Origin of the sequence: Streptomyces sp. NPDC048295 (assembly GCF_040652135.1) — a bacterium.
Taxonomy (GTDB): domain Bacteria; phylum Actinomycetota; class Actinomycetes; order Streptomycetales; family Streptomycetaceae; genus Streptomyces.
The window spans coordinates 115,344-165,556 of record NZ_JBEZLL010000023.1 but is presented as its reverse complement, the minus strand read 5'-3'; the positions used below and the strand labels follow the sequence as shown (position 1 = coordinate 165,556).

51 protein-coding genes (1 of these 51 only partly in view) are annotated in these 50,213 nt (G+C 71.5%); 28 read left to right on the top strand and 23 right to left on the bottom strand.

Going from position 1 to position 50,213, the window contains the following annotated elements:
• Positions 1-294 precede the first annotated feature (294 nt).
• From AB0D53_RS29675 to AB0D53_RS29650, 6 genes are read left to right on the top strand one after another with little or no spacing between them, the layout of a single operon-like run.
• Positions 295-597 carry an urease subunit gamma gene (locus AB0D53_RS29675; RefSeq protein WP_362452092.1) on the top strand — a complete coding sequence of 101 codons (303 nt, stop codon included), beginning with the start codon at positions 295-297 and terminating at the stop codon, positions 595-597.
• Positions 594-962: an urease subunit beta gene (gene ureB / locus AB0D53_RS29670; protein ID WP_362452091.1), complete on the top strand. Its 369-nt coding sequence runs from the start codon at positions 594-596 to the stop codon at positions 960-962. Before AB0D53_RS29675 ends, ureB begins: the two co-directional genes overlap by 4 nt.
• A gap of 1 nt (position 963) precedes the next feature.
• Positions 964-2,667 carry an urease subunit alpha gene (locus AB0D53_RS29665; RefSeq protein ID WP_362452090.1) on the top strand — a complete coding sequence of 568 codons (1,704 nt, stop codon included), beginning with the start codon at positions 964-966 and terminating at the stop codon, positions 2,665-2,667.
• The gene (locus AB0D53_RS29660; RefSeq protein WP_362452089.1) at positions 2,667-3,332 is read left to right on the top strand and encodes an urease accessory UreF family protein; all 666 of its coding nucleotides are present in this window, start codon (positions 2,667-2,669) and stop codon (positions 3,330-3,332) included. Before AB0D53_RS29665 ends, AB0D53_RS29660 begins: the two co-directional genes overlap by 1 nt.
• Complete coding sequence (gene ureG / locus AB0D53_RS29655; RefSeq protein WP_362452088.1) at positions 3,325-4,074, top strand: urease accessory protein UreG; 750 nt, start codon at positions 3,325-3,327, stop codon at positions 4,072-4,074. The genes AB0D53_RS29660 and ureG overlap by 8 nt, the downstream gene beginning before the upstream one ends.
• A complete protein-coding gene (locus AB0D53_RS29650) occupies positions 4,071-4,838 on the top strand; it encodes an urease accessory protein UreD (protein WP_362452086.1) in 768 nt (255 codons plus the stop codon). Before ureG ends, AB0D53_RS29650 begins: the two co-directional genes overlap by 4 nt.
• On the opposite strand, the gene AB0D53_RS29645 is transcribed toward AB0D53_RS29650, so the two are convergent.
• Positions 4,825-6,222 carry an MFS transporter gene (locus tag AB0D53_RS29645; protein ID WP_362452084.1) on the bottom strand — a complete coding sequence of 466 codons (1,398 nt, stop codon included), beginning with the start codon at positions 6,220-6,222 and terminating at the stop codon, positions 4,825-4,827. The genes AB0D53_RS29650 and AB0D53_RS29645 overlap by 14 nt on opposite strands.
• A 229-nt stretch (positions 6,223-6,451) precedes the next feature.
• Between AB0D53_RS29645 and AB0D53_RS29640 the strand changes: the two genes are divergently transcribed.
• Positions 6,452-6,973: a DinB family protein gene (locus tag AB0D53_RS29640; RefSeq protein WP_362452083.1), complete on the top strand. Its 522-nt coding sequence runs from the start codon at positions 6,452-6,454 to the stop codon at positions 6,971-6,973.
• 34 nt (positions 6,974-7,007) lie between these two features.
• On the opposite strand, the gene AB0D53_RS29635 is transcribed toward AB0D53_RS29640, so the two are convergent.
• Positions 7,008-8,054 carry a hypothetical protein gene (locus tag AB0D53_RS29635; protein ID WP_362452082.1) on the bottom strand — a complete coding sequence of 349 codons (1,047 nt, stop codon included), beginning with the start codon at positions 8,052-8,054 and terminating at the stop codon, positions 7,008-7,010.
• A gap of 216 nt (positions 8,055-8,270) precedes the next feature.
• Between AB0D53_RS29635 and AB0D53_RS29630 the strand changes: the two genes are divergently transcribed.
• Together AB0D53_RS29630 and AB0D53_RS29625 are read left to right on the top strand one after the other, a co-directional pair.
• Complete coding sequence (locus AB0D53_RS29630; protein ID WP_362452081.1) at positions 8,271-8,849, top strand: dihydrofolate reductase family protein; 579 nt, start codon at positions 8,271-8,273, stop codon at positions 8,847-8,849.
• Positions 8,850-8,957: 108 nt separating this feature from the next.
• Entirely contained in the window at positions 8,958-9,389 is a 432-nt protein-coding gene (locus AB0D53_RS29625) for a nuclear transport factor 2 family protein (protein WP_362452080.1), read from the top strand.
• A 66-nt stretch (positions 9,390-9,455) separates the two neighbouring features.
• On the opposite strand, the gene AB0D53_RS29620 is transcribed toward AB0D53_RS29625, so the two are convergent.
• The 9 genes from AB0D53_RS29620 to AB0D53_RS29580 all read right to left on the bottom strand — a co-directional run bounded on the left by AB0D53_RS29620 (position 9,456) and on the right by AB0D53_RS29580 (position 20,951).
• Positions 9,456-10,595, bottom strand: coding sequence for a zinc-binding dehydrogenase (locus AB0D53_RS29620; RefSeq protein WP_362452078.1), 1,140 nt, complete (start codon positions 10,593-10,595; stop codon positions 9,456-9,458).
• Positions 10,592-10,894 (bottom strand): putative quinol monooxygenase, encoded by a 303-nt coding sequence (locus AB0D53_RS29615; protein ID WP_362452077.1) that lies wholly within the window; start codon positions 10,892-10,894, stop codon positions 10,592-10,594. The genes AB0D53_RS29620 and AB0D53_RS29615 overlap by 4 nt, the downstream gene beginning before the upstream one ends.
• Positions 10,895-10,899: 5 nt before the next feature.
• Positions 10,900-11,559 carry a glycerol-3-phosphate responsive antiterminator gene (locus AB0D53_RS29610; RefSeq protein WP_329819777.1) on the bottom strand — a complete coding sequence of 220 codons (660 nt, stop codon included), beginning with the start codon at positions 11,557-11,559 and terminating at the stop codon, positions 10,900-10,902.
• A gap of 214 nt (positions 11,560-11,773) precedes the next feature.
• On the bottom strand, positions 11,774-13,327 hold the full coding sequence (locus tag AB0D53_RS29605) for an FAD-binding oxidoreductase (protein ID WP_362452076.1): 1,554 nt from the start codon (positions 13,325-13,327) through the stop codon (positions 11,774-11,776).
• Positions 13,324-14,997, bottom strand: a complete 1,674-nt coding sequence (locus tag AB0D53_RS29600) for a glycerol-3-phosphate dehydrogenase/oxidase (protein WP_362452074.1) — start codon at positions 14,995-14,997, stop codon at positions 13,324-13,326. The genes AB0D53_RS29605 and AB0D53_RS29600 overlap by 4 nt, the downstream gene beginning before the upstream one ends.
• A gap of 74 nt (positions 14,998-15,071) precedes the next feature.
• On the bottom strand, positions 15,072-16,643 hold the full coding sequence (locus AB0D53_RS29595) for an FGGY family carbohydrate kinase (RefSeq protein WP_362452073.1): 1,572 nt from the start codon (positions 16,641-16,643) through the stop codon (positions 15,072-15,074).
• Positions 16,644-16,735: 92 nt separating this feature from the next.
• Positions 16,736-18,187, bottom strand: coding sequence for an MFS transporter (locus AB0D53_RS29590; protein WP_362452072.1), 1,452 nt, complete (start codon positions 18,185-18,187; stop codon positions 16,736-16,738).
• A gap of 276 nt (positions 18,188-18,463) precedes the next feature.
• The gene (locus AB0D53_RS29585) at positions 18,464-20,017 is read right to left on the bottom strand and encodes an N-acetylmuramoyl-L-alanine amidase (protein ID WP_362452070.1); all 1,554 of its coding nucleotides are present in this window, start codon (positions 20,015-20,017) and stop codon (positions 18,464-18,466) included.
• Positions 20,018-20,234: 217 nt separating this feature from the next.
• A complete protein-coding gene (locus tag AB0D53_RS29580; RefSeq protein ID WP_362452069.1) occupies positions 20,235-20,951 on the bottom strand; it encodes a nitroreductase family protein in 717 nt (238 codons plus the stop codon).
• Positions 20,952-21,177: 226 nt separating this feature from the next.
• Here AB0D53_RS29580 and AB0D53_RS29575 point away from each other — a divergent pair, with 226 nt between their 5' ends.
• From AB0D53_RS29575 to AB0D53_RS29560, 4 genes are read left to right on the top strand one after another with little or no spacing between them, the layout of a single operon-like run.
• Positions 21,178-21,411 carry an acyl carrier protein gene (locus AB0D53_RS29575; protein WP_329819784.1) on the top strand — a complete coding sequence of 78 codons (234 nt, stop codon included), beginning with the start codon at positions 21,178-21,180 and terminating at the stop codon, positions 21,409-21,411.
• Positions 21,408-22,658, top strand: coding sequence for a beta-ketoacyl-[acyl-carrier-protein] synthase family protein (locus AB0D53_RS29570; RefSeq protein WP_362452067.1), 1,251 nt, complete (start codon positions 21,408-21,410; stop codon positions 22,656-22,658). Before AB0D53_RS29575 ends, AB0D53_RS29570 begins: the two co-directional genes overlap by 4 nt.
• Positions 22,659-22,683: 25 nt before the next feature.
• Complete coding sequence (locus tag AB0D53_RS29565; protein ID WP_362452065.1) at positions 22,684-23,601, top strand: alpha/beta hydrolase; 918 nt, start codon at positions 22,684-22,686, stop codon at positions 23,599-23,601.
• 12 nt (positions 23,602-23,613) lie between these two features.
• On the top strand, positions 23,614-24,114 hold the full coding sequence (locus tag AB0D53_RS29560) for an SRPBCC family protein (protein ID WP_362452063.1): 501 nt from the start codon (positions 23,614-23,616) through the stop codon (positions 24,112-24,114).
• 42 nt (positions 24,115-24,156) lie between these two features.
• Here AB0D53_RS29560 and AB0D53_RS29555 read toward each other — a convergent pair whose 3' ends face one another.
• Positions 24,157-24,525, bottom strand: a complete 369-nt coding sequence (locus AB0D53_RS29555; protein ID WP_362452061.1) for a nuclear transport factor 2 family protein — start codon at positions 24,523-24,525, stop codon at positions 24,157-24,159.
• A 202-nt stretch (positions 24,526-24,727) separates the two neighbouring features.
• Positions 24,728-25,186: a DUF5709 domain-containing protein gene (locus AB0D53_RS29550; protein WP_362452060.1), complete on the bottom strand. Its 459-nt coding sequence runs from the start codon at positions 25,184-25,186 to the stop codon at positions 24,728-24,730.
• 245 nt (positions 25,187-25,431) lie between these two features.
• Between AB0D53_RS29550 and AB0D53_RS29545 the strand changes: the two genes are divergently transcribed.
• Positions 25,432-25,662, top strand: a complete 231-nt coding sequence (locus AB0D53_RS29545) for a DUF6296 family protein (protein WP_362452059.1) — start codon at positions 25,432-25,434, stop codon at positions 25,660-25,662.
• Positions 25,663-25,712: 50 nt separating this feature from the next.
• Here the strand turns inward: AB0D53_RS29545 and AB0D53_RS29540 are convergent, their stop codons facing one another.
• Together AB0D53_RS29540 and AB0D53_RS29535 are read right to left on the bottom strand one after the other, a co-directional pair.
• Complete coding sequence (locus AB0D53_RS29540) at positions 25,713-26,141, bottom strand: cold shock domain-containing protein (RefSeq protein ID WP_362452058.1); 429 nt, start codon at positions 26,139-26,141, stop codon at positions 25,713-25,715.
• 128 nt (positions 26,142-26,269) lie between these two features.
• Complete coding sequence (locus tag AB0D53_RS29535) at positions 26,270-27,145, bottom strand: DMT family transporter (RefSeq protein WP_362452056.1); 876 nt, start codon at positions 27,143-27,145, stop codon at positions 26,270-26,272.
• Between the two features lie 237 nt (positions 27,146-27,382).
• On the opposite strand from AB0D53_RS29535, the gene AB0D53_RS29530 reads away from it, so the two are divergent.
• Positions 27,383-28,540 (top strand): winged helix DNA-binding domain-containing protein, encoded by a 1,158-nt coding sequence (locus AB0D53_RS29530; RefSeq protein WP_362452054.1) that lies wholly within the window; start codon positions 27,383-27,385, stop codon positions 28,538-28,540.
• Positions 28,541-28,573: 33 nt separating this feature from the next.
• On the opposite strand, the gene AB0D53_RS29525 is transcribed toward AB0D53_RS29530, so the two are convergent.
• Positions 28,574-29,416, bottom strand: a complete 843-nt coding sequence (locus AB0D53_RS29525; protein WP_362452052.1) for a helix-turn-helix transcriptional regulator — start codon at positions 29,414-29,416, stop codon at positions 28,574-28,576.
• 135 nt (positions 29,417-29,551) lie between these two features.
• On the opposite strand from AB0D53_RS29525, the gene AB0D53_RS29520 reads away from it, so the two are divergent.
• Positions 29,552-31,228, top strand: a complete 1,677-nt coding sequence (locus AB0D53_RS29520; protein WP_362452050.1) for an AMP-binding protein — start codon at positions 29,552-29,554, stop codon at positions 31,226-31,228.
• Entirely contained in the window at positions 31,225-32,832 is a 1,608-nt protein-coding gene (locus AB0D53_RS29515; RefSeq protein WP_362452048.1) for an AMP-binding protein, read from the top strand. Before AB0D53_RS29520 ends, AB0D53_RS29515 begins: the two co-directional genes overlap by 4 nt.
• A 22-nt stretch (positions 32,833-32,854) precedes the next feature.
• Here AB0D53_RS29515 and AB0D53_RS29510 read toward each other — a convergent pair whose 3' ends face one another.
• The 3 genes from AB0D53_RS29510 to AB0D53_RS29500 all read right to left on the bottom strand — a co-directional run bounded on the left by AB0D53_RS29510 (position 32,855) and on the right by AB0D53_RS29500 (position 34,462).
• Positions 32,855-33,076, bottom strand: a complete 222-nt coding sequence (locus tag AB0D53_RS29510; protein ID WP_362452046.1) for a hypothetical protein — start codon at positions 33,074-33,076, stop codon at positions 32,855-32,857.
• Positions 33,077-33,152: 76 nt separating this feature from the next.
• Entirely contained in the window at positions 33,153-33,707 is a 555-nt protein-coding gene (locus tag AB0D53_RS29505) for a GNAT family N-acetyltransferase (protein WP_362452044.1), read from the bottom strand.
• A 29-nt stretch (positions 33,708-33,736) separates the two neighbouring features.
• On the bottom strand, positions 33,737-34,462 hold the full coding sequence (locus AB0D53_RS29500) for a hypothetical protein (protein WP_362452099.1): 726 nt from the start codon (positions 34,460-34,462) through the stop codon (positions 33,737-33,739).
• 267 nt (positions 34,463-34,729) lie between these two features.
• Here AB0D53_RS29500 and gcl point away from each other — a divergent pair, with 267 nt between their 5' ends.
• On the top strand, positions 34,730-36,505 hold the full coding sequence (gene gcl / locus AB0D53_RS29495) for a glyoxylate carboligase (RefSeq protein WP_362452042.1): 1,776 nt from the start codon (positions 34,730-34,732) through the stop codon (positions 36,503-36,505).
• A 78-nt stretch (positions 36,506-36,583) separates the two neighbouring features.
• Here gcl and AB0D53_RS29490 read toward each other — a convergent pair whose 3' ends face one another.
• Positions 36,584-37,237, bottom strand: coding sequence for a hypothetical protein (locus AB0D53_RS29490; RefSeq protein ID WP_362452040.1), 654 nt, complete (start codon positions 37,235-37,237; stop codon positions 36,584-36,586).
• On the opposite strand from AB0D53_RS29490, the gene AB0D53_RS29485 reads away from it, so the two are divergent.
• Positions 37,196-37,948 carry a tetratricopeptide repeat protein gene (locus AB0D53_RS29485; RefSeq protein WP_362452038.1) on the top strand — a complete coding sequence of 251 codons (753 nt, stop codon included), beginning with the start codon at positions 37,196-37,198 and terminating at the stop codon, positions 37,946-37,948. The two genes, AB0D53_RS29490 and AB0D53_RS29485, sit on opposite strands and share 42 nt — an antisense overlap.
• 256 nt (positions 37,949-38,204) lie before the next feature.
• On the opposite strand, the gene AB0D53_RS29480 is transcribed toward AB0D53_RS29485, so the two are convergent.
• From AB0D53_RS29480 to AB0D53_RS29470, 3 genes are all read right to left on the bottom strand, one after another.
• Positions 38,205-39,662: a catalase gene (locus tag AB0D53_RS29480; RefSeq protein ID WP_362452036.1), complete on the bottom strand. Its 1,458-nt coding sequence runs from the start codon at positions 39,660-39,662 to the stop codon at positions 38,205-38,207.
• A gap of 207 nt (positions 39,663-39,869) precedes the next feature.
• Positions 39,870-40,769 carry a 2-hydroxy-3-oxopropionate reductase gene (locus AB0D53_RS29475; RefSeq protein ID WP_362452034.1) on the bottom strand — a complete coding sequence of 300 codons (900 nt, stop codon included), beginning with the start codon at positions 40,767-40,769 and terminating at the stop codon, positions 39,870-39,872.
• A gap of 47 nt (positions 40,770-40,816) precedes the next feature.
• Positions 40,817-41,656 (bottom strand): TIM barrel protein, encoded by an 840-nt coding sequence (locus tag AB0D53_RS29470; RefSeq protein ID WP_362452032.1) that lies wholly within the window; start codon positions 41,654-41,656, stop codon positions 40,817-40,819.
• Between the two features lie 223 nt (positions 41,657-41,879).
• On the opposite strand from AB0D53_RS29470, the gene AB0D53_RS29465 reads away from it, so the two are divergent.
• The 9 genes from AB0D53_RS29465 to AB0D53_RS29425 all read left to right on the top strand — a co-directional run.
• On the top strand, positions 41,880-43,118 hold the full coding sequence (locus AB0D53_RS29465) for a lactonase family protein (RefSeq protein ID WP_362452030.1): 1,239 nt from the start codon (positions 41,880-41,882) through the stop codon (positions 43,116-43,118).
• Between the two features lie 57 nt (positions 43,119-43,175).
• Positions 43,176-43,427, top strand: coding sequence for a hypothetical protein (locus AB0D53_RS29460; protein ID WP_072486184.1), 252 nt, complete (start codon positions 43,176-43,178; stop codon positions 43,425-43,427).
• Positions 43,424-43,801, top strand: a complete 378-nt coding sequence (locus tag AB0D53_RS29455) for a helix-turn-helix domain-containing protein (RefSeq protein ID WP_124721336.1) — start codon at positions 43,424-43,426, stop codon at positions 43,799-43,801. The genes AB0D53_RS29460 and AB0D53_RS29455 overlap by 4 nt, the downstream gene beginning before the upstream one ends.
• Positions 43,802-43,992: 191 nt before the next feature.
• Complete coding sequence (gene uraD / locus AB0D53_RS29450; RefSeq protein ID WP_362452028.1) at positions 43,993-44,502, top strand: 2-oxo-4-hydroxy-4-carboxy-5-ureidoimidazoline decarboxylase; 510 nt, start codon at positions 43,993-43,995, stop codon at positions 44,500-44,502.
• Between the two features lie 5 nt (positions 44,503-44,507).
• On the top strand, positions 44,508-44,900 hold the full coding sequence (uraH, locus tag AB0D53_RS29445; RefSeq protein ID WP_329819811.1) for a hydroxyisourate hydrolase: 393 nt from the start codon (positions 44,508-44,510) through the stop codon (positions 44,898-44,900).
• Positions 44,901-44,905: 5 nt separating this feature from the next.
• A complete protein-coding gene (gene pucL, locus AB0D53_RS29440) occupies positions 44,906-45,838 on the top strand; it encodes a factor-independent urate hydroxylase (RefSeq protein ID WP_362452025.1) in 933 nt (310 codons plus the stop codon).
• Between the two features lie 67 nt (positions 45,839-45,905).
• The gene (locus AB0D53_RS29435) at positions 45,906-47,303 is read left to right on the top strand and encodes a nucleobase:cation symporter-2 family protein (RefSeq protein WP_362452023.1); all 1,398 of its coding nucleotides are present in this window, start codon (positions 45,906-45,908) and stop codon (positions 47,301-47,303) included.
• 45 nt (positions 47,304-47,348) lie between these two features.
• Positions 47,349-48,740: an 8-oxoguanine deaminase gene (locus AB0D53_RS29430; protein ID WP_362452021.1), complete on the top strand. Its 1,392-nt coding sequence runs from the start codon at positions 47,349-47,351 to the stop codon at positions 48,738-48,740.
• A gap of 237 nt (positions 48,741-48,977) precedes the next feature.
• On the top strand, positions 48,978-50,213 hold the 5' portion of the coding sequence (locus AB0D53_RS29425; protein ID WP_362452019.1) for a nucleobase:cation symporter-2 family protein. Its footprint extends 207 nt past the window's final position; the window shows 1,236 of its 1,443 coding nt (coding positions 1-1,236); it begins with the start codon at positions 48,978-48,980; its stop codon lies beyond the right edge, outside the window.

The following is a 50,213-nucleotide window of genomic DNA, read 5'->3' as shown; positions in this document are numbered from 1 at the left end:
GTCACCGCCTTCATCCTGGCCGGACGCTACTTCGAGGCCCGCTCCAAGCGGAAGGCGGGCGCGGCCCTCAAGGCACTGCTGGACTCCCCGACGGGGGTGCGCGACCGCCTCTCTTTACTGTTTCTTGATGGATAAAATTTGTCTACTTTGCCCGTATATGGTGGTCGATAAGGCCAGAAAGGGACTTATCGCGGCACGGTGCAAGTTGCCACGGTGAGGCCGGGAGGCTTATAAGAGGAGCGTGGCCGAGGCGATTCCGGGAATTCCGGGGAATGCCGCCATGGAGGTTTCCCAATGTTTCTCACTCCGTCCGACACGGAGAAATTGCTGCTGAGCGTCGCCGGAATGGTCGCTCGCGACAGGCGGGAGCGGGGCGTACGGCTCAACTACCCCGAGGCGGTCGCACTGCTCTCCTGCTGGGCCATGGAACGCGCCCGCGAGGGCGCCCGCGTCACCGACCTGATGACCGCGGGGAGGAATGTCCTCACCCGTGCTGACGTGCTGGAAGGTGTGCCCGAGATGCTGCATGACGTCCAGGTCGAGGCAACCTTCCCGGACGGGCGCAAGCTCGTCACGATCACCTCGCCGATCCCGTGATCCCCGGCGAGATCCGGACCGGGGCCGGCGAACTGAAAATCAATGACACCCGTACACAATTGCGTGTGACCGTGGTGAACGACGGTGACCGCCCCATTCAAATAGGCTCGCATCTGCATTTCCCCGACGCGAATCCCGCGCTTTCTTTCGACCGCGCCCCGACCGTGGGATTCCGGCTCGACATTCCTTCCGGTACTTCGCTGCGCTTCGAACCCGGAGTCGGCGCCGAGGTCACCCTCGTCGAACTGGGAGGCCGTCGAAAGGTGCCCGGCATCGTCGTCCCGGGCAGCCGGGCCGCGCGGACGGACGGACCGGAGGCGGCGCGAACGGACGGCTCCCGGGCCGCAGGAACGGATGGCGTGTGACATGGCACGAATGACCCGTGACGCCTACGCGTCGCTGTACGGCCCCACCACCGGCGACCGCGTCCGCCTCGCCGACACCGACCTCTGGATCGAGGTCGAGGAGGACCGCTGCTTCGGCGGCGACGAGGCCGTCTTCGGCGGCGGCAAGTCCATCCGCGAATCCATGGCCCAGTCCACCGCCGCACGCGCCGACGGCGCCCTCGACCTCGTCATCACCAATGTCGTCGTCCTCGACCACTGGGGCATCGTCAAGACCGACGTCGGCGTACGGTCCGGAAGGATCGTCGCCCTCGGCCGCTCCGGCAACCCCGACATCAGCGACGGCGTCCACCCCGGCCTGGTGATCGGACCCGGCACCGACGTGGTCTCCGGCGAGGGCCGCATCCTCACCGCCGGAGCCATCGACACCCACGTCCACTTCCTCATGCCGGAGACCCTCCACGAGGCGCTCGCCACCGGCACCACCACCGTCATCGGCGGCGGCACCGGCGCCACCGAGGGATCCAAGGCCACCACGGTCACCCCGGGTGCCTGGAACCTCGCGATGATGCACCGGTCCCTGGACCGGGTCCCGCTCAACGTCATGCTGTTCGCCAAGGGCTCCACCGTCGGCGAGGAGGCCCTGCGCGAGGCGGCACTCGGCGGAGCGGGCGGCTACAAGGTCCACGAGGACTGGGGCGCCACCCCCGCCGCCATCGACGCGGCACTGAAGGCCGCCGACGAACACGGCCTCCAGGTCGCCCTGCACGCCGACAGCCTCAACGAGGCCGGCTACGTCGAAGGAACCCTGGACGCCATCGGCGGACGCGGCATCCATGTCTTCCACGCCGAAGGCGCGGGCGGCGGCCACGCACCCGACATCATCACCGTCGCCTCCCACCCCAACATCCTCCCGGCGTCCACCAACCCCACGCTCCCGCACACCGTCAACACCGTCGCCGAACACCTCGACATGCTGATGGTCTGCCACCACCTCAACCCGCGCGTCCCCGAGGACCTCGCCTTCGCCGAGTCCCGCATCCGCGCCACCACGATCGCCGCAGAGGACGTCCTGCACGACATCGGCGCGCTCTCCATCACCTCCTCGGACGCCCAGGCCATGGGGCGCATCGGCGAGGTCATCTGCCGCACCTGGCAGGTCGCGCACACGATGAAGCAGCGCTTCGGGGACCGGGGCAGCGCACTGCCCGCCGACAACGAACGCGCCCGCCGCTACATCGCCAAGTACACGATCTGCCCGGCGGTCGCCCACGGCATCGACCATGTCGTCGGTTCCGTCGAACCGGGCAAGCTCGCCGACCTGGTGCTGTGGGACCCCGCCTTCTTCGGCATCCGGCCCGCCGCCGTGATCAAGGGCGGCATGGTGGTGTACGCGCCGCTCGGCGACGCCAACGCCGCGATCCCCACCACCCAGCCCGTCCTCCTGCGCCCCACCGCCGCCGCCGGGGCCGCCCCGCACCTCTCGGTCAGCTTCGTGGCCCCGTCGGCCCTGGCCGACGGACTCGCCGAACGCCTCGGTCTGGTACGGGAGTTGGTCGCCGTGCGGCCCACCCGTCACCTCACCAAGGCGGACCTGCCGAACAACACGGCGCTCCCGGACATCGAGGTCGATCCGGAGACCTTCGCCATCCGGATCGACGGAGAGCTCGTGGAGCCCGCCCCCGCCACCGAACTGCCGCTGGCCCAGCGGTACTCCATGTTCTGATGGCCGGCCTGGCACCCCTGCTGCTCGGCGACGGACGGCTCCCGGTCGGCGCGTACACCTACAGCGCGGGACTCGAACCGGCCGTCGCGGCGGGCCTCACCCGCGACCGGATCCCCGCGCTGCTGAGGGCCCGGCTGCACACCGCGGCCGTCACCGAGGCCGCCGCCGCGGTACTCGCCCTGCGGGCCGCCGGCCGGGACCCGGTGGAGTACGGCCCCGTACAACAGGCGCTCGCCGCCCGGACCCCGGCCGCACCCCTGCGCGAGGCATCGGCGACGCTCGGCCGCGGTGTACAGCGCTTGGCGCGCCGGCTGGCCCCCGGCCATCCGGCGGTCACCGCACTGACCGGGCTTCGCCCCCGTCCGCTGCGGCCGGTGGCACTCGGTGCGCTCGGGGCCGTCATGAAGGTGTCGGAGGAGGAGCTGGCGCGGGGCGTCGTCTACGACGAACTCCAGACCATCACCTCGGCGGCGCTCAAACTGCTGCCCGGCGACCCGCTGGACTCGGTCGCCTGGATCCTCGACGCCGAGCCGCACGCGGCGGCCGCGGTGGCCGAGGCCCTCGCGGTACGCACCCCGGCCGAACTGCCCGCCCGTACACCCCCGCTCACCGAACAGTGGGCGCTCGAACACGCACAACGAGAACGGAGACTCTTCCTTGCCTGACCAGCGCCTCGCCCCCACGCCCGACCGGCACCCCCACCAGCCGCGCGCTCTGCGCCTCGGCGTCGCCGGCCCGGTCGGCACCGGCAAGAGCTCGATCCTCGCCACCCTGTGCCGCGAGCTGGCCGGCGAACTCGCCATGGGTGTCGTCACCAACGACATCTACACCGACGAGGACGCCCGCTTCCTCCGCTCGGCCGGTGTGCTCCCCACCGAGCGCATCCGGGCCGTCGAGACCGGCGCCTGCCCGCACACCGCGATCCGGGACGACATCAGCGCCAACCTCGATGCCGTGGAGGATCTGGAGGAGGCGTACGGTCCGCTCGACCTGGTGCTCGTCGAGAGCGGCGGTGACAACCTCACCGCCACCTTCAGCCCGGCCCTCGTCGATGCCCAGCTGTTCTGCATCGACGTCGCGGGCGGCGGCGACGTCGCCCGCAAGGGCGGCCCCGGCATCACCGGTGCCGACCTCCTGATCATCAACAAGACCGACCTCGCGCCCTACGTGGAGGTCGACGTGGACGCGATGGTCGCCGACGCGTCGGGTGCGCGTGACGGTCTGCCGGTCCTCGCGCTCTCCAAGAACGACCCGGTCTCGGTCGCCCGACTGGCCGACTGGGTGCGGGAGATGCTCGAACGCCACCGCTCCGGCACCCATGTCCCCACCGACCCGGGACCGATGGCACCCCACAGCCACAGCCACAGCCACAGCCACAGCCACAGCCACAGCCACGACGACGCGTGACCGGGGAATCCGCCGAGCCCACCGTCGTCGCCGTGGAGCGCGACGGTCCGGGCCGCCACCTCGCCCGCGAACTGCGCCCGGGCTCCTTCCTCGCGCCCCGGCCCCTGCTGCCGTCCGCCGACCGTCTGCGGATCGCTCTGGTCGGCACCCGGGCGGGCCTGCTCGCGGGCGACGATCTGCTGCTGGACATCTCGGTCGGACCCGGCGCCCGGCTGGAGCTGGTCGAGCCGTCCGGCCTGGTGGCGTACGACCACCGGGGCGGCACGTCGCGGTGGCGGGCCCGCGTCGATGTGGCGGAGGGCGGCGAACTGCACTGGGACGCCCGGCCGTTCGTGATCTCCTCGGGGGCCCGGGTCGAGCGCTCCATGGAGGTCTCGCTGGCGGCCGGGGCGCGGATGCTGTGGCGCGACACCCTGGTCCTGGGGCGGTCCGGGGAGCGGGGCGGCGGGGTCAGGGCGATGACGCGGGCCTCGTACGACGGCTGCGAGCTGCTGGTCGAGGACCTGGACCTCATGGACCCGGACCTGCGTGAGCTCCCCGGAATCCTGGGCCCCAACCGTGTCATCGGCTCGGTCACGGCCCTCGGCGCCGATCCGGGCGGCCGGCCCCACCCGTACCGGACGGCACTGGCGGGGCCGGGGGCGCAGATACGGCTGCTGGACACGGTGGCGCCGGCGATCGAGGCGGACCTGGCCGAGGTCTGGGAGGACTGGCGCGCACCGGGCGGCACCGGAACGCCGGACCCCCCGGTCAGGAACGGCTGACCGCGCCGCGAGCCGTCCCGCCGCTGTCCGCCGAACCGCTGTTCACCGAAGCGCTGTTCACCGGACCGCTGTCCACCGCGCCGCGAGCCGTCCCGCCGTTGTCCGCCGGACCGCTGTCCACCGCGCCACTGTCCGCCGAATCGCTGCCCATCGGACCTGGCGCCACCCCGGCGCGAGCCACCGCGGTCGCACACAACAGCGCGGGGACCGCCGCGACCGCGAAGCAGACGGCCGGGGACATGCGGTCCACCAGCAGACCCACCACCGCGACCCCCACCGACGACCCCGCGTTGACCGCGGTGTTCACCCAGGCACCCGCCTGCGTACGGCTGCCCGCGCCCACGGACTCGTCCGCGATGAGGTACGCGGTGGTCAGGGCGGGCGCGACGAACAGCCCGGCCACCGCGGCGACGACGGCCAGGACGTACACATTCGGCGACAGCCCCGCCCCGGCCATGGCGGCGCCCAGGCCGACCGCCAGCAGCGGCAGCCGCACCCGGTTCGACGCCCGCCAGGAGACGGCGCCGTAGGCCAGCCCCCCGACCGCGCTTCCGGCCGAGAGCGCGGCGAGCACCCACGACACCGCCGCGCCCTGGTGACGCTGCTCGGTGAACGCCACCACCAGCAGATCCAGGCCCCCCAGGCACAGCCCCACGGCCGCCGTCACCAGCACGGCGTGCCGCAGCCCGGCGATGCCGAGCAGCCGCCGTCCGGCGGGCGGGACGTCCGGGCCGGCTGCCGGGCCGTCGGACGGTGCCGCGCCCCGACCCCGCACGACCGGTGAGGAGAGCAGCGCCGCTGTGCCCACGAGCACCAGCGCGGCGCTGATCGCGACACCGGCTGCGGGCGGGGCGGACTTCACGACCACCCCCACCAGCAACGGACCGCTGACGAAGAGGAGTTCCTCGGCGACGCCGTCCAGGCTGTAGGCGCGTCGCAACAGTTCCCGGTCGGTGACGAGGTCGCTCCACAGGGTCCGCATCACCGGCCCCAGCGGTGGAGTGGAGGCTCCCGCCGCAGCGGTCAGCGCCCCCAGCAGGAACGCCGAGGTCCCCGGCCGCCAGGTGGCGTACGCCAGCGCGGCGAGCAGCAGCGCGTAGAGGCCGGCCATCGGCGGCAGGACCCGGCGCGGCCCGTACCGGTCGATCAGCGCGGCACGGGCGGGGGAGAGGAAGACGCTGGTCGCCCCGAACAGGGCCATGACGGCACCGGCGACGGAGTACGAGCCGGTGGAGGAGTTCACCGCCAGCATCAGGGAGAGGGAGATCATCCCGTACGAGAGCCGGCCCAGCAGGGCGGCACCGAAGGTACGGGCGGCGTGAGGCGTACGCAGGACGGTGGCGTACGAAGGCGTGCGTGAAGGCACGGGTGACGGCGACGGCATGGATGCGTTCCTCGTGAGGGCAGCGCGGTGCAGGGCGCTGCGGGCATGCGGGGACACCGGAGTGCCGCACCCGGAAGCGGGGTGCGGTCAGTGCGGGGTCCTACGCACGGAAGAGGAACATGCCGGCCAAGCTATCAGGGCGACCGGCGCGGGTGGAGGGGGAGTTCGGCACCGCATCGGCCGAAAAGCGTTGCGAGCCGTGATCTCGCCTCGGGTAGGTTCGATGTCCATGTCGTCCTCCCTGTACCCCTCCCGTGAGCGCCCCGCCTATGACGCAGACGAGCGGACCCAGCTCGTCGGCTGGCTCGACACACAACGCGCGACCGCCCGCTGGAAGTGCGAAGGACTCTCGGAGGCGGACGCGCACCGCCCCGTCCTGCCGTCCTCGCCGCTCATGACGATGGCGGGTGTCATGTCGCACCTCCGCTGGGCCGAGCACCTCTGGTTCGAGGTCGTCCTGCTGGGCCGCCCGGCGGTGGGGCCCATCTTCGACGGGCCGAAGGACGCCAGCATGATGGTCGAGGGCGTTCCGCTCGGGAAGCTGCTGGACGACTACGACCGGCAGGTCGCGGCGTCGAACGAGATCATCGCGGCGGGCTCGCTCGACGACGTGGGCCGGCACCCGGACTTCGAGGTCTCGGCCGCGAGCCTGCGCTGGATCATGCTCCACATGATCGAGGAGACCGCCCGGCACGCGGGCCACCTGGACGCCATCAGGGAGATCCTGGACGGCAGGACGGGTCACTACTGAGGTCCGTCCTGCCGCACGGTGTCCGCCGCCCGCGTCATCCGGTGGTGCCGGTGATGTCCGCATTGGCCGCCATGATCCGTCCGGCGGCCCGCCGGAGTCCGGGGAGGAAGGCGATGACCTCCTCGCCCCGACGGAGAAGGTCGTCGGTGGACGTGATGCCGAGGTCGGCGACGGCCTCCCGGAAGGCCGGGAGCCGTGCGCGGTGCAGTTCGGGTGCGTCCACGGCCAGTACGCTGTGACAGCGCGCGAAGGTCGCGATGATCCAGAACACCGCTTCGCGGTGGTCGCCCCGCTCGATGAGGTGCCTGCTGCCGTCGATGGCGACCGGCCGCGCCCCGGCGGTGATGTCGCCGCTGAAGAAGAACGGCGTACGGGCGACCTCCGCGGTGGCGTCGAAGGTGCGGGCCAGCTCGTCCAGGTGGTGCCCCGTCCTGGGCGCGGACAGCCGTGCGCACCCGAGCAGTTCCAGCAGCTCCGGGTACAGCTGCGACTGCCCGTACGCGTCGAGGACCTCACGGACCGCCGGATACCGCAGCCGGACCGTGGGGTTGCGCAGGGCGGCGACCAACAGGACATGCGTGGTCACCCCGGTCGGGAACAGCCAGGACGTCACCTGTCCGTGGAACGGGGCCGAGGCGTCGAAGGCCGCGAGGCGGGTCTCGATCCGGCGCTCGGCGTCCAGGCATCTGCGGCGCACCCAGTCCCGCTCGGCGAACCGGCGGGACACGTCGACCCGCAGCTCGCGCAGCCGCCCCGTCGGGTCCTCGATGACGGTGTCGCGGCGGAAGCTCCCCGCCAGGTGGTACGAGGAGAGCACCCCGTCCGCCGAGGCGAGCTCCTCCCGCGGCAGATGGCTGACCTCCAGCAGCGCACCCCGGAAGCGGAACTTGCCGGGCCCGGCCGGCAGGTCCGGCGCGTCGGTGACGACCACCACGTCCACGTCCGAGAACGGGGACAGTTCGGCGTCGTCCGGCAGGCCCACCGTGGAACCGCTGAAATAGGCGCCGCGGAAACCGGGATCGGGCCGGGCGTGCTCGGTGATCCACTGGACCGCGGCCGATCGGGCCGTACCGACTCTCATACCGAACCTCTTTCCGGGCCGCGACGACGCAGCGGCCGGAGCGACGCCGCTCCGGCGCCATCACCGTAGGCCGGTCCCGCCGTGCCGTGCCGCGGGGAACTGTGCCGTGGAGCGCCCGCGAGGCGTGTCATTCGTTGCCGGGTGCGCGGCCGGGGCGTCAACTGTTCTGGCGCCGGGCGACCGTGTGGCGCGACGCCTCCGGCGGAGAGGATTGCGATGAGGAAGATCGTCCTGATGGCCCAGGTGTCCCTCGACGGCTTCATCGAGGGGCCGGACCGTGAGATCGACTGGCACCTGGTCGACGACGAACTGCACCGTCACTTCAACGAGCAGCTCAGGACCATGGGCGGCTTCCTGGAAGGACGGGTGACCCATCAGCTCATGGCGGACTTCTGGCCGACCGCCGACTCCGATCCCTCCGCCACCGAACCCGTGGCGGAGTTCGCCGGCATCTGGCGGGACATGCCCAAGACCGTGTTCTCCCGGACCCTGGAACGGGCCGGCCGGAACACCACGATCAAACGGGAGGTCGACGCGGAGGAGATCAGGGCACTGAAGGCGCAGCCCGGCGGGGACCTGTGTCTCGGGGGCGCCGATCTCGCCGCGACCTTCATGCGGCTCGACCTGGTCGACGAGTACCGCGTCTACGTCCATCCGGTCCTCATCGGCCGGGGCAAACCCCTGTTTCCGGACTCGGCGGTGCGGACCGGCCTCCGTCCGGCCGGAACCAGGGAATTCGGCAACGGGGTCGTGCTGCTCCGTTACGAACGCCGCGCGGTTGCTCCAGCGGAATGAACTCCCCGGGCCACGACGGTGTGCGACCGGTGCTGTGCCGGGTCGTACGGGGAGCCCTCCCCGTATAACTGCCGCACCGTCGCGAGAGCTCTCACGAAAGGACCGGCGATGACGCTCAGTGTCGAGGACCGCCTGGACATCTCCGAATTGCTCGCCCTGCACGGGCACTTGGTCGACAACGACGAACTGGACCGGCTGGACGAGCTGTTCACCGACGACATCGTCTACGAAACCTCGAACCTCGGGCACGGGGAGCTGCGCGGGCTGGCCGCCTTCCGGGACATGGCGCGGGAGCGGGCGGGCAAGCCGGGCGCACCCGTCGGCCACCATGTCACCAACATCGTCCTCACCGAGACCGGGGACGGCCGGGTCCACGCGCGGTCCAAGGGGATCGGTGCCGGCGCGGACGGTCAGTGCGGAAGCGTGACCTACGAGGACGTGATCGTGCGCGGCGAGCGGGGATGGCGCATCAGCCGGCGCAGGATCACCCTGCACTTCACGCCCGCGGCCGCGCCGGAGACCGAGGAGGCCGACAGCTGACGGCCGGCGGCCGGCGGCGCCCCTCGGACATCCGGGGGCGCCGCCGGCCGGGCCGCGGCCCGGGCGTCAGCCGTCCAGCATTCCCGAGGTGTCGATGACCTGACGGATCGCCCGGCCCGAAGCCAGCTCCTCCATCGCCGCGTTGATGTCGCTCAGCGGCAGCGTGCCCGTGTGCATCTGCTCCACCGGCATCAGGCCGGCCCGCCACAGGTCCAGGAACCTCGGGATGTCGCGGCGCGGCACCGCGTCACCCATGTACGAGCCCAGCAGCGACTTGCCCTCGCCCGCGAACGCCAGGGCCGGTACCTCCAGCACCCGGTCCGGTGCGGGCAGGCCCACCGAGACGACCTTGCCGCCCCGTGCCACGGCCGCCAGGCACTGCGCCATCACCTTCGGGCTGCCCACCGCCTCCACCGCCAACTCCGCTCCACCACCGGTGATTTCACGGATCTGTCGCAGCGCGTCGTCGGGGGCGCAGGCGTGTGTCGCACCCAGTCGGAGAGCCAGCTCGCGCTTCTCCTGGACCGGGTCGACCGCGATGATCGGACACGCCCCCGCGGCGCGGGCGCCCAGCACCGCGGCGAGGCCCACCCCGCCCAGCCCGTAGACCACCGTCGACTGCCCCGGACGCAGGGCCGCCGTGTTGATCACCGCGCCCGCGCCCGTCAGCACCGCGCAGCCGAACATCGACGCCACGGTGAACGGAACGTCCTTGGGGATCGGCACCACCGACTCCTGGGCCAGCACCGCGTGTTCGGAGAACGCGGAGACGCCCAGCTGGTGGTGGACCGGGTTGCCGGCGGCGTCGGTGAGCAGCGACGGGCCGTGCAGCAGCGCCCCCGAGCCGTTGGCCGCCGCGGCCTGCGCGCACAGGGCCGGCCGGCCCGCCGCGCAGTCGCCGCAGAAGCCGCAGCTCGGCACGAAGACCAGTGCGACATGGTCGCCGGGGGAGACCCGGCCGACGCCCGGCCCGGTCTCCTGGACGACGCCCACCGCCTCGTGGCCCAGGGCCATCGGCAGCGGGCGGACCCGGTCGCCGTTGACCACCGAGAGGTCCGAGTGGCAGAGCGAGGCGGCCGCGATCCGGACCAGCACCTCGCCCTCGCGCGGGGCGCCCAGCTCCAGCTCCTCCACCTCGACCGGACGGGTCGCGGAGTAGGGGCGGGCCGTCGATATCCCGCGCAGCACCGCCGCACGGGTCTTCACGCCGCCACCTCCGGACGCGGCTCGCAGCGCAGTACGTCCCGGCTCTCCAGCAGCGGCACGACCTTGCCGAGCACGATCTCCTGGAAGTGCGGGGTGGCGCAGTGCGCGGTGAAGTCGGCCTCGGAGGCGTACTCCTCGTAGAGCACGATCGCGCGGGGGTCCTCGGTGCCCTGGTGGACCCGGTAGGCGAGGTTGCCGGACTCCTCGCGGGAGGCGGCGGCCATCGTGTCGAGCAGGGGCAGGACGGTGTTCTCCTCACCGGCCCTGGTGCGGTAGCGGGCTACGACCACATACGTCATGGGGGTTACTCCTGGGGTGGGGCGGGCCTCTTCAGGGCGGTGGGCGGGACCGGCGGCAGCTGGTCCCGGCGCAGAGTCCAGAGGCGGGGGTCGGACGTGGCGGCGGCGGCCGACCCGAGGGCCAGCGCCAGCGCGACGTCCGCGGGGCTCTCCACGAAGCCCGCGGCCACCGACGGGGACATCGCGCGCTGTGCCTGCGCGCTCATCCGGCCGATGATCGGGGCGGGCATGATCTCGACCAGGTCCGGCGCCCCGCGCGAGATCGCGTCCGTGGAGCGGCGCAGATTGGACCGGTCGGTGACGAACACCTTCATCATCGTCAGCAGGCCGAGCGGACGGCCCTTCTCTATGAGGGAGAGCCGGGTGCTGACCACGCCGTGCGCGCCCATGTTCTTGATGAACTCCAGCGCGCCCCGGTCCTGGGCCAGACCGGGGCTGCTGTCCACGTTCACGAACACGGTCTTCCCCGCCCGGCCCAGCGCCGGCACGACCTGGGGCAGCTGCCCCACCGCGAAGGAGGCGAGGATGCACACCTTGGCCGGTGCGGTCAGGAACTGCCGCAGCGGCTGGGTCCCGACGACCGACGCGACGACCGGCACCTCGGCGAACGCCGCGGTGAGCCGGGGGTCGAGCGGGGCACCGGACCGGGAGGGGGAAGGGGTCATGGCAAGGGCCTGCCTGGGGAAGGAGGGGTTCGTGGCTGCTGTCGGCCCGGGGCCTCTCGTCCGGATCGGGCCGGGGTCGCGGGGTCCGGCACGCACGCTCGCCGCGTTGTCGTCGGTCGCCGGGGCTCCGCCCCGACTCCCTCCTGCGCCTTGCGATCGCACGCACCGGACCCCGCTTCCTGATCCGACCTGATCCGAACGAAAGACCCTGGCGTCAGTTCAGCGGAGACGTACCGAATCGGCTGGGAAGGCCCAGTTTGCCAGGGTTGAGAATGCCGGCCGGGTCCAGGGCCTTCTTCACCGCGACGAAGGTCGCGAAGCCCGCCCCGAGGGATTCCTCCAGGTAGGGGCCGCGCAGCAGACCGCAGCCGTGGTGGTGGCTGAGCGCCGCCGCGTGCTTGATCAGTACGGCGTTGGCCGCGTCCCACACCGAGCGGTACCAGTCGCGGCGCGACTCGGGAGCCACATCGCCGCGCAGCGAGAAGTAGACGCAGGCGCCGTCGGTGTAGGCGTGGGACTGGTGGGCGGAGGCCGCCAGGGTGCCGGGCACCGACTGGATCGCGGCGACCACCTCGTCGTAGATCACCGGAAGATCGGTCCAGGACGCGGCCATCTCCAGGGTGTCGGCGACGAAGCCGGGGCCGGGCTTGAAGCCGTCGGCGGACTTGCCGACCAGCATCCGCTCGTCCAGCCAGCGCTCGAAGACCGCCTTGCTGTCCAGCTCGGGGCCGTACTCCTCGCAGACCTCGGCCGCCACCTTGATCGAGGCGTCGACGATGGCCGGGTCGCCCTCGTCGGCGACGAGCAGCAGGTTGGTGTCCGGGTGGCCGAAGTGGGTGCCCGACTCCAGGGTGTCGTACAGCCGCAGGACGGCCGGGGTCGCACCGCGCTGCATGATCTTCCGGCAGGCGTCCAGGCCCTGGGCGAAGGTCTTGAAGCCGTAGGCCACGGCGTTGGCGTACTCCGGCAGCGGGTGCACCCGCAGCCGGGCCGAGACGATGACGCCGAGGGTGCCCTCGGAGCCGACGAACAGCTGACGCAGGTCCGGGCCGACCGCGGCGCGCGCGTAGTCGCCGTACGTGGCCCGGGTGCCGTCGGCGTGCACCACGTCCACGCCGACGACCATGTCCTCGATCTTGCCGTAGCGGGTGGAGAGCTGACCGGCGCCGCGGCAGGCGATCCAGCCGCCGACCGTCGAGACGGCGAACGCGGACGGCCAGTGGCCGGTGGTGACGCCGTACTCCTCCTGGAGCTGCTTCTCGAAGAGGTCGCCGAACATGCCGGCCTGGACGTCCACGATGTTGGACTCGGCGTCGAAGCCGGTGATCCGGTTCAGCCCGCAGACGTCCAGGACGACGCCGCCGAAGACAGGGAGCGCCGCACCGGTGACATTGGAGCGGCCCGCGGACGGCGTGACGGGGATGCCGGCCTCGTGGCAGATCCGCAGCACGGCCGCGACCTGGTCCGCGTCGGCCGCCTCGACGATCACGGCGTCCGGCGTCGCGGGACGGCCCTCGGTCTCGCCGATCATCGAGCCGGCCCACCAGTCACGGGTCCGGGTGACGACCTCCTCGCGGGCGGTGTGCACCGCGTGCGCGGCCTCGCGCAGCGCCTCGATCACGCTCTCGGGCACCTCGACCGGGTTCACCTGGAGGGCGGCCTCGCCGTCCCCGATCGGGGTGTTCTGCGCCCACTTGGCGAAACTGGGGGCGCCGATCGTGTAGTTGCCCCGGTTGAACGGGTGGGTGATGGTCTGACGGCTGATCATGCTGCTGCCCCTTCGAGGAGTACGGACTTTTCGTGACGGACGGCCGCGAGGTACTCGGAGACCGAACGCTCCACCTCGGCCTGAGTGAGGTTCAGTTCCCGGCCGAGGATCGCGCCCACGGCCCCGGCGGCTTCGGCGGAAGCGTCCCGGGCGAACAGCCGGGCGCGCATCCGGCGGGAGAGCACGTCGTCGACCGAGCGGGCCAGTTCGGCGCGGGCCGCGTAGACGACCTCCGCCTTGGTGTACGGGAGTCCCGCGACGATCGGCTCGGCCAGTGACGGGTCGTCCTGGATCAGGTCGCCGACGAACCGGGCCTCGGTGCCGAAGCGCTCACCGAGGTGCGCGGCGATGCCCCCGGAGGCCGCGACGGCCTCGGCGTCGTAACCGGCACCGCCGAGCAGCGGGAGGTCGCTGGTGCGGCTCCGCCCCTTGCGGCCGAGGACGGTCATCACCTTGTCGATGACGAGTTCGCCCATGTGCCGGCTGGTGGTGAGCTTGCCGCCGGTCACCGTCACCATGCCGGTGCGGCCGATGGTGATGTGGTGGTCGCGGCGCATGTCGAGGGTCGCGCCCTCCTTGCCGCCGACCAGCGGGCGCAGACCGCCGATGGAGCCGACCACGTCGTCCGGGGTGAGCTTCCCCTCGAAGGCGGTGTTGGCGCCCTCCAGCAGGAAGTCCATCTCCTCCCGGGTGCAGTGCACATCGTCGGGGGAGCCCTGGTAATCCTCGTCGGTGGTGCCGAGCACGACGCTGTTGCCCCAGCGGGTGCAGGTCGCGCGGCGGGCCCGGCCGGGGATCGGCACGGTGACCGTGCAGTTGATCCGCACCTTGTCCCACGGCACCACGATGTGGACGCCCTTGGCGGGCCTGACCTGCGGCTTGTGGCCGTCGTCCGCCTTCGCGTCGAGCTCGTCGGTCCATACGCCGGTGGCGTTGACGACGGCCCGCGCCCGGATGTCGAAGGTGTCGCCGTCCGCCGAGACCCGGGCGCCGGAGACCTTGCCCGTCTGCATCAGCAGACCCTCGGCCCGGGCGCCGTTGAGGATCGTCGCACCGAGCGCCGCCGCGGTCCGCACGATGGTCAGCACGAGGCGGGCGTCGTCGGTGCGGGCGTCGAAGTACATCAGCCCGCCCTTGAGGTTCTCCGCGCGCAGCGTCGGCGCCTGCGCGAGGACCTCGGGGACGGTGAGCCGCTGGTGCAGCTTGCCGATCCGCCAGCCGCCCACCAGGTCGTACGTCCACAGCAGACCCTCGAAGCCCTTGGCGAGACGGGCGTCGAAGATGCCTTCCTTCTCCAGGATCGGGAAGAGGAACGGCAGCCGGTGCACCAGGTGCGGGGCGTTCTTGCGGAAGCGGTGCCGCTCCAGGAGCGAGTGGCGGACCAGGTTGACATTGCCCTGCTCGATGTAGCGCAGGCCGCCGTGCACCATCTTCGAGGACTTCGACGACGTACCGGAGGCGAAGTCGTCCTTCTCGACCAGCGCTGCGCGCAGCCCGCGCGAGGCCGCGTCGAGCACGGCGTACGCCCCGGTGATGCCGCCGCCTATGACGAGCACGTCGTACGTGTCGTCGGCCAGCCGGCGCTTGAGGGCTGCCCGGTCGAGCAGCAGGGGCGTTCGGCGGGTCGCCGCGGCGCTGCGCCGCGGCTTCCGGGCGGGCATGGTGATCACAACATCAACTCCTGGTGTTTCGGTGCGGCGGCCGTGTGGTCGGTACCGGCCGCCGGGTGACGGTCGGGGGGCCGTCAGTGGGGGGTGTGGGGTTCGGGGTCCTTCAGGGGGAGCAGGGCGGGGTCGTTCAGGTGGGCGATGAGGACGTCGCGCCAGGCGGACCGCTGCGCGGTGCGCTCGGCCGCCGTGATCGAGGGCTCGAAGATCCGGCCGAGCGGCTGTGCCTCGACGACCTCTTCGAGCGAGGACCACAGGCCCTGGGCGACACCGGCGAGATACGCGGTGCCCCGCAGGCTGGCGGTGGCGGAGTCGGAGACCCGCTCCAGCGGCAGACCGGTCAGGTCGGCCTGGATCCGCATCAGCGGGTCGCTGCCGGAAACACCGCCGCCGACCCGGAGCCGGGTGAACGGCGTGCCCATCGTGTCGGCGACCCCGTCGATCAGGTCGCACACCGAGTGCGCGATCCCGTCGAGGACGGCGCGGGCGAGATCGGCGCGGGTGGTGGCGAGGGTGAGCCCGGTGAGGGAGGCGGTGGCCTCCGGGTGCCAGACCGGCGTACGGACCCCGGCGAGCGCCGGGACGAAACGCGGGGTGCGGCCCGGCCGGGTGGGGACCCGGCCCGCCTCCTCACCGAGCTCCTTCGGCGACGCGAACAGGCCCAGGTCGTCGCAGAGCCAGCGCAGCGCCGAACCCGCCGTGGAGGTGTACGCCTCCAGGCTGTAGTGGCTGATGTCGCCCTGCCGCCGGCCGGGCTGGGCGAGCACCCCGGAGATGTCCGGCCGGGGCAGGGCGGGCGTGGTGCCGGTCGCCGCGTCGACGAAGGCGCCGGTCCCGTACACGCACATGCCCTGCCCGGCGGCGAGGCCGCCGAGTGCGACGAGCGCGGCGTGCTGGTCGCCCATGGAGGCGGCCAGCGGGACGGCGATCCCGAGGGCGGCCGGGTCGGTCGTACCGAATCCGGCGTCGTCGGAGCGGAGTTCCGGGAGCAGGTCGAGCGGGAAGCCCAGGTGGCCGATCCACTCCTCGTCCCAGGCATGCCGCTCCAGCAGGTAGCCGCCGGTGGAGGCGGCGTTCGTCGGCGTCGTGGCGTGCACGGCGCCGCCGGTGAGCCGCCAGATCAGCCAGGTGTCGACGGTGCCGAAGAGCAGCCGGCCCTCGCGGTGCGCGGCGGCCACCTCCGGGTGCGCGGCGATCTGCCGGGCGGCCCAGAGGAACGGTGCGCGGGCGCCGACCGGCCGGCCCTGGCGGGCCAGCAGGGCGGCGTCCCACTCCGTCTCGTACGCGGTGAGTTCGGCCGCGTACCGCCGGTCCTGCCACACCACCGCGGGCAGCAGCGGCCGCCCGGTCACCCGGTCCCACAGCATCGCGGTCGCCCGTTGGGTGGAGAGCGCCACCGCGGTGATCGCGATGCCCTCCTCGCGGGCCCGGCCGACGGCCCGGCGCGCCACCTCGACGGTGGCGGTCCAGATCTCCATCGGGTCCTGCTCGACCGAGAGGTCGTCCGGATGGCTGACCTTGATCGACCGGTAGAACACCTCGTGGGCGGCGCCGGAGTCGAGGACGACTCCGGCCCGGGTGCCGGTGGTGCCCTCGTCGATGGACAGCACACCGCGCCGTGGGGCGGCGCCGGGGAGCGTCTGCGTCATTGCAGCCCTTTCATTGCGAGCATCGCGAGCGAGCTGTACGGAGGGGGAGAGGGGAGGGGACCATCGTGTGGTGCGACAGGCCCGGCGGCCGGTCAGCGCGCGGTCAGGGACTCCGCGGATTCCGACGGACCCGTCTGCGCGACGGCGGTCCGGTCCTGGCCGGCGGCCTCGTCGGGGGAGGCGGCCTTCGTCGGGTCCCACTTGATCGCCAGGCAGGTGATCAGGCCGAGCAGCGGCACGACGGAGAGCACCAGGAAGGTGTCGGCGAGCCCCAGCGAGTCCTTGATCTGCGGGAAGACGTACAGCCCGACGACACTGCCGAAGCTGCCGACCATCCCGGTGACACCGGTGCCGAGCGCCCGGACGTCGCTGCTGTACGAGAGCGCGGCGATGGACTTGCCGTTGGCGCCGGGGCCCGCGGAGTGGCAGAGGATGAACAGCACCGGCAGCAGGAACGCCACGGCCGTGGGCACCTTCTCGAAGGTCAGCCCCATCGCGAGCAGTGCCACGAAGACACCGGCGAACCCGGCGGCGGAGCTGAGCCGCAGTCCCAGCCGACGGCCGAAGTAGGCGGAGAGGAGCCCGCCCGCGATACCGAAGGCGTTGAAGACCATCGAGCCGATCGTCGCCTTCTCGAAGCTCTCTCCGAAGATCGTCAGGCTGATCAGCGGGAGGTACCAGCCGACCGCGAAGTACTGCATCGACTGCCCGAGCGAGATGACCGAGGAGAGGACCGTGCGCGGCAGGTACTCGCCCTTGAAGAGCAGCCCGGCCTGGCGGAAGCCGATGGCGGGCGCCTCGGCGGCGGCGCGGGTCGCCTCGTCGGGCTTCCCGGCGACGGCCTCGATCCGGTAGATCTTCTCCAGGTTGACGACGGCCTCGTCCAGCCGGCCCTTGCTCGCCAGCCAGGTGGGGCTCTCCCGCAGCATCAGCCACTGACCCAGCAGCAGGGCGGCGGCGACGACCGCGGCCGAGCCGACCGACCAGCGCCAGATGTCCGCGCCGACGTCCAGGTTGAAGAAGACCAGGGCGAGCACGAGGTTGCTGGTGGTGGCGACGTACCAGACGGCCTGCCACAGGTTCAGCCGGCCGCCCAGCTTCGCGGGGGTGTACTCGGCGAGCAGCGCCATGGCCACGGCGAAGTCGATGCCGTACGCGACACCCACCAGGACCCGGCCCAGCCAGACGACGGTGAAATCACCGGCGAACGCTGCCAGCAGAGCGCCCGCGATGGCGAACACCTTGGCGATGAGCAGCGGGGGCACGCGGCCGATCCGGGTGGCCAGCCAGCCGCCGACCGGGTTGAAGATGATCGCCAGGGCCGGAGCGGTGGCCGTGAGGATCGAGACCTGGGTGCTGGTGAGTTCCATCTGGGTCGTCATCGGCCCCAGACCGGCGCTCAGCGCGGCGTTCGAATAGGCGTCGAGGAACAGCCCGCCGAACACGAGAAACCAGATGACCTGCGCCCGGCCGGTGATCTTTCCCAGCCCATCGATGAGCGCAACGACGTCGGCGACGCCTTTGACGCTCGGACGTTGTGCCATGAATCCGCCTTCGAGGAAGACCCATCGGCGGCACGGGGAGCACAAAAAAACAGGCATGACGAAACCACCGACAGGTGGTCTATGTCTGTGCCTGTCAAAACACTGCGGAAAGCGCCGCAGCACGTGAACTGAAAGGAATGCGAACTACGGAGTGAGATTAAGAACGCGCCAGGAGAAACGTCAAGGGTTTCCGGCAGGTTACCTGAACGTGACATGACTCCCCGGAGCGGGGCGGCGCGGCCCTCACGCGCCCGCCCCGCTCGTGGGGACGGCGGGTCAGCGACCTGTCTGCAGCGCCGACCAGGTGTCCGGTCCCACGATGCCGTCGGCCGTCAGTCCCCGGTTCGTCTGGTAGTCGCGCACCGCGGTCGCGGTCGCCGGGCCGAAGCTGCCGTCGATGCCGACCGTCGAGCCGAGCGCCGCGGTCAGCGAGCGCTGGAGCCGCTTCACCCCGTCGCCCGACGCGCCCTGCTGGAGGCTCGGCGTCGCACCGGCCGAGAGCAGCGCGGTCCAGGTCCTGGCCCCCACCACACCGTCGGCGTTCAGCCCGCGCGCCGCCTGGTACGCCGTCACCGCGGAGCTCGTGGCCGGGCCGAAGCTGCCGTCCACCGCGCCGGCGTCGTAGCCCTGCTCGTTCAGCAGCTGCTGGACCGCCTTGACCTGGGCGCCCGACGAGCCGCTCTGCTGGGTCGCGTACGAGGTGAAGCTCAGCCCGTCGGCGCCTTGCCCGCCGCCGGTGTCCCCGCCGACCAGCTGCATGTAGCGGGTCCAGTCCCAGTAGGGCCCCGGGTCGGTGTGGTCGTTGCCCGGTGCCTCGCTGTGCCCGATGATGTGCGCCCGGTCCTTCGGGATCCCGTAGCGGTCGCACAGGTACTTGGTCAGCGCCGCCGACGACCGGTACATCGTGTCCGTGAACCAGGACGGGTCGTCGATGAACCCCTCGTGCTCGATGCCGAGCGCCGAGGCGTTGGCGCTCCTGGCGTGGTACGCGGTGTCGCTGTCGCGCACCATCTGGGTGATCTCGCCGTCGGAGGAGCGCACCACGTAATGGGCGCTCACCTCCGAGGCCGGGTTCTGGAACCAGCTGATGGAGCCCGCGTACGAGCCCTGCGTGACATGGACGACCACCTTGTCGATCTTCGCCGAGCGGCCCGTCGCGTAGTTGCCCGGGTTGGCCGGAACCCACAGCGCCGAGGGGTAGTCAGGGCTCTGGGTGCGTACGTCGGCGGCGGCGAGCGCCCCCTTGTGCGGGGAGACCGGACGGCTCGTCACCGAGATCCGCTCGCCGCCGGGGACGAACGCCTTCAGCCCGTCGGCCAGGAAGGTGTAGACGGTGTCGGCGTACAGGGCCGCGGTCGTCCCCTGCGCGCCGCCGTACCGGGCGACGGCCGGGTACCAGGCGTCGATGTCGTCACGGTCCCGGGCGTCGAGGCCGAGCTTGTCGGCGTAGCTGCGCAGCACCGCGGCGCCGCCCAGGATGTTGGCCGCGGTGTCGGTGCGGAGCTCGGCGAGGGGCTTGCCGGTGAGGGCCGCAGCCTGTTCCAGGGACCGGTTCGTGGGGTTGCTCACCAGATGCATCACGCCGTAGCCGCCTGCCTGGCTGGGGCGCCCGGAGTGGCCGTCGAGCCGGGTCTCGCCGTAACCGATGGCGGCGAGCAGATCGCGCGGCACGTCGAACTGCGCGGCGGCCCGCGCGAACGCCTGATTCATCGGGTGGCCGCCGTCCGTGGCGGCGAGGGCCGGCGAGCCGGTCACGGTGAGGACGGTGGCGGTGAGGGCCGCCAGGACGGATGCGCGGCCCTTTGTGTGGGCGGCGGCGCGGCTGGGCATACCTGCTCCTGCTCGGTGGGGGGCGGGGAGAGAAGAGCGGCCCCCGGGCCCGAGTGGGGTGGGCCGGGGGCCGCGAAGCCCGCTCAGGGTATCCATCTGTTCAGGGCATGACAATCATCTTCTGCGGTGTGTCGAACCACCTTTCACTCCAACGGAGTTGAGGTGCAGGGCGGCGGCCCGCCCGGTGAACGGGCGGGCCGCCGGTGGACCCCCGGGGCTACCAGCGGTCGCGGTGGACGACGTCCGCCACCGGGCGGCGACGCACCGGCCCGAAGTTGCCCAGCGGCCACCCGACCGGAATGGCGGCATAGGTGTGCATGTCCTCGGGGATGCCGAGCGCTTCCTTCCACTCCTGCTCCAGCATCAGGTGCCAGATGGTGATGTTCGCGGCGAGCCCCAGGGCCCGCGCGGCGAGCAGGATGTTCTGTACGCCGGGGTAGACGCAGGAGCCCTCGGCGAGCGCCTGGAAGCGCGCCTGGGTGTTCATCATCTGCTCGGTCGCGGCCGGGCCGAGCGCCTGTGCGGAGGCCAGCAGCCCCTCCTCGTCCAGGCGCGGCTCCGGGAACCGGTAGCAGGGCACGATCAGTGCCGGGGTGTCGGCGAAGTGGTCGCGCTGGTACTCGATCGCGGCGACCATCCGGCCGTACGCCGCGTCGTCCATTCCCTCGGGCGCGTACTTCCCGGTCGTCGCCAGGTAGGCGTCCACGCACCGCTTCCACAGCGGTGCCAGGCCCGCCATCACCTCGCGGTCGGTCACCACCACGTACTCGTAGCACTGCATGTTGCCGCCGCTGGGACCCCAGACGGCGGCCTGTATGAGCTGCTCCAGTGTCTCGTCCGGCACCGGTTCCGGCTTCAGGCGGCGCATCGCGCGCATGGTGGACATCGTCGGGAAGAGCGCGGGCCCGTCGGCCCCGGTCATGTCGATCGTCATGATCGCGGAGTGTACGGGCCGGTCGTCGGCGGCGGGAGGCCCGTTGCCCGCCGCGAACCACTGAATTCGCACACCTGGACGCCCGCCCACCGCACGGGGGAAAGCGGATCGGAATCACCTTCGCGAAGGCGTATATATGGTTCCTCCGGACCAGCCGGCGTCCCACGATGGCACGCACCCCTCACGCGGCAGGGCGTCACCGCGTACGAGAGCGCAGGAGCGCCGCATGAGCACGGCAGATGAGATCAACACCTTGCTGGTGGCGAACTTCGGCACCGATCCGCTCGCCATCCGGCCGGAGGTGTCGCTCCGTCACCTCAGCCTGGACTCACTGGCGCTGGAGGAACTGCGGCTGCTCATCGAGGACCGGATGGGCGTCGATCTGGACGACGTCCAGCTGAGCTCGCGGGACACCGTCGGCCACCTCGTCGACGCGGTGCACCGCAAGGCCGCCGCGTGACGGGCCGCCCGTACCGCCCCGAGCCGTTCGCCGCCGCCGTCACCGGGATCGGCATGGTCACCGCCGCGGGCGTCGGGGCCGAGGCGAGCTGGCGCACGGTCTGCGAGGCGTCGACCGCGCCGTCGGTCCCGCACCGGCCCGAACTCCACGGCCTGCCCTGCGACTTCATGTACACCATCACCGGCCTCGACCCGCGGGCGCTGCTCGGGGTGGCGACCGCGCGGCTGATGGACCGCTTCTCGCAGCTGGCCGTCATCGCGGCCCGCGAGGCCGTCGCCGACGCCGGCCTCGACCCCTCGGTCTGGGACGGCGGACGGGTCGCCGTCGTCATCGGCTCCGCCCACGGCGGACTGCCGTTCTACGACGAACAGCACAACCTCCTCGCCGAGCGCGGCGCGCGCCGGGTCTCCCCGAAACTCGCCCCGCTCACCGTCGTCAACGGCGCGGCCAGCAGCGTCGCCACCGACCTCGGCGCCCTCGGCCCGAGCCAGGCCGTCTCCACCGCCTGCTCCTCCGGCACCGTCGCCATCGGCACCGCCCATCAGATGCTCCGCACCGGGGCCTGCGACATCGTCGTCGCGGGCGGCGCCGAATCGGTCTGCTCCCGGCTGCTGATCGCCAGCGCCTGCCAGCTCAAGGCCGTCTCCACCCGGCGCGACGATCCCGAGGCGGCCTGCCGCCCGTTCGACACCCACCGGGACGGCTTCGTCGTGGGCGAGGGCGCCGGGCTCCTGGTGCTGGAACGGCCGGAGCACGCCCGGGCCCGCGGCGCCACCGTCCGCGCGCTCATCGCGGGATACGGCGCCTCCAGCGACGCCTACTCCGCCGTCGCCCCCGACCCCGAGGGCCTGGGCATCGAACGGGCCTTGCGCTCCGCGCTCGCGGACGCCGGGATCGGGGCCCGGGACATCGGCCATGTCAACGCCCACGGCACCTCGACGGTCTCCAACGACCTCATCGAGGCGACCGTGCTGCGCCGGGTCCTCGGCGAGCACCCCCTGGTCACCTCGACGAAGGCGATGACCGGACACACCCTGGGCGCCGCCGGCGGCATCGAGACCGCGCTGACCGTGCTGGCGCTCCAGCACCGGCTCGTACCGCCCACCGTGAATCTCGACGCCCCCGACCCCGCGATCCCCATCGAAGTGGTGAGCAAGGAGGCCCGGCCGGGAGCGTTCGACGCGGCCGTCAAGACCTCGCTCGGTTTCGGCGGACACAACGCCGCACTCGTTCTCACCAGGGCCTGACCCGGAAACCAAGAGGCACCGAACCATGGCCGACGAGATCATCCGGACCCTGTCGGTGGACGGGCTGCGCTACGGCTACCGGGTCCTGAGGCAGCCCTCGCCGCGCACCGAGCCGGTCATCGTGCTCGGCGGCGCGCTCCAGGGGATGTACGGCTGGCCGCAGATGGACGACCACCTGGGGCCGCTCGCCTCCGTGGTCACCGCGGACCTGCCCGGCATGGGCGGCGCGGACCCGCTGCCGCCCGGTGCGGGCGACGACGTCCTGCACGCCGCCGTCACCGGGATCATCGACGATCTGGACGTGCCGAGGGCCAACCTCTTCGGTTTCTCCTACGGCACCTCGATCGCCTTCGGCTGCGCGCAGCAGCATCCCGGCCGGATCGCCCGGCTCATGCTGGGCGGAGTGCCCGCCCACATCACCGAGGACCAGCGGGCGCGGTGGAGCCGCGCCGTCGACCGGCTGGAGACCGGCGACCTGGAGGGGCTGGCAGGCCTGGCCGCCGGGGTGCTGATGTGTCAGGACCCCGAACGCACGGTCCACCGGGGCGAGTTGGCCCGGCGCTATGTGCGGCGCTCGTTCCTGTACGCCCTCACTCATTCCCCGCACGCCGCGCAGTCGCTGCACCGGGCTCTGTGCCACCGGCCGGACTTCTCCGGCGGACTGACCGGCGTGCCCGCCCTGGTCTTCGCGGGCGAGCACGACACGGTGACCTCGCCCGAGCGGCAGCGGGAGTTCGCCGCCACCATCGAGGGAAGCAGATTCCTCACGATCGGGGAGTCCGACCACTGGGTCGTCCTGGAGCGCCCCGACGACGTCGCGGACCTCGCGGCCCGGTTCTTCACCGACCGCCCGCTGGAGCCGGCGCCCGGACCGTCGGCGCTCCCGGCGCAGTCACGGGCGTCGCGGTCACCGGCCGGAGCGGACTACGCCGACACCCCGTAGGAAGGAACCGTCATGGACAGGCCCGAGTTCGTCTACGCCCTCTACATCCAGACCAGTGCCGAGAGGCTCTACCACGCGCTGACCGACCCGGAGCTCATCAAGATCTACATGGGTGGTTACGGCCCCGACTCGACCTGGGAACCCGGTGCGCCGGTCCGCTGGAAGATGGACCCGGACGGCGAGTTCGAAGAGGTCGGCCAGCGGGTCCTGGAGGCGGAGCCCGGCAGGCGGCTCTCGTACACCTGGCACACCCTCCAGCCCATGCACCGCCAGATGTTCGACTTCGCCTCGGACGAGGAGTGGGACAGGGCCGTCCAGGAACGGTCGAAGGTCGCCTTCGACATCGAGCCGGCCGAGGAACCCGAGCTGGGGATCAGACTGACGCTCACCCATGACGGGTTCGACAGCCCCGACAGCAGGATGCTGGAGGGCGTCAGCGGCGGCTGGGTGGCGATCCTCTCGACGCTCAAGACCCTTCTGGAGGGCGGCAGGTTCCTCGACGAGCCGGCCTGAGGCGGGTGGTGCCGGGCCCGCCCCAGGCATCCCGGCGGACTTTCAGGCGCCGGGGACCCGGTCGAGGAAGCCGCTGACCGAGGAGATGCGTCCGTCCTCGGCGAGGGTGGCCACGTCCGACCCGGCGACCGGCGCAGAACCGTCGGCGGTGGAGACCAGTTCCCAGCTGAAGCGCACGATGTCGTGGTGCCCGTCGGGCGCGCCGGTGATCCGGAACTCGAAGCCGGGGAACTGCTGGTGGACGCCGCTGATCGCAGCGGCGAGCTCCTCGTGACCGCGCACATCGGCCAGCGGGTCGGTGTACGTGGCCCTCTCGGTGAAGGCGGCGGCGACGGCCTTCTCCAGCTCCTCGGGGGTGGTCGTGTTCCAGGCGGCGAAGTAGTGCTGCACGGCGTTCTCGTACGCGGCCATCGGGCTGTTCCTCTCCTCGCGTCCCGGCCTTCGGGCCGGGCCCTCGTGGGCTCGTGAGGAACACGATGTCCGACGGGGTCAGAGGCGTCGATTACCTCGGAAGTCATGGTCCGGGCGGGGGAGTGCGGTTCGCGCGGGGGCGTGCGAGCGGTGCGGGGAGTGCGGTTCGCGCGGGGTGCGAGCGGTGCCGGAGGCTGTCGTCTCAGACCTGTCCGTCCGACACCACGTGCATGGCCGCCTCCTCGGCGGATGCGCCGGCCCCGTCGATCCCGACGTCCTCGCCCGCCATGGTGTCCGGCTCGTCGATGTCCAGCTGCCGGGTGAGCCGGCCGGCGCGCACCGTACCGACCTCCGCGTCCCAGAGCTCGCCGTCACCGCCGGGCAGATCCCCCACGCCGTCGCCGACCCCGTCGGATTCGGGGGATTCGGGGAGCTCACGGGCCAGCCGGCCGTCCAGCGACTCGCCGTCGTGCTGTTCGGCGGCGGTGGTGCCCCGGTCCTCCACCACCCATGGGCGCTCGGGCGGGGAGTAGCCCTCGTCGAGTGCGTCGGTCAGCCCCCGGTTGTCCAGGGTGTCCTGGACATCGAGCTGCTCGGCGAGGTCCGAGGCCTCCGGCTGCTGGGGCTGGTAGACATCGTCTCCCCTGTCGGCATCCATCATGGTGTGTCCCTTCCCGGTCTCGGGGATCCCGGGCGTGCATGCCGCGCACACGACTCGGGAGAAAGGGGGGCTATTCATGCGGTATGCACCCGAGTGCTGTTGAACCGCCCGTATGGGTTCAGGATAAGTGGGCCGGGCACGAGTCCGCAGCCGTGGGCCGCTGCTCGGGCGCCGAGGGCCGGTCGGAGGGACCATGGAAGGTGCGGGAGGAACACGCCCTGCCCCATCCGCATCGGAGAACGGCCATGGATTACCCGGAGAGCTACCAGTTGGTATTTCAGGCGTCCGCCGTGGAGGACGACACAGTGACCGTCCGGCGCACGGAACAGTCGGGAGCCGGCGGGTACCCGATCTACGAGGACGAGACCGGAATCGTGCGCGCGGAGATCAGTGACCGGGGCGAGGTGCGCATGCTGGCCACCGGCGGACACCAGAGTCTCGGCACCCCGCTGGTGGTACGGGAGCCGAGCGGCTGAACGGGCGGCCGGCCCGGCTCCAGAGCCTCAAGGACACGTCCCCGGGGGCGTCAGCCCTCGGTCCAGCCGTGGTTCTTTGCGAACTGCAGCAGCCCGCGCCGGATCTGGAGGATCTGCGCACCCGTCAGCGACGGTGCGGACTCCAGCAGCACATCGGTGACGTCCCTGGTGTACTCGGCCGCGCTGAGCACGTCGCACAGGGTGTCGTCGTCGTCCGGTGCTCCGGAAACGCCGATGCCCGAGGTCCTCGGAGGGGTCAGCGGTTTCCCGTCGGACCCCTCGGCGAGCCGGACGGACGACGCCTTCAGCCCGCGGTCGCCGTCCTCGATCTCGAACTCGACCGCCGTACCCGTGTGTACATAGGACTCGGGGATCAGCATGTCGTTCACATGGAGGAAGACGTCCTCACCTCCGTGTTCGGGCGCGATGAAACCGTATCCCCGAGCTCCGTCGAACCGCACCACGCGACCAGAAACCACACCAACCCCCAAAAAAAGTTCCGGGCCCCTTGCCCGTACGCCACACATGGCTCGACCGGAGGATAGCGTCGAGTGCCGGGCGGCGCGACCCGGTCGGGAGCAACCACCCCTTCCCGGACCGGGCCGGCTCATCTGACCCGGCGCGTGGGCGGGGCCGCGTTCCCGGCCGCCAGCGGGGAACGGGCCAGTTCCACGCAGCCGGCAGCGATGAGGGCGAGCGCGACCAGCTCGGGCAGCACCCACCAGCCGGTACGCAGCTCCTCGCCGAACAGCGTCACCCCGTACGCCACGCTGATCAGCGCGTCCCCGAGGGTCAGCATCGGCTGGACGGCGACCAGCGTGCCGGCCTGGAGGGCGTTCTGGAGCAGGAACAGCGCGCCGACCCCGGCCGCCGCGGTGGCGTACAGCTGCCAGGACGTCATCAGCGCCACCGCTCCACCGCCCCCTTCGAGCCGTGCCATGGCATCCTTCATGAGCGCCGCGGTCAGGGCGTACCCGCAGGCGGCGGCGAGGCCGAGCAGCGCCCCCCGGGTATTGCCGCGGCTCTTCAGGGCCGAGGCGATCAGAGCCGCCTCGAAGAGTCCGGTCAGGATCAGCGCGGGGACCCAGGCCGCCCCCTGCACGGAGGTGCTGCCGCCGCCGGGGGCCGCCGAGGCCATGCCCAGGGCCAGCCCGACGGTCACGGCCACCACTCCGTACCAGACCCGCCGGGGCAGCCGGACGCGCATCACGAACGCCGCCATCAGCAGTGTGGCGGGCAGTTCGATGACGAAGATCGGCTGCACCACGGCGATCGGTCCGGTGGCCAGCGCCACGGCCTGGCAGACGGCCGCGACCACCACCAGGCCGATCCCGGCGAGCCACAGCCGCTGGCGCAGCAGATGCCCGATCAGCGACAGACGCATCGCCTCGCTCTCGGGGACGGTGCGGGCGGCCCGGCGCTGGAGCACGGAGGCGGTGCCGTTGCTGAGCGCGGTGAGGATGGCGAACAGGACACTGATCACCGCCCCATGATGCGGGCGGGCGCCCCGCGATCCCGGGTCCCGCGCCACGGCGGCATGGCGGGGCGTACGGACCGGGGCACGATCCCCGATACGGGCCGGGGCACGATCCCCGCGATGCGGGCGATTCCCCCTGCGGACCGGGGCACGATTCCCGATACGGGCGATTCCCCAATACGGGCCGGGGCACGATTCCCGATGCGGACCGAAGCTGTCCGCGACGGCGCATAGCGTGCGTCCATGGCCGTCACGAGGAACCCCGCCGCACCCGCCGTGCTCTCCCCCCGCGCCCTGAACCGCGCCACGCTGGAGCGCCAGCTGCTGCTGCGCCGGAGCGCGATGTCCGCGAAGGACGCCGTGGAGCACCTGGTCGGGCTTCAGGCACAGAACACCAAGCCGCCCTACTACCAGCTCTGCGCCCGCCTCGACGGCTTCGATCCGGCGGAGCTCGCCGGGCTGATGGAGTCCCGCGAGGTGGTCCGTATCGTCACCTTGCGGTCCACCATCCATACGCACACCGCTGCCGACGCGCTCACCCTGCGCCCGCTCGTCCAGGCGGCGCGCGACCGGGAGCTGCACATCTTCCGCAAGGGGCTGGCCGGGGTGGACCTGGACCGGCTCACCTCGATGAGCAGGACATTCGTCGAGGAGCGGCCCCGCACGCCCAAGGAGATCCGCGAGGAGCTGCTCGCCGAGTGGCCGGACGCCGACCCGCAGGCCCTGGGTGTGGCCGCCCGCTGCCTGCTGCCGCTGGTCCAGGTGACCCCGCGCGGGGTGTGGGGGAGGAGCGGCCGGGTCGCGCTGACCACCGCCGAGCACTGGCTGGGCGCCCCGTCCGGGCCGGTTCCCGCGCCCGATGCCGCGGTGCTGCGCTATCTCGCCGCCTTCGGGCCGGCCTCGGTGAAGGACATGCAGACATGGGCCGGGCTGACCCGGCTGCGGGAGGTGTTCGAGCGGCTGCGGCCGGAGCTGGTCACCTTCCGGGACGAGAACGGGGCCGAACTCTTCGACCTTCCGGATGCGCCGCGCCCGCACGAGGACACCCCGGCCCCGCCGCGCTTCCTGCCCGAGTTCGACAATGTGCTGCTCGGCCATGCCGACCGCACCCGGGTGATCCCGCCGCGGTTCCACGGGCGCAACGGCAACGGCAACCAGGCGTACGGCACGGTGCTCGTCGACGGGTTCCTCGCGGCGGTCTGGCGGCTGGGCGACGGCGACGGACGTCCGGGTCCCGGGACGGCGTCGCTCACCGTGCAGCCGCTGGGCAGGCTCGGCCGGCCGGAACGCGACGCGGTCACGGAGGAGGCCGTACGGATGCTCGCGGTCATGAGGACGGCAGCAGGCGGCACCGGAGGCCACGACATCCGGTTCGCTTCCTTCGTCGACTTCGGGGAGTGAGCCCCCACCGGCTCCGGGGAGCGAGCGGCCCTCCTACGGCAGCAGCCCCGCGCGCCGGGCCGCCACCACCGCCTCCAGACGGGTGTGCGCCCCCAGCTTGCGCATCGCCGAACGCAGATAGCCCTTCACCGTCTCCGGCCGTACCCCGAGCCGCGCAGCCGCCACCGCGTTCGTCGCCCCCGCCGCCACGCAGGCCAGCACGTCCAGCTCGCGCGGTGCCAGCTGCACCTCGCAGGGCTTCGGCGAGCGGGAACCGGCCGCCGAGGCGAGCCGCCCGCACACCGCGAGCAGCTCGTCCCGCAACGCCGGGTCGACGACCTTCGGGACCAGGGCCCGCAGCTCGCGGTGGGCCTCGCGGACGTCCTCCCACGCCTCGGGGGCCGCCCTCGGATCGGTGACCTGCTCCCGGGTCACCGCCAGCAGCTGCCGCACCTCGTCCCGCACCACCAGGGCCTGCTCCACATCGCGGGCGGCGGCGACCGCGGCGTCGAACGTACGGTCCCCGAGCGTGATCGGCTCGCGCAGCGCCCCGTACACCACCCCGCGCACCTTGCGCCGCACCACGACCGGGACCGCGACCACCGAGCGCAGGCCCTCCGCCGCGACCGCCAGGTCGTACTCGTGGCTGATGTGGCGCGAGGAGTGGTAGTCGGTCACCGCGCACGGCCGGGACAGCGCGATCGCCTTGCCGCCGAGCCCGCTGCCCGCCGAGATGACGAGCCCGCGCAGAGCGGAGGTCTGCGCCCCGTTCAGCTCGGCGATCCGGGCATGCCGGGCATCGGCGAGCAGCCCGCCGAAGGCCACCGGCAGCCCACTGGTCCGGCGCAGCCGCAGCAGCGCTGTCTGCATCTCGACCGCATCGACGGATTCCGGCACGCTGTTGCCTTTCCTGCCCGGCTCCGGGGGCGGCTCGGCCACCCCTTCGCAGCACCCCCGTTCGGGGGTGGTGAGACCTGGGTCACTGTTTACATGATGTTAAGTGACCGGTCCGGTCCGCAATGAGGAGGACACATGTCGGCAACCAGCGCGACGGAAACGTTCCGGGCCGCCCGGGACTTTCTGCTGAAGCACCGCGAGGACTACCACGCGGCCTACGAGGGCTTCAGCTGGCCCAGGACCGACCATTTCAACTGGGCGCTCGACTGGTTCGACGTCATCGCGGAGAACAACGACCGCACCGCCCTGCACATCGTGGAGGAGGACGGCGGCCGCACCGAGGTGTCCTTCGCCCGGATGTCCGCCCGGTCCAACCAGGCCGCGAACTGGCTGCGTGCCCAGGGCGTGCGCGCCGGGGACCGCATCCTCGTCATGCTCGGCAACCAGGTCGAGCTGTGGGAGACCGCCCTCGCCGCGATGAAGCTGCGCGCCGTGGTCATCCCCGCCACCCCGCTGCTCGGCCCGGTCGACCTGTGCGACCGGGTGGAGCGCGGCCGGGTCCGGCACGTCCTGGTCCGGGACACCGACGCCGCGAAGTTCGACGAGGTGCCCGGCGGCTACTCCCGGTTCGCCGTCGGTGCGGACGTGCCCGGCTGGCTGTCGTACGCCGGGGCCGACGAGCAGCCGGAGACCTTCGCGGCGGACCGGGAGACCGACGCCGACGAGCCGCTGATGCTCTACTTCACCTCCGGCACGACCGCCAGCCCCAAGCTCGTCGAGCACACCCATGTCTCCTACCCCGTGGGCCACTTGTCGACGATGTACTGGATCGGCCTCAAGCCCGGGGACGTCCACCTCAACATCTCCTCGCCCGGCTGGGCCAAGCACGCCTGGTCGAACCTCTTCGCGCCCTGGAGCGCCGAGGCGACCGTCTTCATCTTCAACTACACCCGCTTCGACGCGGGCCGGCTGATGGCCGAGATGGACCGCTCGGGCGTCACCAGCTTCTGTGCCCCGCCCACCGTCTGGCGGATGCTGATCCAGGCCGACCTCTCCCAGCTGAAGACCCCGCCGCGCGAGGTCGTCGCGGCCGGTGAGCCGCTGAATCCGGAGGTCATCGAGACGGTGCGGCGCACCTGGGGCGTCACCATCCGGGACGGCTTCGGCCAGACCGAGACCGCCGTCCAGGTCGCCAACACCCCGGGCCAGCTGCTGAAGGCCGGTTCGATGGGGCGGCCCAGCCCCGGCTTCAAGGTCGAGCTCCTGGACCCGGTCACCGGTGAGCCCGGCGCGGCCGAGGGCGAGATCTCCCTCGATCTCTCCGGCCGCCCGGTCGGCCTGATGACCGGCTACCACGGCGACCCGGACCGCACGGCCGAGGCCATGGCCGGCGGCTACTACCGCACCGGCGACATCGGCTCGCGCGACGCGGACGGCTACATCACCTACGTCGGGCGCGCGGACGACGTCTTCAAGGCGAGCGACTACAAGATCAGCCCCTTCGAGCTGGAGAGCGCCCTGCTGGAGCACGAGGCGGTCGCCGAGGCCGCCGTCGTCCCCGCTCCCGACCCGGTCCGGCTCGCCGTCCCCAAGGCGTACATCGTGCTCGCCGAGGGCTGGGAGCCCGGACCGGACACGGCGAAGGCGCTCTTCGAGCACTCCCGGTCGGTCCTCGCCCCGTACAAGCGGGTCCGCAAGCTGGAGTTCGCCGAGCTGCCCAAGACCGTCTCCGGCAAGATCCGCCGCATCGAACTGCGCGAGCGCACGGCCCAGGGCGCCGGCACCGAGTACGACGAGGGTGATCTGCGATGAGCGATCTCTCCTACGCGCACGGCACCGGCACCACGCCTCTGCTCGGCGACACCATCGGACGCAATCTGGACCGCGCGATCGAGGCGTTCGGCGACCGCGAGGCGCTCGTGGACGTCGCGTCGGGGCGGCGCTGGACCTACACCGAATTCGGCGCGGCGGTCGACGAGCTGGCCCGCGCCCTGATGGCATCGGGCGTGGCCAAGGGGGACCGGGTCGGGATCTGGGCGGTCAACTGCCCGGAGTGGGTGCTCGTGCAGTACGCCACCGCCCGCATCGGCGCCGTCATGGTCAACATCAACCCGGCGTACCGGTCGCACGAGCTGGCGTACGTACTGAAGCAGGCCGGGATCTCGCTCCTGGTCTCCTCGCTCTCGCACCGCACCAGCGACTACCGCGCCCTGGTCGGCCAGGTCGGTGCCGACTGCCCCGCTTTGCGCGCCGTGCACTACATCGGCGACCCGTCCTGGGACGAACTGCTGTCCGTCGCGGGATCGGTGACGCGGGAACAGCTCGCAGCGCGGGAGGCCGAGCTGTCCTGCGACGACCCGATCAACATCCAGTACACCTCCGGCACCACCGGCTTCCCCAAGGGCGCCACCCTCTCCCACCACAACATCCTCAACAACGGGTACTTCGTGGGGGAGCAGATCGCCTACACGGAACAGGACCGGATCTGTCTGCCCGTCCCCTTCTACCACTGCTTCGGCATGGTCATGGGAAACCTGGGAGCCACCTCGCACGGCGCCTGCATCGTGATCCCGGCCCCCGCCTTCGAGGCCGCCGCCGTGCTCGCCGCCGTGCAGCAGGAGCGCTGCACCTCGCTCTACGGCGTCCCGACCATGTTCATCGCGGAGCTGAACCTCCCCGACTTCGCCTCGTACGACCTCTCCTCGCTGCGCACCGGAATCATGGCCGGATCGCCCTGCCCGGCCGAGGTGATGAAGCGGGTCGTCGCCGAGATGCACATGGACGAGGTGTCGATCTGCTACGGCATGACGGAGACCTCACCGGTCTCCACCCAGACCCGCCGCGACGACGACCTGGAGCGCCGCACCGGCACCGTCGGCCGCGTGATGCCGCACATCGAGGTCAAGGTCGTCGACCCGGTGACCGGGGTGACCCTGGAGCGCGGTGTGCCGGGCGAACTCCGCACCCGTGGCTACAGCGTGATGCTCGGCTACTGGGAGCAGCCCGAGCGGACCGCCGAGGTCATCGACGCCGGCCGCTGGATGCACACCGGCGACCTCGCGGTGATGCGCGAGGACGGCTATGTACAGATAGTCGGCCGGATCAAGGACATGATCATCCGCGGTGGCGAGAACGTCTATCCGCGGGAGATCGAGGAATTCCTCTACAGCCACCCGAAGATCGCCGATGTGCAGGTGGTGGGCGTGGCCGACGACACCTACGGCGAGGAGATCCTGGCCTGCGTCATCCCGAGGGATCCGGCGGACCCGCCCACCCTGGACGAGGTGACGGCCTTCTGCCACGAGCAGTTGGCGCACTACAAGATCCCCCGGCAGCTGCGGATCCTGGAGGCCTTCCCGATGACGGTCAGCGGGAAGGTCCGGAAGATCGAACTGCGGGAGGGCTACGGGCAGTAGGACCCGATCGCCCCGGGCGTCGTCAGGCGGCCTCGATGATGTCGCCGGCGACGCCCCGGGTCGCGGCCGCCCATTCGATCAGCAGCACCTCGTAGGCGGCGGACTCCACGGAGGACCAGTCCTGGCCGGCCTGCGCGTCCACGAACGCCCGGATCGCCTCGTTCGCCCGGGCGGCGGACGAGGGTGCCGGCCGGGACGTGCGCGGCCGGGTGTCGGATGGGGTGTGCCGTGGAGTTAAAGCCATGACCACAACCTTAAGGCCCGCCACTGACAGTGGCCGAACATTTGTGGCCCCCTGGCCCGAACGTGACCGATTGCACTCACTGTTGCCGGTCGGCTCCGGTGAGCTGCCGGGGGTGCCCGGTGTGCGGGATTTCGCGTCGCATGCAGACCCTCGGCCAGTGGTCCAGGCCGTGTTCGGCCTCCTGCGCCCTGATCTTCCGCAGCCCGTCGGTGAGTTCGGATTCGTCGAGGGTGCGGAAGCCGAGGCGGGCGTAGTACGGCGCGTTCCAGGGGACGTGGGAGAAGGTCGTGAGCGTCAGTGCGCCCAGCCCCTGTTCGCCCGCCCAGCCGGCGAGGTGGTCGATGAGCGTGCTGCCGATGCCGCGCCGAGCGGCGGACGGATGCACGGATACCTGCTCGATGTGGGCGGCGCCGTCGACCCGGTCCGCGATCAGATAGCCGACCGGGTGGTCCTCGGGGTCCGCGGCCACCCAGGCGCGTCCGCCCCTGCGGTACTCCTCCAGCAGGCCGAGCGGCGGCGGGTCGTCGTCCGCGATCGCGGACATGCCGAGGGTGCGGAACGGTTCGCCGGCGGCGCGCTCGATGTCCTGGAGCATGGGAAGGTCGGTGCGGCGGGCGGTACGGATGCGCATACGGCCAGTATGTCGCTCCGGGGCGCCGCTCAGGCCCCGGTGCTGAGCAGCTCGTCGGCCGGGCTGTTGACCGGCCGCGGCGTTCCCGCCGGGTCCAGCGCGAAGAGCGGCATGCCCAGACCGTCCGCGCGTGCCGCGGCGTCCGGCGCGTACCCCGGGAGCGAGAAGAGGACGCCGGTGACCGAGGCGCTGAGCGCGTGCAGCCAGAGGCACTCGACGTCGCGCGGGGTGGTCGGGCGGGTGGCCGTGTCGACCCGGGCCACCAGCCCGGCGGCCCGCAGGTCTATCCGGGCGGGGGAGGGCTCCGGGGGCCGCACCACGTCGCGGTAGCCCAGCCAGCTCAGATAGCGTGCCGCGGTCGCGAGCGCGTCGCCCGCGCTGCGGATGGCGACGGCCCGGAACGCGGGCCGGGGCGCCGGTGCCGTGCGCGGCAGCGGGATGTGCGAGGGCCCGGCGGGCCGGGAGCCGTCCTCGGGCGCGGGGTCGCCGTCGTCCGCCGCGGGCCGGACCGGGACGCGCAGCACCGTCCCGCACGGGCAGCACAGCTCCGGCTGCGGCCACTGGTCCAGCCGCCCGCAGGCGGGGCAGCGCACCGCCACCCAGTCGTCGTTCCAGGTGCGGTGGGTGACCGGGGAGACCGGGACGCCGCGCAGCACGGGCGGGGCGGTCGGCGCCCCGCACGGGCAGGGGTAGGCCGGCGGGCTGTACGCGTGGTCGCGGCCGCAGGCCGGGCAGCGTACCGGCACCGACTCCACCATGATCGCCCTCCGGCTCCGCTCCGAACCCCCATCGTCCACCAGGCGGGAGGTCCCGGGGGAGGAGTTGGCGTACTTCGTGGACCGGCGCGCGCACCAGGGCCTGACCGGCGGCCGAGTGCGCCGTCTCTTGACGGTCGCCGGGGCTCGCCTTAGATTGACTTCCGTATAACAGAATCAAGTTTCCGTAATGCGGAATTGGTGCTCTCAGGTGGCGCGACAGAGCCCGAATCCACCAGGTCCGAGCAGGAGCACTCAATGCCTCGAATGACCGCTGCCCGAGCGGCAGTTGAGATCCTCAAGCGCGAAGGCGTCAGCAACGCGTTCGGTGTGCCGGGCGCGGCGATCAACCCCTTCTACGCGGCCCTCAAGGCCTCCGGCGGGGTTCATCACACGCTCGCCCGCCACGTCGAAGGCGCCTCCCACATGGCGGAGGGATACACCCGGGCGCGCCCGGGGAACATCGGCGTCTGCATCGGTACGTCGGGACCGGCCGGCACCGACATGATCACCGGCCTGTACTCCGCCATCGCCGACTCCATCCCGATCCTCTGCATCACCGGCCAGGCCCCGACCGCCGTGCTCCACAAGGAGGACTTCCAGGCGGTCGACATCGCCTCGATCGCGGCGCCCGTCACCAAGGCCGCGACGACCGTCCTCGAAGCCGCGCAGGTCCCCGGCGTCTTCCAGCGGGCCTTCCATCTGATGCGCACCGGCCGCCCCGGTCCGGTCCTCATCGACCTGCCCATCGACGTCCAGCTCACCGAGATCGAGTTCGACCCCGACCTGTACGAGCCGCTGCCGGTGCACAAGCCCGCCGCGACCCGCAAGCAGATCGAGCGGGCCCTGGAGATGCTGAACGCCTCCGAGCGTCCGCTGCTCGTCGCGGGCGGCGGCATCATCAACGCCGACGCCTGCGAACTCCTCGTCGAGTTCGCCGAACTGACCGGCGTCCCGGTCGTCCCGACCCTGATGGGCTGGGGCGTCATCGCCGACGACCACGAGCTGAACGCGGGCATGGTCGGCCTGCAGACCTCGCACCGCTACGGCAACGCGAACTTCCTGGAGTCCGACTTCGTCCTCGGCATCGGCAACCGCTGGGCCAACCGCCACACCGGCAAGCTGGACGTCTACACACAGGGCCGCACCTTCGTCCACGTGGACATCGAGCCCACCCAGATCGGCAAGATCTTCGCCCCCGACCTCGGCATCGCCTCCGACGCCAAGGCGGCGCTGGAGCTGTTCGTCGAGGTGGCGCGCGAGCTGAAGGCGGCCGGCCGGCTCAAGGACCGCTCCGAGTGGGCCGCGTCCACGCAGGAGCGCAGGGCGACCCTCCAGCGGCGCACCCACTTCGACAACGTGCCGCTGAAGCCGCAGCGGGTGTACGAGGAGATGAACCGGGCGTTCGGCCCCGAGACCCGGTACGTCACCACGATCGGCCTCTCCCAGATCGCCGGCGCGCAGATGCTGCACGTCTACCGGCCGCGCCACTGGATCAACTGCGGCCAGGCGGGTCCGCTCGGCTGGACCATCCCGGCCGCGCTGGGCGTCGCCACGGCCGACCCGGACGGCTCCGTCGTCGCGCTCTCCGGCGACTACGACTTCCAGTTCATGCTGGAGGAGCTGGCCGTCGGGGCGCAGCACCGCATCCCGTACGTCCACGTCCTGGTGAACAACTCCTACCTGGGGCTGATCCGCCAGGCGCAGCGCAACTTCGACATCGACTTCCAGGTCAACCTGGAGTTCGAGAACCTCAACTCGCCGGAGATCGGCGTCTACGGCGTCGACCACGTCAAGGTCGTCGAGGGCCTGGGCTGCAAGGCGATCCGGGTCACCGAGCCGGACCAGCTGCTGCCGGCCTTCGAGGAGGCGAAGAAGCTGGCCGCGGAGTTCCGGGTGCCGGTGGTGGTCGAGGCGATCCTGGAGCGCGTCACGAACATCGCGATGAGCGGTACGGACATCGCTTCCGTCAACGAGTTCGAGGACATCGCGACGGAGCCGTCCCACGCGCCGACCGCGATCCGCCCGCTCGCGGCATCCTGACGGCCCGCCGGCCGGTCCGTGTTCCCCGCCCCGGGCTCCCGGGGCGGGGAACACGCGAACACGGTGTCCCCGGAGCGGTCAGAGCACCCGCGCGAGCGGTGCCACCGTCTCCCAGTGCTTGAGGTACTCCGGCGCGGCATGGGGATCGGCGTTGGCGTTCTTCACCAGATGTGTGCGCTCCAGCACTTCATCCGTTTTCGGGAACAGCTTCCTGAGCCGGAGGGTGGAGACGATGTAGTCGTCGCGGTCGGCGACATTCACCCAGCGCCCGAGCCCGTCCGGGGTGCGCAGCGGCTGGGGACGCAGCCGTGCCCGGATGATCGAGCGCAGGCCCAGCGGCGAACCGAAGGTGACGAGCAGCGGCAGCGGCCGGCCGAGCCGGTGCAGGGCCTCGTAGGCGACGACCGTGCCGAGCGAGTGGGCCATCACCGCCCTGGTGTCCGCCGTCACCCGGGACAGGACCGACTCGATCGCCCCTTCGCGCACCGACTCGTCGTCGAGGTAGGCGGCCACCTGACCCAGATGGAAGACGCCGGTGCTGCTGAGCGCGGCGAGACCGGTGACTTCCGCACGGCGGTCGAGCTGCACCGCGCGGTGCTCGCCGGTCAGACGCGGGTCCTGGGCCCGGACGACCGGCGCACCCTGGCCACCCGGCACCACATCGCGTACTGGACCGGCCGGGGCGGCGACATGACAGGCGGACTGCGGCTGCACGAGGAGTTGCTGGAGCATCAGCGACGGATCCTCGGCGCGACGGACCAGGACGTTCTGGAGAGCCGTCACTACGTCGCGTACTGGCACGGCGTCCTCGGGCGGCCCCTCCAGGCGCTCGCCCTCCATGACGAGCTGCTGCGCGACCGGCTGGCCGTCTTCGGCGCGGAGCACCCGCAGGTCGTCTTCAGCCGGATGAACATCTGCAGGTTCCTGGCAGAGGCGGGACGGCGCCAGGAGTCGCTCGACGCGTACCGGGCCCTGCTTCCGGACGTCGCGCGCATCCGTGGCGAGGACCACCCCAACACACTGCTGGTGCGGCTGAACATCGCCCGCTACACATGGGAACTGGGCGATCCGGAAGCCTCGTTGGCCCTGCACGAGGTGCTGATCGAGGACCAGCGGCGCGTCAACGGCGCGGATCATCCGACCGTGCTGATCTCCCGGTACAACATGGCCATGCTGAAGGCCGAGCTGGGCGACCCCGGCACCGCTCTGACGGAGCTGGACGACCTCCACCGGGACCGGCTCGCGCGCTACCGCAATCCCCTGCACGCCGAGGTGATCACGACCTCGTACGGACGGGCCCTGGTCACGGCACAGCTGGGGGACGTGGCCGCCGCCGTCGAGGCGATGCGTGCGGTTCGGGCTGACCGTGCGAGCGTCCTGGGCGAGGAGCACCCGAGCACCCTCGCGGCGCAGGCGGCGCTGAACGAGCTGCTGGCCGGGTGACGGGCCCGGAACGCCGGGAAGGGCGTGGAGCACGGGACCGTATCCGTGCTCCACGCCCTGGTCGGAGGGGATGACAGGGGCCGCGGCGGCGGCGATCGGGCCGGGAGAGCTCGTCCTCTTCAGGTCAGAGGACGAGGAGGCACACCCGGCCCTCACCACCGCACTGGCGTCGCACGACCGCCGCGGCCTCGTCCTGCCCGCGCCACGCGACACCCCTCATCCGGGTGCGCGGCGCGAGCAGGGCTCGGAGGGAGGCTCAGTCCTCGCGCAGGGCGCGGACCGCCTCCTCCACGCGCTTGCCGTAGTCGGCGTCGGCGGCGTGGAAGTGTGCGAGGTTCTTCTCGATCACGTCGTCACGGGTCACCTGGGAAAGGCCCCCGGCGATGTTGGCGACCAGACGCCCCTTCTCCTCCGCGGACATGAGCCGGTACAGCTCGCCCGCCTGGAAGAAGTCGTCGTCCTTGGTGTGGGCGGGCGCGGCGTGGGTGCCGGTCCAGCCGTGGATCGCGAGCGGGGCGGAGAGCGCCGCGTCGGTCTGGGCGGGGCCCGCGTACGAGTTGGGCTCGTAGTTCTTGTCGTGGCGCGAGCCGTTGCGGGTGGCGTGCAGCCCGTCGCGGCCGTAGTTGTCGACGACCGCGGCGCGCGGTGCGTTCACCGGGAGCTGGGTGTGGTTGACGCCCAGCCGGTAGCGGTGCGCGTCCGCGTAGGCGAACAGCCGGCCCTGGAGCATCTTGTCCGGCGAAGGGCCGATGCCGGGCACGAAGTTGTTCGGGGAGAACGCGGCCTGCTCGACCTCGGCGAAGACATTGTCCGGGTTGCGGTCCAGGACCAGCCGGCCCACCCGCTGGAGCGGGTAGTCGCTGTGCGGCCACACCTTGGTCAGGTCGAAGGGGTTGAAGCGGTAGCCCGCGGCCTCGGCGGCCGGCATGACCTGCACGTACAGGGTCCAGGACGGGTTCACCCCGCGCTCGATGGCCTGGAGCAGGTCCGTCTGGTGCGAGTTGCCGTCCTTGCCCGCGAGTTCCGCGGCCTGCTCGCTGGAGAGGGAGCGCACACCCTGGTTCGTCTTGAAGTGGTACTTGACGAAGAAGGCCTCGCCCTCGGCGTTCGTCCACTGGTAGGTGTGCGAGCCGTAGCCGTTCATGTGACGGTACGAGGCGGGGATGCCGCGGTCACCCATCAGCCAGGTGACCTGGTGGGTGGCCTCGGGCGCGTGGGCCCAGAAGTCCCAGACGTTGTCCGGCTCCTGACGGCCCGTGAAGGGGTCGCGCTTCTGCGAGTGGATGAAGTCGGGGAACTTGATCGGGTCCTTGATGAAGAACACCGGGGTGTTGTTGCCGACCAGGTCGTAATTGCCCTCGTCCGTATAGAACTTGAGGGCGAAGCCGCGGGGGTCGCGCACCGCGTCCGCGCCGCCCAGCGAGTCGGCGACGGTCGAGAAGCGGATGAACGTCTCGGTGCGCTTGCCGACCTCGGAGAGGAAACCGGCCCGGGTGAAGGCGGTGATGTCGTCGGTGACTTCGAAGTAGCCGTACGCGCCGGAGCCGCGGGCGTGGACCACGCGCTCCGGAATGCGCTCCCGGTTGAAGCGGGCCAGCTTCTCCAGCAGGTGCTGGTCCTGGAGGAGGATCGGGCCACCGACGCCGGCGGTGGCGGAGTTCTGGTTGTCGGCGACCGGGGCGCCTGACTCGGTCGTAAGCACACGCTGCGTCATGGTGTCGGGGCGACCTTCCGTACGGGAGCTGCTGAGCTGCTGGACTGCGACGGCTCGGGGCTCCAGGAGCGTAAGTACGCCCCGAACCCGGCGTCAACAGTTTGTTGAATTTGATGAGTGGTGTTCCGGACGGCGCCGACGCCTGGGCGCGACAGGACAGGTGTCAGCGCCGACGCCGTCCGGAAGTCTCTGGGGTTGCCGGGCCGGTCAGGCCTGGACGGGCTGCCCCGACAGGCGCTCGACCGAGCGCAGCAGTGCCGAGTGGTCCAGGCCGCCGTCGCCCTGCGCGCGCAGCGAGGCGACGAGCTGGGCGACCACGGCACCGACGGGCAGTGCGGCACCGACGTTGCGGGCGGCGTCCGTGACGATGCCCATGTCCTTGTGGTGCAGGTCGATCCGGAAGCCCGGGGCGAAGTCCCGCTTGAGGAAGTTGTCCTTCTTGCGGGTCAGGACGGTCGAGCCGGCCAGTCCGCCGTTGAGGACGTCCAGTGCGGCGGAGAGGTCCACGCCGGACTTCTCCAGGAAGACGACGGCCTCGGCGCACGCCTGGATGTTGACCGCGACGATCAGCTGGTTGGCGGCCTTCACCGTCTGGCCGGAGCCGTGCGGGCCGCACAGCACGATGGTCCTGCCGAGGGCCTGGAGGATCGGCTGGGCCGCGTCGAAGTCGGCCTGCTCGCCGCCGACCATGATCGACAGCACCGCCTCGACGGCACCGGCCTCACCGCCGGAGACCGGGGCGTCGAGCACCCGGATGCCCTTGTCCTTCGCGTTCTTCGCGAGGTCCACGGAGGTCTGCGGGGTGATCGACGACATGTCGATCAGCAGCGCGCCGGGCTTCGTGTTCTCCAGGATGCCGTCGGGGCCGTAGGCGATGGCCTCGACCTGCGGGGAGGCGGGCACCATCGTGATGACGACATCGGCGTCCCGGACCGCCTCGGCGATCGAGGCCGCGCCGGTGCCGCCGGCCGCGACCAGCCGGTCGATCTTGGCCTGCTCCAGGGTGTGACCGGTGACGTCGTACCCGGCCTTGATCAGGTTCTCGGACATGGGGGAGCCCATGATGCCGAGTCCGATCCACGCAACCTTGGGGAGGTTGTTGCTCATGAGGGTGCCTTCCGATAAGCGTGTGTACGAGGGGGAGTCCGCCGCCCTCAGCGGGCGGCCCGCGCGGTGGCCGGGAGCCACTCGAAGGCCTCGGCGCTCGGCCGGTCGCCCGGCTTGTACTCCAGGCCGACCCAGCCGTCGTAACCGGCCTTCGTCAGCTCGTCGAGGAGCTGCTCCAGCGGGAGCGAGCCGGTGCCGGGGGCGCCGCGCCCCGGGTTGTCGGCGATCTGGACGTGGCCGGTCTTCTCGGCGTACGCCGTGATGACCTGGCCGAGGTCCTCGCCGTTCATCGACAGGTGGTACAGGTCCAGCAGGAACTTCGCGTTCCCGAGTCCGGTCGCCGCGTTGACCTTGTCGACGATCTCGACCCCGGCCGGGGCGCTCACCAGGGGGTAGCGCGGCGATTCCGGCTTGTTGAGGGTCTCGATCAGGAGCACCGCCCCGATCCGGTCGGCCGCGCGGGCGGCGAGCACCAGATTCTCCAGGGCGAGTCCGTCCTGCACGGCCGGGTCCACGCCGTCGACGCGGTTGCCGTAGAGCGCGTTGAGCGCCTTGCAGCCGACCGAGGCGGCGAAGTCGGCCGCCACGTCGATATTGGCGCGGAAGCGGTCCGACTCCGTGCCCGGCACGGAGAGCGCGCCGCGGTCGGGGCCGGGCAGCTGTCCGGCGTAGAAGTTCAGTCCCACCAACTGCGTGCCCGCGTCGTCGAGCGCCTTCTTGAGGGCGTCGAGCTCGGCCTGCGGCGGAGTGGGGGTCTCGATCCAGGGCCACCACAGCTCGACCGCCGTGAAGCCGGCCGCGGCCGCTGCCGCGGGACGCTCCAGGAGCGGGAGTTCCGTGAAGAGGATCGAAAGGTTCACATCGAAGCGCTGGTCCGGGTAGCCCATGAGGGTTCGGCGCTCCTTCCGTATTGCGGAAGTTAGTTTCTACGTAACGGAAGATTGCCCGGAGCTGCGGAAGCTGTCAAGGGGGTGCCCGGAATTCGGTCCCGGGCCTTTCGCGCGGGTTGCGCAAGGTGGGCCCGTAAATGGTCCGGTTGCGGACGGGGTCCGGGGCGCGCCAGGGTTGCCGGTGCGTCCGATGCCGCCGACCCCGTACGAGGTGCCCCGCATGAACCACGCCACCAGCCGGCGGACCGTCCTCGGAGCGCTGCTCGCCGGCGCCGCCCTCTCGGCGGCCCCCGCGGCGCCCGGCTCCCCGCGGCCCGCGCCGGACCGGTCGCCCGCGGTCGGTCCGCGCCCGCGCACCACCCCGCGGCTGCTGATCGGTACGTACACCTCGGCCGAGGGCGGTGGCACGGGAATCGGCACGGCGGCCTACGACCCGGTCACCGGGGCGATGGCCGACGGCCCCGTGATCACCGGCGTGGCCAACCCCTCGTACCTGGCCGCGCACCCCTCCGGCGCCACCGTCTACGCGGTCGACGAACAGGACCCGGGCGGTGTCACGGCGGTGGCCCTGACCCCGGACGGCGGCCACCGTGTACTCGGAACGCGCGGCACGGGCGGCGCCGGGCCCACCCACCTGTCCGTGCACCCCACGGGCCGGTGGCTGCTCACCGCGAACTACACCTCGGGCAGCGTCGCGGTGCACCCCATCGGGGGCGACGGATCGCTGGGGGAGCGCACCGACCTGGTCGCCCACACCACCCCGCCGCCCGGACCCGGCCAGGACGGACCCCACGCCCACCAGATCGTCACCACCCCCGACGGCGGCCACGTCCTCGCCGTGGACCTCGGCAACGACACCGTGTACACCTACCGGCTCGACGAGGAGCGCGGCACGCTCGGCCCGGTCTCCTACGCGGCGCTGCGCCCCGGGGCCGGCCCCCGCCACATCACCTTTCACCCCGGCGGCCGCTTCGCCTACCTGGCCTGCGAGGTCGACAACACCGCGGTCGTCTGCGGCTACGACCCGGCCACCGGCACGCTCTCCCCGGGTGCCCCGCAGTCCACCGGCACCGGCGGCGGAACCAGCTATCCCGCGCAGTTCCTGGTCACCGCCGACGGCCGCTTCGCCTACCTCGCCAACCGGGGGCACAACAGCCTGACGCGTTACGCCGTCGAGGACGACGGGGCGGCGCTGCGGCTGCTCGACACCGTGCCCGTCGGCGGCGACTTCCCCCGGCAGATCGCCTTCTCGCCCGACGGGAAACTGCTCTTCGCGGCCAACCAGCGGTCGAGCACGGTGACCGCCTTCCGGGTCGACGCCCGCGACGGCGGACTGACCCGCACCGGTCAGGCCTTCTCCGCCCCGGTCGCCGTCTGCGTACTGCCGTACCCGGGAGCGCGCCCGGCCGGGCACCGAGGGCCGATCCGGCGCCCGACGGCCCCGGCGCACGTCCGTTAGGGTCAGGCGCGAGCCGCGGGTTTCACGGCCGCGTGGCGAACGCATGAGGGAGGCACAGTGCGCTTGAGAGTGGAGTTCACCACCGAGCCCTTCGATCTCGACGAGGCGCCCGCCCACGCGGTCGTGGCCCGCGAGGTCATCCAGTCGGCCGACCTGGACGCGGTGGACGTCGGCCCCTTCGGCAACACGGCGGAGGGCGGCGCGGACGAGGTGCTGACCGCGGTGGACTCATTGCTCCGCCGGGCCCTGGCATCGGGTGCCACCCGGGTGTCCCTCCAGGTCAATGTGATCGGGGAGGACTCCAAGTGACCGAACCGGCGGACCACCCGCTCGTCACCGCGGTCAAGCCGCTCGTCGATGCCATGGGCGCCGAGCTGCTCGGGCCCGAGCAGGCCCAGCCCGACGACGTCGTGCTGGCCTGGGAGGGCGAGGACGTCATAGCCGTACGGCTGCCCCAGCTCTCGGAGTCGCTCGATCACATCCTGGCCGCCATGGAACGCCGGCACGGGATGCCGCTCGCCGAGCTGGACCGCAGGACCAAGCAGTCGGTGGTGCGGACCCTGGAGGCACGTGGTGCCTTCTCGGTGCGGCACGGAGTGGAGACGGTGGCGGGTGCGCTGGGGGTCAGCCGCTTCACCGTCTACAACTACCTGAACAGGGAAAATGCCGCCAAAGGCGAGTAGTTGAGGCCGTAGCCGAGCGAACGCGGTGGAAGACCGTGCGGGGCCGTCGTCCGGGGAACCGGGCGACGGCTTTTTACATTCGCGTAATTTCAACAAAGTGTTGACGTGGTGTTGTGGAGGGCGTTAGCTATCCGCAGCCCGACCGACGCGAAGCGAAGAACGCACAGCGAAACACAGCCACGGAGGCTCCCGTGACTTCGAGCTCCACGCCGGGCCTCGCCCGGTTCAACACCCTGGCGGACGACGAGGCCACCACCGCGTTGCACGAGGTGTGTGCCAGTGCGGCATGGGGAAGAGCGATCCTCTCCCGACGCCCGTACGCCACCGCGCAAGCCCTCCTTCTCGCCAGTGACGCCGCCACGGCCGCACTGACACCGGAGGATCTGGCCGACGCGATGGCCGGTCACCCGCCGATCGGCCGCCCGAAGCCCGGAGACCCGACCTCCTCCCGCGAACAGCGGGGGATGGCGGGCGCCACCGAGGAACTCAAGGCCGAGATGCTCGAACTGAACCTGGCCTACCAGGAGCGGTTCGGACATGTCTTCCTGATCTGCGCCACCGGAGCCACCGGTGAGCAGATGCGCGACGCGGTGAAGTCCCGGATCGGGAACTCGCCCGAGCAGGAGCGCGGGATCGTGCGCACCGAACTGGGCAAGATCAACCGTATCCGGCTGACCCGTCTCGTGACCGAAGGAGAGTGACGGTCTTGAGCACCGACACCACCGCATCGGTGTCCACCCACATCCTGGACACCAGCATCGGCCGCCCCGCCGCGGCCGTCGCCATCACGCTCGCCGCCCGCAGCGGCGCCGGCGCGCCCTGGGCGACGCTCGGCGGATCCGCCACCGACGCGGACGGGCGATGCAAGGACCTGCCGGCTCTGCCGGAGGGCACCACCCATGTACGTCTCGACTTCGAGACCGAGGCGTACTTCGCAGCCAAGAAGCAAGCCGAGGCGCAGCAGGACGCCCCCCGCGTAAGGGACAGCGGTGCGTTCTTCCCGGAAGTGGCGATCACCTTCGCCGTCGTACCGGGCGAGCACTATCACGTACCGCTGCTGCTCAACCCGTTCGGCTACTCCGTATACCGAGGGAGCTAGCAGACATGCCCACGATTCTCGGCCAGAACCAGTACGGCAAAGCAGAGAACCGCGTCGTAAAGATCACGAGGGACGGCGACACCCACCACATCAAGGACCTGAACGTCTCCGTCGCCCTCTCCGGCGAGCTGGACGACGTCCACTACAACGGCTCGAACGCCAACTGCCTCCCGACGGACACCACGAAGAACACCTGCTTCGCGTTCGCCAAGGAACACGGCATCGAGTCGGCCGAGCAGTACGGCATCCACCTCGCCCGGCACTTCGTGGACAGCCAGCCCTCGATCCACCGCGCGCGCATCCGCATCGAGGAGTACTCCTGGGAGCGGATCTCCGGCTCCGACGGCAACTCCAAGTTCATCGGCGCCGACGAGGTCAAGCACTCCTTCGTCCGCAAGGGGCAGGAGACCCGCCTCGCGCAGATCACCTACGACGGCGAGAAGTTCGAGGTCCTGTCCGGGCTCAAGGACCTGACCGTGATGAACTCCACGAACTCCGAGTTCTGGGGCTACATCAAGGACAAGTACACGACGCTCCAGGAGGACTACGACCGGATCCTGGCCACGTCCCTGTCGACGTGGTGGCGGCACAACTGGACCAGTGACGAGCAGCGCATGCCGCAGTGGGAGAAGTCCTACGAGCAGGCCAAGAAGCACATCCTGCACGCCTTCGTGGAGACGTACTCGCTCTCGCTCCAGCAGACGCTGTACCAGATGGGTTCGCGGGTCATCAACAACCGCAGCGAGATCGACGAGATCCGCTTCTCCGCCCCCAACAAGCACCACTTCCGGCAGGACCTCTCCGCCTTCGGCCTGGAGAACGAAGCCAAGGACGGCGCCGTGTACTACGCCGCCGACCGCCCCTACGGCCTGATCGAGGCCACCATCCTGCGCGACGGCTGCGAGCCGCACATCCCGGTCGACATGACCAACCTCTGACGCGGGGCGCGCATCCCCGCCGCCCGCAGTCGGCGGGGATGCGCCACACCGGAGGGAACAACCAGCCATGGCAACGCCTGCACGAGGGCCGGCAGAAGGCCCGTGTTCCACCGCACCGGAAGGACCCGAGGTCCACCCGGTCGACCAGAAGCTCCACCCCTCGCGGCTCGTCCCCGCCGCGCTCCAGCACATCGCCGCCATGTACGCGGGAGTGGTCACGCCCCCGCTCATCATCGGCCAGGCCGTCCGCCTCGACACCGCGGGACAGACCCGGCTCATCGCCGCGAGTCTGCTCATCGCCGGTGTGGCCACCCTCCTGCAGACCCTCGGGGTCAAGGGCTTCGTCGGCAACCGGCTGCCCTTCGTCAACGCCGCCTCCTCGGCCGGAATCGCGCCGATGCTCGCCATCGCCGAGACCAACGCCACGGGTGACCAGCTCCCCGCCATCTACGGCGCGGTGATGGTCGCGGGTGTCTTCTGTCTCGCCATCGGGCCGTTCTTCGGCAGGCTCCTGCGCTTCTTCCCGCCGCTCGTCACCGGCGTCGTCATCACCCTCATCGGGGTGACGCTGATGCCGGTACCGGTCGCCTGGGCACAGGGCGGCGACAGGACCGCCGCCGACTTCGGGGACATGAAGTACCTGGCGCTCGCCGCCTTCACGCTCGTCGTCATCCTGCTGATCCAGCGCTTCGGCCGCGGCTTCGTCAAGCAAGTAGCCCTGCTTCTGGGCCTGTTGATCGGAACCCTGGCGGCGATCCCCTTCGGCATGGCGGACTTCGGCACGCTCGGCTCGGCCCCGGTCGCCGCGTTGCCGACGCCCTTCGCGTTCGGCGCACCCGCATTCCAGCCCGCCGCGATCATCTCGCTCTGCCTGGTGACGCTCGTCCTGATGACGGAGTCCAGCGCCGGAATGCTCGCCATCGGCGAGATCTGCGGGCGCGAGACCGACGGCAGGACCATCACCCGGGGCCTGCGCACCGACGGCATCGCCACCCTCCTCGGGCCCGTCTTCGGCGGCTTCCCCACCTCCGCCTTCGCCCAGAACGTCGGCGTCGTCTCACTGACCAAGGTCCGCAGCCGCTACGTCGTCGCGGCGGCGGGAGGCGCACTCCTGGTCCTCGGCGTCTTCCCGGTGCTCGGCGCGGTGGTCTCCACGGTGCCGATGCCGGTCCTCGGCGGTGCGGGCATCGTCCTCTTCGGCTCCATCGCGGTCAGCGGCATCCGTACGCTCTCGGAGGCCGGCCTAGACGACAGCTCCAACATCATCCTGGTCGCCGTCTCGCTCGGCGCGGGCATCATCCCGCTCGCCGCGCCCACCTTCTACGCCGACTTCCCGGCCTGGGCGCAGACCGTGCTCGGCTCCGGCATCAGCGCGGGCGCCCTGGTCGCCGTGTCGCTGAACCTGTTCTTCCACCATCTCGGCACCCGTGGCGGCACCTCCGCCGCGGCACTCAAATCCTCCTAGGGTCCTGCCGTGCCCGTATCGCCACTCCCTCCGGAAGGAAGCACCATGGCACCTTCGGCAGACCCCGTATCCCGCATCGTCATCGAGAACGTGGCCATCGCCACGGTCGACGCCCACGACACCGAGTACGCCTCCGGCCATCTCGTCGTCGCGGGCAACAGGATCGAATCCATCGGCGCCGGCCGGGCCCCCGAGGGCCTGGAGAACGTCGTACGCCGCATCGACGGCACCGGGCATCTGGTCACCCCCGGCCTGGTCAACACGCACCACCACTTCTACCAGTGGATCACCCGCGGCCTGGCCACCGACCACAACCTGTTCGACTGGCTGGTCGCCCTCTACCCGACGTGGGCCCGCATCGACGAGCCGATGGTCCGCGCCGCCGCCCAGGGCTCGCTCGCCATGATGGCCCGCGGCGGCGTCACCACCGCCATGGACCACCACTACGTCTACCCGCAGGGCTCCGGAGATCTGTCCGGCGCCATCATCGGGGCCGCCCGCGACATGGGCGTACGGTTCACCCTCGCCCGTGGGTCCATGGACCGCAGCGTCAAGGACGGCGGGCTGCCGCCGGACTTCGCCGTGGAGACCCTCGACGGCGCGCTCGCCGGCACCGAGGCGACCATCGACGCACACCACGACGCGTCGTTCGACTCGATGACCCAGGTCGCGGCCGCGCCCTGCTCCCCGTTCTCCATCTCCACCGAACTGCTGCGACAGGGCGCCGAGCTGGCCCGCCGCAAGGGAGTGCGCATGCACACCCACGGCTCGGAGACCGTGGAGGAGGAGAAGTTCTGCCACGAGCTGTTCGGGATGGGGCCGACCGACTACTTCGAGTCCACCGGCTGGCTCGGCGAGGACGTGTGGATGGCGCACTGCGTCCACATGAACGACTCCGACATCGCCGCCTTCGCCCGCACCGGAACCGGCGTCGCGCACTGCCCCTCGTCCAACGCCCGGCTCGCCGCGGGCATCGCCCGGGTCCCCGACATGCTCGCGGCCGGCGTCCCGGTCGGCCTCGGTGTCGACGGCACCGCCTCCAACGAGTCCGGCGAACTCCACACCGAGCTGCGCAACGCCCTCCTCATCAATCGCCTCGGTGCCCATCGCGAGAAGGCCCTGAACGCACGTCAGGCCCTGCGCCTGGGAACGTACGGCGGCGCCCAGGTGCTCGGCCGCGCCGACCAGATCGGCTCCCTGGAACGCGGCAAGCTCGCCGACCTGGTGCTCTGGAAGCTCGACACCCTCGCCCACGCCTCCATCGCCGACCCGGTGACCGCCCTCGTCTTCGGCGCGGCGGCCCCCGTCACCCTCTCCCTCGTCAACGGCAAGCCGGTCGTCGAGGACAACCACCTGATCACCGCGGACGAGGACGCCATCGCCCGCGCCACCCGCGACGAGGCCCGCCGCCTCGCGCAGATCGCCGCCGGAGCCTGACGCTCCCCGGAACCGGCCGGCCGAGGGGGACGGCCCTCGGCCGGTCGCCGTGGACCCGAGCGGGGTCCGCGGCAACCGGTGCGGGGGGCGCGTGCCTGGACGCACGCGCCCCCCGCACCGGTGACCGAAGCTGCCGCACCAGCTGCTCGACCTGCCCCACCTGCACCAACGCACCACTTGCACCACCTCCCTGACACCCACGTCACCGCAGACGTGTACCCGACCGGAGGAACCGCCGTGGCAGCTACGCCCAGGTTTCGCGACGACGCAGACGCAGCATCCGATTCCGGATCACTTCCCGACCCGGCCCCGGCCGGCCGGAAGCATCCGGTCGACGAGACGCTCCCCCCACTGAAGATGTTCACCAGCGGCCTCCAGCACGTGGCCGCGATGTACGCGGGCGTGGTGGCCCCGCCGATGATCGTGGGGCCCGCCGTGGGCCTCACCGCCAAGGAGACCGCCTTCCTGATGGGGGCGAGCCTGTTCACCGCGGGCATCGCCACCCTGCTCCAGACCCTCGGCTTCTGGCGCATCGGCGCCCGGCTGCCGTTCGTCAACGGCGTCTCGTTCGCCGGGGTCACCCCGATGGTGGCGATCGGCAAGGACCGCGGGCACGACGGCATCGCCGTCATCTTCGGCGCGATCATCGTCGCCAGCCTGCTCGGCTTCCTGCTGGCCCCGTACTTCTGCAAACTGGTCCGCTTCTTCCCGCCGGTGGTCACCGGCACCGTGATCACCCTGATCGGTGTCTCGCTGCTTCCGGTCGCCTTCAACTGGTCCCAGGGCGGCAACGCCAAGGCCGCCGACTACGGTTCCACGACCAACATCACCATGGCCGCCGTCACCCTGGTGATCGTCCTCGCACTGCGCAAACTGCTGCGCGGCTTCCTCCAGCAGATCGCGATCCTGCTCGGTCTGATCGTCGGCACACTGATCGCGATACCGGTCGGCATCACCGACTTCGGAGCCATCAAGGACGCCGACCTGATCGGCTTCCCGACGCCCTTCCACTTCGGGGCGCCGCAGTTCGAGATCGCCGCGATCGTCTCGATGAGCATCGTGATGCTGGTCTGCATGACCGAGTCCACCGCGGACATGCTGGCGCTCGGCCGGATCGTCGGCCGGCCGGCGGACGAGCGGACCATCGAGGGCGGCCTGCGCGCCGACACCCTGGGCAGTGCCATCAGCCCGCTCTTCAACGGCTTCATGTGCAGTGCCTTCGCCCAGAACATCGGCCTGGTCGCGATGACGAAGGTCCGCAGCCGCTTCGTGGTGGCCGCGGGCGGCGGCATCCTGATCGTGCTCGGGCTGGTCCCGGTCGCCGCGTCCGTCATCGCGATCGTCCCGCTGCCGGTACTCGGCGGCGCGGGCATCGTGCTCTTCGGCTCGGTCGCCGCGAGCGGCATCCAGACCCTGGCGACCGCCGCGCTGGAGAAGGGCGAGAACGCGCTGATCGTGGCCGCGGCCGTGGGC

What these genes read in the sequence shown, in the direction of transcription:
- AB0D53_RS29675 (WP_362452092.1), top strand. Translation starts at nt 295, where the DNA reads ATGTTTCTCACTCCGTCCGACACGGAGAAATTGCTGCTGAGCGTCGCC.
- AB0D53_RS29665 (WP_362452090.1), top strand. Translation starts at nt 964, where the DNA reads ATGGCACGAATGACCCGTGACGCCTACGCGTCGCTGTACGGCCCCACC.
- AB0D53_RS29660 (WP_362452089.1), top strand. Translation starts at nt 2,667, where the DNA reads ATGGCCGGCCTGGCACCCCTGCTGCTCGGCGACGGACGGCTCCCGGTC.
- AB0D53_RS29645 (WP_362452084.1), bottom strand. Translation starts at nt 6,222, where the DNA reads ATGCCGTCGCCGTCACCCGTGCCTTCACGCACGCCTTCGTACGCCACC.
- AB0D53_RS29640 (WP_362452083.1), top strand. Translation starts at nt 6,452, where the DNA reads ATGTCGTCCTCCCTGTACCCCTCCCGTGAGCGCCCCGCCTATGACGCA.
- AB0D53_RS29635 (WP_362452082.1), bottom strand. Translation starts at nt 8,054, where the DNA reads ATGAGAGTCGGTACGGCCCGATCGGCCGCGGTCCAGTGGATCACCGAG.
- AB0D53_RS29630 (WP_362452081.1), top strand. Translation starts at nt 8,271, where the DNA reads ATGAGGAAGATCGTCCTGATGGCCCAGGTGTCCCTCGACGGCTTCATC.
- AB0D53_RS29625 (WP_362452080.1), top strand. Translation starts at nt 8,958, where the DNA reads ATGACGCTCAGTGTCGAGGACCGCCTGGACATCTCCGAATTGCTCGCC.
- AB0D53_RS29615 (WP_362452077.1), bottom strand. Translation starts at nt 10,894, where the DNA reads ATGACGTATGTGGTCGTAGCCCGCTACCGCACCAGGGCCGGTGAGGAG.
- AB0D53_RS29610 (WP_329819777.1), bottom strand. Translation starts at nt 11,559, where the DNA reads ATGACCCCTTCCCCCTCCCGGTCCGGTGCCCCGCTCGACCCCCGGCTC.
- AB0D53_RS29605 (WP_362452076.1), bottom strand. Translation starts at nt 13,327, where the DNA reads ATGATCAGCCGTCAGACCATCACCCACCCGTTCAACCGGGGCAACTAC.
- AB0D53_RS29595 (WP_362452073.1), bottom strand. Translation starts at nt 16,643, where the DNA reads ATGACGCAGACGCTCCCCGGCGCCGCCCCACGGCGCGGTGTGCTGTCC.
- AB0D53_RS29590 (WP_362452072.1), bottom strand. Translation starts at nt 18,187, where the DNA reads ATGGCACAACGTCCGAGCGTCAAAGGCGTCGCCGACGTCGTTGCGCTC.
- AB0D53_RS29585 (WP_362452070.1), bottom strand. Translation starts at nt 20,017, where the DNA reads ATGCCCAGCCGCGCCGCCGCCCACACAAAGGGCCGCGCATCCGTCCTG.
- AB0D53_RS29580 (WP_362452069.1), bottom strand. Translation starts at nt 20,951, where the DNA reads ATGACGATCGACATGACCGGGGCCGACGGGCCCGCGCTCTTCCCGACG.
- AB0D53_RS29575 (WP_329819784.1), top strand. Translation starts at nt 21,178, where the DNA reads ATGAGCACGGCAGATGAGATCAACACCTTGCTGGTGGCGAACTTCGGC.
- AB0D53_RS29565 (WP_362452065.1), top strand. Translation starts at nt 22,684, where the DNA reads ATGGCCGACGAGATCATCCGGACCCTGTCGGTGGACGGGCTGCGCTAC.
- AB0D53_RS29560 (WP_362452063.1), top strand. Translation starts at nt 23,614, where the DNA reads ATGGACAGGCCCGAGTTCGTCTACGCCCTCTACATCCAGACCAGTGCC.
- AB0D53_RS29555 (WP_362452061.1), bottom strand. Translation starts at nt 24,525, where the DNA reads ATGGCCGCGTACGAGAACGCCGTGCAGCACTACTTCGCCGCCTGGAAC.
- AB0D53_RS29550 (WP_362452060.1), bottom strand. Translation starts at nt 25,186, where the DNA reads ATGATGGATGCCGACAGGGGAGACGATGTCTACCAGCCCCAGCAGCCG.
- AB0D53_RS29545 (WP_362452059.1), top strand. Translation starts at nt 25,432, where the DNA reads ATGGATTACCCGGAGAGCTACCAGTTGGTATTTCAGGCGTCCGCCGTG.
- AB0D53_RS29530 (WP_362452054.1), top strand. Translation starts at nt 27,383, where the DNA reads ATGGCCGTCACGAGGAACCCCGCCGCACCCGCCGTGCTCTCCCCCCGC.
- AB0D53_RS29520 (WP_362452050.1), top strand. Translation starts at nt 29,552, where the DNA reads ATGTCGGCAACCAGCGCGACGGAAACGTTCCGGGCCGCCCGGGACTTT.
- AB0D53_RS29515 (WP_362452048.1), top strand. Translation starts at nt 31,225, where the DNA reads ATGAGCGATCTCTCCTACGCGCACGGCACCGGCACCACGCCTCTGCTC.
- AB0D53_RS29510 (WP_362452046.1), bottom strand. Translation starts at nt 33,076, where the DNA reads ATGGCTTTAACTCCACGGCACACCCCATCCGACACCCGGCCGCGCACG.
- AB0D53_RS29505 (WP_362452044.1), bottom strand. Translation starts at nt 33,707, where the DNA reads ATGCGCATCCGTACCGCCCGCCGCACCGACCTTCCCATGCTCCAGGAC.
- gcl (WP_362452042.1), top strand. Translation starts at nt 34,730, where the DNA reads ATGACCGCTGCCCGAGCGGCAGTTGAGATCCTCAAGCGCGAAGGCGTC.
- AB0D53_RS29485 (WP_362452038.1), top strand. Translation starts at nt 37,196, where the DNA reads ATGACAGGCGGACTGCGGCTGCACGAGGAGTTGCTGGAGCATCAGCGA.
- AB0D53_RS29490 (WP_362452040.1), bottom strand. Translation starts at nt 37,237, where the DNA reads ATGCTCCAGCAACTCCTCGTGCAGCCGCAGTCCGCCTGTCATGTCGCC.
- AB0D53_RS29480 (WP_362452036.1), bottom strand. Translation starts at nt 39,662, where the DNA reads ATGACGCAGCGTGTGCTTACGACCGAGTCAGGCGCCCCGGTCGCCGAC.
- AB0D53_RS29475 (WP_362452034.1), bottom strand. Translation starts at nt 40,769, where the DNA reads ATGAGCAACAACCTCCCCAAGGTTGCGTGGATCGGACTCGGCATCATG.
- AB0D53_RS29470 (WP_362452032.1), bottom strand. Translation starts at nt 41,656, where the DNA reads ATGGGCTACCCGGACCAGCGCTTCGATGTGAACCTTTCGATCCTCTTC.
- AB0D53_RS29465 (WP_362452030.1), top strand. Translation starts at nt 41,880, where the DNA reads ATGAACCACGCCACCAGCCGGCGGACCGTCCTCGGAGCGCTGCTCGCC.
- pucL (WP_362452025.1), top strand. Translation starts at nt 44,906, where the DNA reads ATGCCCACGATTCTCGGCCAGAACCAGTACGGCAAAGCAGAGAACCGC.
- AB0D53_RS29435 (WP_362452023.1), top strand. Translation starts at nt 45,906, where the DNA reads ATGGCAACGCCTGCACGAGGGCCGGCAGAAGGCCCGTGTTCCACCGCA.
- AB0D53_RS29430 (WP_362452021.1), top strand. Translation starts at nt 47,349, where the DNA reads ATGGCACCTTCGGCAGACCCCGTATCCCGCATCGTCATCGAGAACGTG.